Consider the following 57,671-nt stretch of genomic DNA (forward strand, 5'->3'; position numbering starts at 1 on the left):
GTTTTGATACTGCGGTTGAGCTTTTTGGCAATCTCAGTCACGAGGAAGCCTTCAGAGAACAGACGCAGTACTTCACTCTCTTTCGGTGACAGGCGTTTGTCTCCGTAACCACCGGCACTGATCTTCTCCAGCAGTTTTGCCACGCTTTCCGGCGTATATTTCTTGCCTTTCTGCAGGGCCGCCAACGCTTTTGGCAGATCGGTAGGCGCGCCTTGTTTCAGCACGATCCCTTCGATATCCAAATCCAACACGGCACTCAGGATCGCTGGGTTATTGTTCATGGTCAGAACGATAATTGAGAGATCCGGATAGTGACGTTTGATGTATTTAATCAGGGTGATGCCATCACCGTACTTCTCGCCAGGCATGGAGAGATCGGTGATTAAGACGTTCGCATCGAGTTTGGACAAGCTGTTGATCAGTGCTGTTGAGTCTTCGAACTCACCTACAACGTTGACCCATTCGATCTGTTCCAGAGATTTACGGATACCGAACAGAACGATCGGATGGTCATCGGCAATAATTACGTTCAAGTTATTCATCTTATTGGTTACCTTGCTGCAGCAGTTGGTTGACGTAAGCGTCAATTTCACTGGTGGTATTTTTAATGGTTAAATCGTCACATACTTTTATGTGTTGTTCTAACGCTTCACATAGCAGTTTACCTGGTACCAGATTTAACATGGCAAATACGCCTTTCAGGCGATGTGCTGTCTGAGCAAGCGAGGGATAATCCTTTTCCGCGGCTTCAGTATACAGTCTCTTCACATCAGGCGGTACTGTCTCGGTAAACAGCTGGAAATAGCCGCCGCTTAATAGCGGGGTGGCAGCTTCATCTTCGCTACTCTCCTCTATCAAATCATGCGCCATTTGTTTCTCAATCAGCGCGAGCAACGCATCAAGCAGCGCATTGCTCAGGTTGAAGTTGACCCGAATTTGCTGCTCGTTTAAAACGCGATATCCCATTTCGTCATCGGCCAGCAGTAATGACCAGCCGCTCAGGCGTGTTGGATCATCGGTGACCAGCACGTCATGTTCCTGCCCTGACAGACGTTCGTCAGAGGTCAGGCAATTTGCTCCCCAGTTTTCCAGATGGCGGCAAACAATTTTGTGTACGTCTTCCACCGCGATATCGACCAGTGCAGTGACGCCTTCCAGCAGCTTCTCTTCCTGCTCGCCTTGCTGTTCCAGCGCCAGCGGCAATTGAATGTTGTAGCGCGAACCGATATCGGGTTTGGCAATGATCTCAAGCTGCCCACCCATTTGCTTACACAACTGCTTGCACAGGAAGAATGCCATGCCTGAGGCCTGGCCAAAGCGGTCTTGCGTGGTTTCACCCAGGTAAGGGAAATCGACATTCGCCAGTTCGTCCACACTCAGTCCGGAGCCGGTGTCGACTAACTGCAGCAGTACGCTGTTCGGCTTGCTTTCACTGGCTTTGATTTCCAGCGTAATCTTGCCCCACTGCGTGGTCGTCAGCGCATAGTGCATTAGCGTGGTCAGCACCTTACGCAGCGCGCGGCGATCGCCAAAACGCATCTCGTCGCTGGCAAGGTGATTATTCATCACCAGTGACAGCCCTTTGCGGCGCATCAGTGGCAGACTTTCTAAGGCGATTTCGTCCAGTAGCTCTTGCAAGTTGAACACACTGGCATCCGGTGACCAGTCGTGCGCTTCCAAGCGGTTGAGCAAGACGATGTCATCCACTAATCGTGCCAGACCCTGACTTTCGTCGAGCAGATCCAGCACTGTCTCATCATCATCACGCTGACTGAGCTGGACTAACTGCGCCACCATGCTCTCCAGTGGGCGGTTTAACGCGTGACCCAAATTTTGCATCAACTGCTGGCGCATCTGATGATTACGATCCAACACCTGCTGCGCTTTTTGCAGCTTTTTATTGACCAGTAATTCACGGTCCTGATCGCGCATCATAAACAACTGCGTATGGGCGGAGAGCACGCTACGCGCGTGGCGAATCTCATACACTTCATTGTTGATTGTTGCTTGTAACACGCCCTGATGTTGATCGGACATATTGATGATTTTTTGCAGATTCAGGTGCGGTAACAGGTGTTCGGCAATCTTGTTACTCAATAGCGTACGGTTGGTGGCGAAATCATATACCAGCAGGCCAACCGGCAAACTGGCCACGATCTCTTCATTTAACATCCGCAGCGAGTCAAGTTCCGCACTCTGGTTCTCGTTGGGGCGCAGCGATTGCTGGCGTAACAGGGTGATGCCAGCAATAGATAGCAGGAACAGCACCAGGTTAATCAACAGTGGCCACATCAGGTTGTGCAGGGTATCCAGCGCCAGACTGGTCAGCGGCACACGATAAACCAGCTGCAGTGAGGTGCTTGGCAATGATGCGGCAATTTCAAGATTAGGATTCGCCAGCGTGACATGTGTGCTTTCGCTGCTGGCATCCTCACTACTGGTGCTGGTTGTCTGCGCCGCATCCTGAATCAGCTGGAAATTCTCCAACGGCATGCTGTGTGGGATCAGATCGTTGATGGGTAAATCAAACGCCACCACGGTTGCTAAGTGACCCGGCTGGTTGAAGGTGGTGCGCAGCGTAAAGTAGTGATCGTTTTGCCAGGCAAAATGACGCAATGGCGAGAAGCTTTCGCGTTCATCCAGTGCATTCGCCTGTTGCAGCATTTCGGCACGGCGGCTATCGACCAGCGTATTAATCGCGCTCTCTTTATAGCGTGTTGCCATGTCTTTCAGCGGCAGCGTGGAGATCATGATCAGACTATTGTCCTGACCATTGAGAAAATACATGGACCAGGTGGGATTCTCAGCGCCCCACAGCGTATCGAGATAGTTGGACATGCGCATGGTCATGTCCAGTGTGCTGCTGTCGTGTGAACCAAAGATCAACGCTTCCGTTTTACGGCGCGTCTTTTCCAGGTAGTAGACATCCGGGCGTAATCGGGTTTCCTGCAGATTGCTGTTAGGGGTAGAACCGGCGGCAGTTGTAGCGAGATTTTCATAAATCTGCCAGGTGGCGAAACGAGAAGCGTCGATGCGCTTCTGAATGGCGCGCGCTAAGTCGGTCATCGCATAGCGCTTCTCGGTTATCCAGGCATTGACGCTGTTGTGCACCATCGCGCCCAGCGCCAGAAAAAGCACCAGGTTAAACACCACGAAGAAGCGGGTAACGTTACCGGAGGTCAGAGGAAATTTATAAGGCAGCATAGTGTCTCAGGATCCTGCAATTAGCGCGCCACCAGGCGAGCACTGGCGGCAACGGCCAGCAGCAGTAGGGCGATAAACAAAAATGCGCCACTCAAACTGAGCCACTGGGAAATAAATCCGATTAAAGCCGGACCTGAAAGAATACCTGCATAGCCTAAAGTTGTCATGGCAGAAATCGCCCGATTCGACGGCATATCGTGTTGATTCCCCGCCGCATTAAACAGCATCGGCACGGTGTTTGCCAGACCGAAGCCGACTAACAGGAAAGCCAGCAAGGCAACCTGTGGCCAGGGAAGTATTACCGCCAGCGTCATCCCAGCTGCGGCTGCCAGTGCGCCAGTCAACATCACCGGATAACGGCCAAAGCGCTGGATGACTTTATCCCCTGTCAGACGGCCCAGCGTCATCGCGATGGAGAAGATGGCGTAGCCCAAACCCGCATGCGCCACACTCATTTCCGGGCTTTGCAGTAGCAACAGAGCACTCCAGTCGAGCACCGCCCCTTCCGCGAGGAACAGGATGAAACACAGTAGGCCGAGGAAAGCGACCCAGCCACGCGGGATTACCAGCCAGGGTTGATCAGGTTGATGCAGGCGTTCTGTCATTAGAGTTGGCAGGCAGATCAAGAGTAACGCGACGATCAAAACCATCACCACCGCCACCGCCTGCAATGGCGTCAATCCACTGCTCAGCAGCAAACTCACGCTTCCCGCTCCGATAATCCCGCCGAGGCTGAAAAAACCATGAAAACCCGACATCATCGGTTTGCGTGCTGCTTTTTCTACTTCGACCGCTTGCACGTTCATCGCGACGTCCAGCATGCCCAGTCCGGCACCAAAGATCATCAGGGTGACGGCCATTAGCCATATCTGATCAAGGATGGCGAGCAGCGGCAATATTGCCAGCACCACTAACGTGGAACATAGCATGACACTTCGGCCACCAAAGCGCGCAATCAGTGCGCCCGTCACCGGCATCGCGGCAAGCGAACCGATGCCAAGACACAACAGCAAGCCACCGAGTGATGCACCGCTCAGCGCCAGGCGCTGGCTAGCAAAGGGCACCAGGGGGGCCCATGCGGACATGCTTAACCCGGCAATCAGGAAAACGATGCGTGTACCCAGATTAACTCGTTGATGCAAATTGTTGTGCTGTGCGGCGTCCAGTGCTGTCATAAAAAGTGGTTTTATCATTAACTGTTAGAGCGACGAAGTTTAGCACTAAAGCGGGCATCACACCTTAGATCTGGGGCGGTCTGGTCGCAGCCGTTATCGTCAGAAACAGGCATATTACCGATATTTTGCCTGCCGTTATGCTTTTCCAGAACTTTCCTGGCATGACCCGATCATCGCGTGAGTGACTTAAGTTAAATTCTTTCCTCTCCTTCATGCCCGCCAGAATCAATAATTTTGAATCAAAGAATGGTCACAAATGCGCCAGAACTTTTTTCTTAAACGACTGAATAAAGGCAGAGAATTAACGCATGAATATTAACCTCTTAGGCCGGGTAATATTTAAGCGAACTTTGTTGTATGGAAAAATTAACATTGCAGTTTCATTGCTAACTATTTAACAAAAAGTGCTAAAATTAACAAATAATGTGTAGCGGAAGGGATCTTAATTTAAGGTAGTAAACTATCTTTACTTGGTATTAATTTTGAGCGAAGAATGGCAGGCAAAAAAAAGCCGGACAATCATGTCCGGCGGGAATTAGGGTAAAACAACTCATTCGGGGTGAATGAAGGTAATAATGAAATAAATGATGATAGCGGGAGTAATTGTATGCGCTGAGTAGCCATTTGTTTTATCATTCAGTGCGGAGGAGGTTGTGTATTTAAGTTGTTGTTTTTAAATGTATAAAAATTGGTTTATCAATGTGTGCTCTATTTTTTGTTGATCTGTGCTGCTTATAAGTTCCCCATTATTTACATCTAGAAATAACTAATAAATACAATGAAACACTTTTGGAAATTTAGTATCATTTTCGTGATAGATTATTGCCCCGTATAAAATAACAATGGCTTGCCGGCTGAATTTTTAATCGTTCAGTTCGCAGTGGCATAAATAAAGGCACATTACAGAGGGTAATAAAATGAAACGTCGCGTTATCTCCCTGATGATCCCTGCATTGCTGGTTGCAGGATCAGCAAGCGCAGCTGAAATTTATAACAAAGATGGCAACAAATTAGACCTCTACGGCAAAGTCGATGGTCTGCACTATTTCTCTGACAACTCTGGCTCAGATGGTGACCAGTCTTACCTGCGTTTTGGTTTCAAAGGCGAAACCCAGGTTTCTGATCAAATCACTGGCTATGGCCAGTGGGAATACCAGGCAGCCCTGAACACCTCTGAAGCTGAAGGCACCGCCAACAGCTTTACCCGTGTTGGCTTTGCTGGTGTGAAATTCGGCGATGCTGGATCCTTCGACTACGGCCGTAACTACGGCGTAATCTATGACGTTGCAGGCTGGACTGACGTACTGCCAGAGTTTGGTGGTGATACTTACGGCGCGGATCAGTTCATGTTCCAGCGCGGTAACGGCATGGCGACCTACCGTAACTCCAACTTCTTTGGTCTGGTGGACGGCTGGAACTTCGCAGTACAGTATCAAGGCAAAAATGACAACCCAACCGAATCGACCACCGGTCGTGACGTGCTGGGTGAGAACGGTGATGGATACGGCCTGAGCACCACCTATGATCTGGGTGCGGGCTTTGGTATTGGTGCGGCGATGTTCCAGTCTGACCGTACTAACAACCAGAACACCGGCGCTATCCTGGGACGTGGTGATAAAGCGGCAGCCTACACCGGCGGCTTGAAATATGACGCCAACAATATTTACCTGGCGGCAATGTACACCCGTACCAACAACGCAACTCGCTTCGGTTCAAGCGATGGCACCGCTTACGGCTACGCTGATACCGCTGATAACTGGGAATTGGTTGCTCAGTACCAGTTCGACTTCGGTCTGCGTCCATCCCTGGCGTTCATCTCTTCTCGCGGCAACGTAGAGAACTATGGCGATCAGAACCTGAAAAAATATGTTGATGTGGGCGCAACCTACTACTTCAACAAAAACATGTCGACCTATGTTGATTACCAGATCAACCTGCTGGACGACAACAACTTCACCAATGCGGCTGGCATCAACACTGACGACATTGTGGCGCTGGGTCTGGTTTACCAGTTCTAATACCGACTCTGTAGCAGCGCACTTCGGTGCGCTCTTCGGCGGCCCAAGGGCCGCCGCTACGCTGAACCAAGCAACTGCGCCAAAGCCTCTTTTAATACCCCAACAATCGTTGCCGCATCTTCTCCAATCTGCACCTGAACGATAGCACCTTCGACCAGCAGCACAATCTGCGCGGTTTTGCACTGCTGATCAGGCGTCAGCCTCTCTGCAATCGCCTGCGCCATGTCTTGTTTATGCTGACGAATCAGCATGCTGGCTTCTTCAAGCGAATTCCCCAACTCTGCTGCCGTATTAATAAAGGCGCAGCCACGGTAATCCGCGTCATTAAACCAACTCAGTAAGGTCGCGGGCAGGGCGCTAATCAGGTCGTTATCCTGCGTCAGAGACATTTTAAATGCTGACATCCAGCGCTGATGACGTAACTGCAAAAACGCCACAATGAGCGCATTCTTCGCCGGGAAGTGGCGATAAAAAGTCACTTTCGTCACGCCAGCTGCAGCAATCACCTTATCCACGCCGGTGGCACGGATGCCCTGTTGATAAAATAATTGCTGAGCGCTGAGAAGAATCCGTTCACGGGCGGTGGTGCTGGCATCAAGTTCTAACGGAGCAAGCATATAAATTTTCCGATCTTACAGGTAGACAGAATTGTCTACATACGGCAGGATGAATCAAGTAGACAGACCTGTCTACATGCAGAGGAGAAAATCATGCTGGTGCCCCCATTCAATCAACAAACTGCGCTGCAAAAAGTGCGTATGGCAGAAGACGCCTGGAACAGCTGCGATGCACAGCGTGTGTCGCAGGTATACAGTGAAGATACGCGGTGGCGTAACCGCAGCGAATTCGTTAACGGTCGCGCTGAAGTCGTGTCATTTCTGCAGCGGAAGTGGGCGAAAGAGTTAGAGTATCGCCTGATCAAAGAGTTGTGGGCGTGGCATGAAGACAAACTGGCGGTGCGCTTTGCCTATGAATGGCACGATGACAGCGGCAACTGGTTCCGCAGTTACGGTAATGAGAACTGGCATTTTGGGGCAGACGGTTTGATGATTCAGCGTTTCGCCTGCATTAATGATCTGCCGATCAAGCCAGAGCAACGCCTGTTTCACTGGCCTGTGGGAAGACGCCCGGACGATCATCCGGGCTTGAGTGATTTGGGGTTGTAGGCGTTACTGCATCGATCGCCATTTCTTCGCTTTGGGCGCGGGTTGCGCCGGCATGCTAAGCGCCGGCGCGCTACCTTCCATCGCTACGCCTGCTAGCGTAAACGCTGAGAAACGCAGCCATTGCTGCCATTTCTGTTCTGTTTTGTTCTTTTCCATTCCGCACCTCGCTGATGTTCAACCCTGTCTCAACAGTGCAGAATTCATGCCAGATCACCGCTCTCAGCGCCACGCGACTCTTCGCGGCTTTGCTATAGTGCGTCAGCGCTGACGCGGTGCAGAATGATAGTTAGTGGTGCAAAAATTTAACGCCGACGGGAAGGGTAGTGCTGGATAAGGCGATGGCGATAAGTTTGCCAGCAGCGATAAGCCCCAAAAATAAACAGGCCGGCGGATACGGCAACAATCATATAAATCATCATCTGGCGTTCCTGTATTCGTTGTCGTGCGGGAACGAGATATCCTGAGTCAGCTTTGGTTTAACATCAAGCAGCTTTAGCCTGTTTTACAAGTTGTTTATGCTTTGAAACAGGATGAATGAATGCGTTACAGATGAGGTATGGATGTACTTTAAGAATATTCTGCTGATTAGTGCGTTAGCAGTTGGCCTGAGTGGCTGCGACCAAGCACCAACGCGTTCGGCAATGGTGCTGGAAGGTAAAACCATGGGCACGGTATGGCGTGTCAGTCTGGCAGGCGTCGAACCTCAACGTAAAGACGCATTGCAGCAGGTTATTCAGCAGCAGTTAGATCAGGATGACCACGCGCTTTCAACATGGAAAAAAGATTCAGTGCTGTCGCGCTTTAACCAATATCAAGGTAGCGACCCCCAGCCGATCAGTGCTGATATGGCAGATATTGTGGTTGAAGCGTTGCGCATCGGAAAGAAGACTAGCGGCGCGATGGATATCACCGTTGGGCCGTTGGTGAATTTGTGGGGCTTTGGGCCAGTAAAACAGCCTGCGCATACCCCAACGGACGCGGAGATTAACGCTGCCAAAGCGCAGACGGGCCTGCAACACCTGCACGTTATCCAGACGGTTGATGGGCAGTGGCTGCAAAAAGATCTGCCTACGCTTTATGTGGATCTCTCGACCATGGGGGAAGGGTATGCCACCGATCACCTGGCCCGGCTGATGGAACAACAGGGCATCACCCATTATTTGGTCTCAGTGGGGGGCGCAGTACTCAGTCGCGGCTTAAATGCCAGCAATCAGCCTTGGCGTGTGGCTATCCAGAAACCCACCGATCGGGAAAATGCAGTGGAAGCGCGTGTGGATTTGCAAGGGCACGGTATCAGCACCTCGGGGAGCTATCGCAACTATTATGAACTGGATGGAAAACGAATTTCCCACGTGATCGACCCCGCGACAGGGCGTCCAATCGACCATAAACTGGTCTCGGCAACGGTGATAGCCACCACCGCGCTGGAAGCCGACGGCTGGGATACCGGTTTAATGGTGCTGGGTACAGAACGGGCTAAAGCATTAGCTTTAAAAGAGCATCTGGCGGTGTACCTCATCACCAAACAGGGCGAGGGGTTTACGCACTGGATGTCGCCGCAATTTAAATCGTTCCTGATCGATCAGGAAGACAAGTAAGCCTGGGAGGCGCATATGTTGGATCTGTTTAGTGAAGAGGCGCCCTGGCAGGAGCCGCTGGCGGAAGGCGCGGTGATTTTGCGCCGCCGCGCACGCGATGAGGCCAATGCGCTATTGGATGCAATCCATAGCATCGCTGAACAGAACCCGTTTGCCCATCGCATCACGCCGGGTGGTCACCGTATGTCGGTGGCGATGACCAACTGTGGGAATTTAGGCTGGTCGAGCGATTCGCGCGGCTACCAATACACTGAGCAGGACAACAGCAGTGGTCACAAATGGCCGCCGATGCCTGCGCTGTTCCTGCAACTTGCACAGCAGACCGCGCGCGAGGCCGGTTTTGCCGACTTTAACCCGGACGCTTGCCTGATCAATCGCTACGAACCCGGGGCAAAGCTGACGTTGCATCAGGATAAAGATGAGAAGGACCTGCGCCAGCCGATCGTTTCCGTCTCATTAGGATTGCCCGCCGTGTTTCAGTTTGGTGGTTTTGAGCGCGGCGATGCCACGCAACGTGTCCTGCTGGAACATGGCGATATCGTGGTGTGGGGCGGACCCTCACGCTTGCGCTATCACGGTATTTTACCGCTTAAACCGGGCATTCATCCTGATGCGGGCGCCTTCCGTTACAACCTGACTTTCCGCCGCGCCCATTAACCGGCTGTGGGATGAGAATTATTCTTGCTATCAACTGATGCGCCATTAAACTGCAGGCTGCTTTATTGACCTCCGGAATCTGTTAATGGCATTGCTGCATGTGGTTTATCGCCAGTATCGCTGGCCTTTTATTGGTGTCATTCTTCTCACCCTGTTAAGTGCTGCACTGGGCATCGGGCTGATCGCCTATATCAATAACGAGCTGATCGTCGCGGTGAATACCTCCATTGCGGTGTTGCCGAGCTTCCTTGGCCAGCTGTTTTTGCTCATGGCCGTGACGCTGGGCTCGCAGCTGGCGCTGACCTTACTGGGGCATCATTTTGTCTGGCGTCTGCGTGGCGAATTCATCAAGCGTATTCTGGATACCCGTATCGAGCGTATTGAACAGATTGGCAACGCGCATTTGCTGGCCGGCCTCACCAGCGATGTCCGCGCCATCACCATCGCCTTTGTCCGGCTGCCTGAATTGATTCAGGGCATCATTATCACCCTGGGTTCTGCACTCTATATGGCGTGGCTTTCGCCCAAAATGCTGATGATCACCTCGCTGTGGCTGGTGGTGACGCTGGTGGGCGGCTGGTTGCTGGTGTCGCGTGTTTATCAGCACATGGCTAAGCTGCGTGAAATTGAGGATGACCTGTACCGCGATTTCCAGACCATCATCGAAGGGCGTAAAGAACTGCAGCTTAACCGCGAACGTGCGCAGCTGATTTATGACACGGTTTATCAGGAGAATGCTAAGGGTTATCGCCATCATATTGTGCGTGCCGATACCTACCATCTGAGTGCGGTTAACTGGTCAAATATCATGATGCTGGGTGCGATCGGCATTGTGTTCTTTATGGCGAATGGGCTGGGCTGGGCGAACACGGCGGTCGCAGCAACTTACTCATTAACCTTGCTGTTCTTACGCACTCCGTTGCTGGCGGCCGTTGGGGCCTTGCCAACCCTGTTGAGCGCCCAAGTGGCGTACCGCAAAATCAATAGCTTCGACCTTGCGCCTTACGATGCTCAGTTCCAGTCGCTGCCGCAAACCCGTGACTGGCAAACCCTGGAATTGCGTGATGTCTGCTTCCATTATGGCGAGCACGGTTTCCAGGTGGGGCCGATTAATCTGACGCTGCGTCGGGGTGAGCTGGTGTTTCTGATTGGTGGTAACGGCAGCGGAAAATCGACGCTGGCCATGCTACTGACTGGCCTGTATCAGCCGCAGTCCGGTAGCCTGTTGCTGGATGGGAAAGAGGTGGATTGTCATAATCTTGATGCTTATCGTAAACATTTCTCGGCGGTGTTTACGGATGTGCATCTGTTTGATCGTCTTATCAGCCACGGTGGTCAGCCTGCCAATCCGGCGCTGGTGCAGCAGTGGCTTGAACGCCTGAAGATGCAAGACAAACTGAAGTTGCAGGGGAATAAGGTACTCAATCTGCAACTGTCTAAAGGACAGAGTAAACGCCTTGCACTGCTGTTAGCGGCGGCAGAAGAGCGTGACATCTTGCTGCTTGATGAATGGGCCGCGGATCAGGATCCGCACTTCCGCCGCATCTTCTACCGTGAATTACTGCCGTGGTTGCAGGCGTCAGGCAAAACCGTGTTTGCTATCAGCCATGATGATCACTACTTCATTCATGCCGATCGTTTACTGGAGATGCGTGAAGGCCAGTTAAGCGAACTGACCGGCAACGAGCGCGAAATGGCAACACTGGATGCGGTTAAACGCACCGACACCGGCCATTAACGCCACGCGGGATAGCTTAGCGAAAAGCCTTATTGGGCAAAGTGTTGTCTGACGGGTAAGGTGAATTCCAACAGAGATTCCTCGTCTCTGTCTCCCTGGAACACTTCTGTCGTCTTGTGTTGTCACCGGCTCGGGTTTATTTCTGAGCCGGTTTTTTATTGTCTGCGAGCGGGTGGGTGACCAGCGTAATGACGCGATCATCACGCAGCCAGAACTGGGCCTGCAGAGGGGTATGCGCGGTCAAGTCTGCGGAGAAGTCTTGCGTCAGGAGCAGCGTCGCCTGCGTTTGCGACATATCCAGATTAACCAGCTCGGCTTGCAGGAACTCCATAGGCTGATGCAATTGCGGCCAGAGCGCTTTGTACAGGCTCTCTTTCATTGAAAACAGCAGGGTCGCGGCGACTGCAAAGGGCAGCGGCAGTGTTTCCAGCAACCTGCGCTCCTTGTCACTCATCAGTAAATCCACCGTCTCTAGCGCAGTTTGTTCCGCCATCACCTGTTCCACATCTATGCCAATGCACAGCGGTGCCTGCGTCACGGCGATAACTGCCATCTGCTGAGAGTGGGACAACGAAGCCTGAACACCCGCAGGCCAGACTGGGGATCGGTCGGGGGCATTGCGCAGCACAAAATCCGGCAGCGCAAAGCGTGCCAGCATCTGCTGTGCCAGCCAGCGGCTTGCCAGATGCTCAGCTTTGCGTTTGGTTACCGCACTCTCAAGGGATACCGGCAGCGGCAATTGCCATTGCTGATGTAGGTCTTTATGCCATGCGAGCTGATCAAACTGACACCAAGCGATCGACACTTTTTCCGCCTGGATGGCAGCCGCGGTGATAAACGGGGGAGAGGGCAATGCAAGTGGGGTTTCAGAAGCAAACATAAAGCATCACAGCCGACGGAAAAACGTAGTTTTACCAGTCAGCTGCGAGGAGAGCAAGTCAAAGGGACTGCCGACTTTTAACGGTTTGGCGGAATCGACATGCCTTTGATCTGCACCACAAAGTGCTGATTGCCTTTCGTGATGCGCGCACCGCGCTCACACCACTGAGAGGCCAGACGGAAGAAATCGTCGCTGCCAATATCGTAAGCCAGTTCAACTTTATTGATACCTGAGTGCAGGAGTTCTTCCGCATCCTGCAGGTTTTTTGCCTTGATGACCATAATCATTGTCCATCGAAAAACAGGAAGGATAAGAGTAATTAAACTGTATGACAGTTTTGTTTCAATTAGGTGAAATGCTGTCATATTTGATGAGAAATGTGATCCCGCTTCGTTTTGGTTGCTTTCGGGAAGTGATTGAGTGTCAGTAATAAAGAACAGCAGACAAACAGGACATTCTCACTTTGTAGGACGCGCCTACTAGCGGGAAAGAGCGGCTTAGAGACCATAATGAATGTCTGTTAAGCGGCTGACGATAACGCCGTCTGGCACGACGTGGAAGTCGAAGGTACCGCTTTAGCGGCGCGAGGACGGCCCAGAGGGGGCAGTAGTGGCGGCAGAGCCCGCACTGGAACAAAAGGCCACTAATCAATAAGCAACCAGAGTTCTTAACTGACGAGCATTACGGCTAAAAGCAGCCCCATCGTGCTTAAGGAAAGTGGTGCCTTTACAACACCAGGCAGCCAAAAGGGAAATTTAAGCAAAAAAAAAGCAGCCATATAGGCTGCTTTTTTGGGATTTTGGTCGGCACGAGAGGATTTGAACCTCCGACCCCGGACACCCCATGACCGTGCGCTACCAGGCTGCGCTACGTGCCGAACGTGAGGCAGTAGTCTACTGGTTCCACTACCGAATGCAATATGCGCAGGTTTTAACTGCCTCATATTTAATCAGTTTGCCGTGAAACGCTTCTCTTCCGTTAACACCTGCAACAGCAGAGCCAGTTGCGGCTTATGATCTTTCAACGGTTTGCCTTGTGCATCATAGGCGCTGTAACTGCCATTGTTATTCAGCACCAGCGTCACTGTTGGTGTGGTGACCACCAGTCTGCCATCTTCGCTGCTCGCCACCCAATTGTGACTACGCTGGGCAGCGAACAGATCTTCACCCTGTGAATAGTTCGCCGGGTTAGTGCGCACATGCAGCAGACGCTGCATCAGCGTGGTCATCACATCCTGCTGATCGGTCAGACGATCAATGGTCTGCGCAGGCGTATTTGGCCAGTGCACCACCAGAGGTACTTGAAGCGTTGCACGATTGCCAGGATTGTCATCATTGCCATTCAACGTCACCGCTCGCTGTGCCGTCACCACCACCACGGTATTTTTCAGCAAGTCGCGCTGTTGCAATGTCTGCAATACTGCGGCGATCTGTTCATCAACGCCCGCAGCCTGGCGCAGATAACTGCGCTGGCGCACTTTGGCACTGTCACCATTTACCGTCACGCCGTTTAAGGCAATCCATGAGAACCACGGAGAGCCATTGCCTTTTTGGCCGTTCAGCCAGTTTTGCCACTGGTTAACGTTGCTGCTGTTCGGCTGCGTATCGGCATCCGGCAGGCTGTAATCGGCTAACAGGGCCTGGCGATACAGCGGTTGGCTGAAGCCATCAGACGAGAACAGGCCAAACTGGTAGCCTTGAGAGTTCAAGGCACTGAGCAGCGCCGAAGGCATTCTTGCCGCCAGTACGCCATCCATATAGCTGGACGAGATGCCATAGAACAAACCGAACAGACCTTTTTCTGGCTGCAACCCGGCACTGTAATGCTGCGTGAATCGGACATTGTCACTGGCGAATTGATTCAGTGAAGGCAGCGATTTATCCAGGTTTTCATTGCTCAAACCATCCACAGTCAGCAACAGCAGGTTATGGCGTGTGCCACCATCGCGGAAGGTAATGTCACTGAGCGGATACTGCACTGACAGCGCTTCAGGATCGCCTTGTTGTACCAGGCGGCGCTGATACTCTTGCGCATCCAGCAAGCCATGACGCTCCAGAAAGCGTCGTGCTGTCATGGGATAAGAGAGCGGCAGATTGGCACGCTGCATGGTGATCGGGCGATAGAAGTTCGCATCGGCCCAAATATACATCAAGTGGCTGGCAAAAAAGGCAGAAATAAACAGCGCAGCCAACGGCTTACCGAACGAGCGGCGATTAAGACTGCGCAGCTTCTGCCAACTCCAGGTGGCGAACAACATCTCCACCAGGAAAATCAGCGGCACGCTAATGAACATCAGCTGCCAGTCACGCGCCATTTCACTTTGGTCGGGGTTGATAACCAACTCCCACACCACCGGATTAAGGTGCAGGTGGAAGCGGTTAAACACCGCACTGTCGACCATGATCAACGTCAGCCCAGCGGTGGCGATAATCGCTGATAGCACCCTGAGTAAGCGTTGAGACATGACCACAAAGGTCAGCGGAAAAATAACCAGCAGGTAACCGGCGAACACGATAAAGCTAAAGTGGCCAATCCAACTGGTATACGCATAGATGCGACCCGCGAGCGAAGCGGGCCAGTCAGCGACCAACAGATAGCGGCTACCTAAAATCAGCGCAAAGATGATGTTAAAAAGCGCAAACCAGTGCCCCCAGCTAATCATCTGGGAGACTTTTTCGCGGTAGCGCTGCCGGTTGGTTACCATATTATGAAGTCAGATCTGCAATTTAATGGGCGTTGTCATCGCGTACGGAAGACTGCAACGCTTCCGCGAATGATTTCGCCAGGCTACGGCGCTGCGCCGGAGAGACACTGGTGTTGATCAAGTTAGTTACCATGTTCCCTAAAACCATCAGGGAAAGGTCGGTTGGCGCTTTGTCTTTTTCAAGAATCTGCGCCATCTGCGCGAGAAGCTTCTCTACGCGCTCGTCGCTGTAACGGGATGATTGTGGCATATCGTCGACTAATCAAGTGTGAAAAGGCGGTATATTACCGTAACAACGCACTTTTTTCCGCAATTTTATCGCAAGCAGAACGATCAGTTTGTGCGTGCAGTTGAAAGCAGCGGCAGGCGGTGTTTGAATACGCGGCTGAGCCTAAAGGAGAGTCTACCATGAGTCTGGATATCGACCAGATTGCCCTGCATCAGTTAGTTAAACGTGATGAAAACCAGCTGGAGCTGGTCCTGCGCGATACCTTGCTGCCGACGACCCGTGCGGTGGAAGAGATGGCGGAAGAGTTGCACCGGGTTTACAGCGCGAAGAGTAAAGCCTATGGCTTGTTCAACGAAGAGAGTGAGTTAGCCGATGCGCTGCGCAACTGCCGCAAAGGGGAAGATGACTTTCTGGCTTTCAGCCGTGCGGCGACCGGTCGTCTGCGTGACGAACTGGGCAAGTATCCGTTTGCCGAAAGTGGCGTGGTGCTGTTTTTACACTATCGCTATCTGGCGGTGGAGTATCTGCTGGTGGCGATGTTGAGCAGCCAGTCGAGCATGCGTGTGAACGAGCAGTTGGATATCAGCAGCACCCATTATCTCGACATCAATCACGCTGACATTGTGGCACGTATCGATCTCACTGAATGGGAAACCAATCCTGAATCGACGCGCTATCTGACTTTCCTGCGCGGCCGCGTGGGGCGCAAAGTGGCAGACTTCTTCATGGATTTCCTCGGCGCCAGTGTCGGTCTTGATACGAAAGCGCAAAACCGCGGTTTACTGCAGGCGGTGGATGATTACTGTGCGGAGTCGAATCTCGATAAAAACGAACGCCAGAATTATCGTCAGCAGGTTTACAGCTACTGCAACGATCAATTGCAGGCGGGTGAAGAGATCGCGCTGGAGGATCTTTCCAGTGAACTTCCGCCATTGGGCGAGAAAACCTTCCAGGCCTTTACGCAGGAACAAGGTTACGAGTTGGAGGAACACTTCCCGGCGGACCGCAGCACACTGCGTCAGCTCACCAAATTTGCCGGGAGCGGCGGGGGCATGACCCTGAATTTTGATGCGATGCTGCTGGGTGAGCGCATTTTCTGGGATCCCGCTACCGATACCTTGACCATCAAAGGTACGCCGCCGAATCTGCGCGATCAGTTGCAGCGTCGAACCGGCGGCAACTGAATTTTGACATAAAAAAAACGCCGCAGATGCGGCGTTCTCTTTTCAACTCGTTGGCGATTAAGCGCGAACGAAGTCGATGTGGTGCAGTTTTGGCTTGAACGGGTGACGTTGCACCGCCTGAGCTTTAACTTTGATTTCTTTACCATCAACAACGATGGTCAGCACGTCGGTGTAGAACTCAGGCTTAGCCTGCAGGTTCATCACAACGTCGTGGTCCAGTTCGATAGCAACTGGTGCTTCGTTTCCGCCATAGATGATGGCTGGGAATTTATTTGCTACACGCAGACGGCGGCTCGCACCCTTACCCTGCTCTTTACGTACTTCAGCGTTGAAAGTGGTCATTCTTGTATCTCTTCAATAGTTCCTGCTACAGGCGACCCAGCAACAGGACGGTTATTCAAACGCTTTTACGGATGCAAAAGCGGGCGGGATTATAGCCATATTCAGAGGGCGGGGCAAATGATTCTGCCGCTTAACGCAATTCATTGGCACGGCGATAGCGGCCCTGATAATCAAACATCTTTTCGCGAATTTGCCAAAAATGACCTTTGGCGCGCGCCACCACAAAATCGGGATGACGCAAAAGAGGTTGTAAAGCGATGACATCGGCAGCGGTTTGCCAGCCCAACTCAACGCCGGGCGCGCGCTGATGTGGGCGCATAAACAATTGCTCAAAGGCTTTACGTTGTGCTGGCGTTTGCAGACGAAATCGTTCGCTAACGCTGGTGCCATCCTCATCGAAATAGGTGGCTTTAAGCCATTCCCCTTTCTCGTCGCGGCCTTGTTCCAGCGCCATGCCACCACAGCGCAATACACGGGCATCTTTCAGTTTTAATGCCGCTTTGAGCATATCGTCGGGATCCACCATGATGCGGTCACACTGATGGCAGCGGCGGGCGGCAATATCATTCTCTGCTCCGCAATCCGGGCAGCTTTTAAAACGAAAACGGTAATCACACTGCTCACGGTTTCCCTCGTCATCCTCCAGCACACCCTGACAGCGGCGACCAAAATGTTCGATGACATGGCCATCCTCGGTGGCTTTTCCCCAGAAAGTATTGGCGAATCCGCAGGAAGGGCAGAATACCTGTACCGGTTGATTGTCGCTGGCACCTTTTGGCGTGCCGACTTCAGGGGTGAAAAGGTCGTGCGGATTGCCGGCATAATCCAGAATCAGGCAATCTGTTTTACCCGGTGACAGGCGCAGGCCGCGCCCAACAATTTGCTGATAGAGGCTGACGGATTCGGTCGGGCGCAAAATGGCGATCAAATCCACGTGCGGTGCATCAAAACCGGTAGTCAGCACCGCGACATTCACCAGAAACTTCAGCTGCTGCGCTTTAAAAGCGTTAATAATGCGATCGCGCTCTTTGACCACCGTTTCTGCCGATACCAGCGCACTGTTTTCTGGCAGCAGCGACAGAATTTCGCGCGCATGTTCCACCGTCGCCGCGAACACCATCACACCACGCCGGTCGTCTGCGAATTCAACAATCTGGCGGATGATATGCGGGGTCACACGGTTTTGTTGCTTCAACTCGCGATTGAGGTCGGCTTCACTGAATAAGCCATTATTTTGCGGGATCAGGCGGCTGAAATCGTACTGCACCACCGGCATATCCAGTCGTTCGGGCGGGACAAGGAAGCCGTGTTTGATCATATAACGCAGCGGCAGTTCATAAATGCAGTCACGGAACAGTGCCTGCTGGTCGCCACGCACCATACCGTGGTAATGAAACTGATAAATCCAGCCTTTTCCGAGGCGGAAAGGGGTGGCAGTGAGACCCAACAGGCGCAGTTGTGGATTATGCTGGCGCAAATGGGCAAACAACTGCTGGTACTGGCTTTCTTCATTGTCACTAATGCGATGGCACTCATCGACGATCACCAGCGAAAAGGCGCTGTCAAAACGGTCAAGATTACGCGCCACCGATTGCACGCTGCCGAACACCACCTTGCTCTCGCTTTGCTTGCGCTGCAAACCGGCAGCGAAAATATCCGCCTGCAAACCGTAAGCCTGATATTTGCTGTGGTTTTGTTCGACTAACTCTTTGACATGGGCCAACACCAGCACCCGACCGCGCGCCACGCGTGACAGTTCAGCAATGACCAAACTTTTACCGGCGCCGGTCGGCAACACAATCACCGCTGGCGTAGGGTGACGGCGGAAGTGTTGCAGGGTGGCGTCAACGGCTTCTTGCTGGTACGGGCGCAGGGTGAAAGACATCGGGGCAAACTTTTTCTGGAACGGGGGCGTATTATGCCATGAAAGCATCTGAAACACAGGATCGCTACTGTTAGCAGGCGAAGGATCAAGCTATACTGACCCCACTTTTTTAACGGACAAAACGCCGTTTCAGTTTCCCTCCGCAGTAACAGGCAAAACGAATTCATGCGACTCGAAAAATTCATATCTCAGCAACTGGAAGTCAGCCGTGCTATCGCTGGCCGCGAAATCCGCGCCAAAAAAGTCACCATCAACGGCGAAGTTGTACGTGATGCGGCTTACAAAGTGCAGCCAGACGACGAAATCGAATATGACGGCACTCCGCTGGTGGTGCAGCAAGGTCCCCGTTATTTCATGCTGAACAAGCCGCAGGGTTATGTCTGTTCCACTGACGATCCCGATCATCCTACCGTGCTGTTCTTTATTGAAGAACCGGCGGCGTTCAAGCTGCATGCAGCGGGTCGATTAGATATTGATACCACCGGTTTAGTACTGCTGACCGACGATGGCCAATGGTCGCACCGTATCACTTCTCCGCGCCATCATCTGGAAAAAACCTATCTGGTGGAAGTGGAAGAGCCGATCGATCCTTCGCTGATTGAGAAGTTCGCGGCGGGTATTCAACTGCACAATGAGCGTGAGCTGACTAAACCGGCTGTGCTCGAAATTCTCGATGAAAAAGCGGCACGCTTAACCATCAGCGAAGGGCGTTATCACCAGGTGAAACGCATGTTCGCAGCCATGGGCAATCACGTATCCGCGCTGCATCGCGAAAGTATTGGTGACATCGTGCTGGATGAGGAACTCGGTGAAGGCGAATACCGTGAACTCACCGTCGAAGAGATCGACAGCATCGGACTGCCAGAAGAACTAAAAAAACGCAAATAGCGGGAGAAAGCGGTGCGTAAGGAAAAGAATTCACCGATAGGTTTGGTTGTGATTCTGGGATTGCTGGCGATGCTGATGCCACTGTCCATTGATATGTATCTGCCAGCGATGCCGCAAATTGCACGTGAATTTGCCGTTTCTGCAGGCAGCGTGCAGATGACGCTCAACCTTTACATCCTTGGTTTTGCCATTGGTCAGTTAGTTTATGGTCCACTGGCGGACAGCTATGGACGTAAACCGGTGATTGTGCTGGGCACATTGATCTTTGCCTGCGCAGCCGCCGCCTGCGCGCTGTCACAATCTATCGATCAACTGATCTTTATGCGCTTCCTGCACGGTCTCTCGGCGGCAGCGGCCAGCGTGGTGATTAATGCCCTGATGCGAGATAGCTACTCGAAAGAGGACTTCTCACGCATGATGTCCTTCGTGATGCTGGTGACCACCATTGCACCGCTGCTGGCCCCGATTATTGGCGGCTGGCTGCTGCTGCTGTGGAACTGGCATGCCATTTTCTGGACATTATCGGTCGCTGCTTTGATCACCACGGTGCTGGTGGTCACGCAGATCCGTGAAACTCTGAAACCCGAGCAGCGGCAGCGTTTTCATTTACGTACTACCCTGAGCAACTTTGTGGCACTGTTCCGGCATAAGCGCGCGTTCAGTTACATGCTGGCAAGCGGCTTCTCCTTTGCCGGACTGTTTACCTTTCTCAATGCCGGACCCTTTGTTTACATCGAAGTGAATCACGTCTCGCCACAGAACTTCGGCTACTACTTTGGCCTTAATGTGGTGTTCTTATTTGTGATGACCTTGATTAACAGCCGTGCCGTGCGTCGTTTTGGGCCGCTGGCGATGTTCCGTATTGGTCTGATCATTCAGTTCGCCATGGGTATCTGGCTGTTAATTTCCAGCGCGCTGGATCTGGGCTTCCTGTCACTGGTGCTGGGCGTCGCGATGTTTATCGGTTGTGTCTCGACCGTTTCGTCCAATGCCATGGCGGTAATACTGGATGAGTTCCCGCATATGGCGGGCACGGCCTCTTCGCTGGCCGGCACATTACGCTTCGGCGTAGGTGCTCTGGTGGGTGCACTGCTGTCACTGGTCAGTATTAACAGTGCCTGGCCGATGGTGGCAACCATTGCGCTGTGCGCTACGGTGTCCATCGTGCTGTTCAGTTACGCCTCACGTCCACGCCACGCATAATCTTGTAGCGGCGCAATAAATTGCTCCGCTACTGATTTATGACTGACATCTTCAAACACAACACTCCCCCGCAAATTCGCGAATCCCCACATATTCGTTATGCTTAATGTTTCCATAATGTGAAAATTAAGAGATAAAAAAGTAACGACATTGCGTCTAAAATGATTGTTAACTGCCGCCGAACAGGGTACACATAGGCATAAATGCGAGAAGACTCGCAAATAATAACTTTGCTACATGCTTTGTGCTTAAAACGAGAAGGCAAACCTTGACGTCCGTATTCTGAGCTAACCAGGAAAGGATTCACGCGTTACCGCCGTCGTCGTGAATATGAGTTAACGTCTCTGGGGACCGTACTTATGCTACAACTTTCGGTTATGCATCGCTTACCGCAACACTATCGCTGGTCGTCAGATCATGCGGGTGAAATTGAGTGTCAGGAAGCGGCAAACGGTGTGCACGATGAAGATTTAGTGGTACTCCGCCTGCTCAGCCATGATGGCCATCTCGCGCTGGAGATTCTGCACCAGTTGCAAGAAACACTGGCGCAGATTCAGGTGGAATGCAAAATTGCCAGGTGTGAAGGGCAGCCGTGTCTGCTGATTCAGCGCGGTGATGAAAGCGCCACCAACTGCTGCCTGAAAAATCAGGGCGTTGCGATAGCTGAAACTTTTGAAGGTCATTAACTCAAGGGCTGACCTTGCGCTGAAGCCAGCAACTGACGGGTATAATCGGTGGCTGGCGCGCTAAACAGTGCCTCGCATTCTCCCTGTTCCACCACCTCTCCCTGACGCAACACGATCAGCTGGTGACAGAGTCCTCGCACCACCTGCAAATCATGGCTGATAAACAGATAGGCCAGCTGATGCTGTTGCTGCAAACGACGTAGCAGTGTGAGAATTTGCTTCTGCACTGAGCGATCGAGTGATGAAGTGGGTTCATCCAGTACGATCAACTGTGGCTCTAAAATTAGCGCGCGCGCAATCGCGATACGCTGGCGCTGGCCGCCGGAAAACTCTGCGGGATAGCGCGAACGGCTTTCGGCATCCAGTCCCACTTCCTCCATCACCGCAATCACTTTCGCTTCCTGTTCGGCAGCACTCAGCTCTGGTCGATGGACGGCCAACCCTTCGGCAATCACCTGCTGCACCGTCATGCGTGGATTCAGTGAAGAGTTCGGATCCTGAAACACCACCTGAATCTTCGGGCGCAGCGGCATCAGTTGCTTGCGCGTCAGCGTATGCAGAGGCTGATCGTCAAACCAAATCTCGCCGCGGGCGGCGATCAAACGCAGCAGTGCCAGGCCAGTGGTACTTTTGCCGGAGCCTGATTCACCGACCAGGCCGAGGCTTTCACCCCGGCGAAGCGTGAAGCTCAAATCCTGTAGCGCCGTCTTTTCCGCCACTGCCCGCTTGAACAATCCGCGGCGAATGGGAAAGCCCACATGCAGATTTTTAACCTGCAACAGCGGTTGCGGATTCCTGAGGGGAACCGGTTGACCATCGGGTTCGGCAGCCAAGAGTTCGCGGGTATAAGGATGAGTCGGCAGGCTGAAAAGCGCGTCGCAGCGGTTGTGTTCGACTTCTCGCCCATTGCGCATCACCGTCACACGATGCGCCAACTGGCGCACAATATTCAGATTATGGGTGATAAACAGCATGCCCATATTCAGCTCTCGCTGCAGTTCTCGCAGCAGTTGCAGAATCTGCGCCTGTACCGTGACGTCGAGCGCGGTGGTGGGTTCATCGGCAATCAGCAACTTGGGCTGCATCAGCAGCGCCATGGCGATCATCACGCGCTGACGTTCGCCACCAGAGAGTTGATGGGGGAAATCCTGCAGCCGAGACGCGGCCTGGCGAATCCCCACGCGATCCAGGCAACTGAGAATTTCACCGCGCGCGGCCTCTTTGCGCATTCCCCGATGCTGAGACAGCACCTCATACAGCTGTTTCTCAACGTTATGCAGCGGGTTAAGCGAGACCATCGGCTCCTGGAAAATCATCGCCATTTGGTTGCCACGCAAGCCGCGCATCTCGCGTTCACTGGCCTGCAGGATGTTCTGTCCATTAAACACAACTTCGCCCTGCGGATAGGTCACGGGTGGCTGAGGTAACAAGCGCATGATCGACAGGGCAGTCACGCTTTTGCCCGATCCTGATTCGCCGACCAATGCCAGGGTTTCACCCGCATCAATGTGCAGTGAGATATCTTCCACCACGCGGCGTTGATTAAACGCCACGGCCAGATGATTAACGGTCAGTAAGCTCATTTAACGTCCCCGACTTGGATCAAAGGCATCGCGTACCGCTTCACCTATAAAGATCAGCAGTGATAGCAGCAGGGCGAGTGCGAAGAAGCCAGAAAGCCCCAGCCAGGGTGCTTGCAGATTATTTTTGCCTTGCAGTAACAGCTCACCCAACGACGGTGATCCCACCGGAAGGCCAAAACCGAGGAAATCCAGGGATGTCAGCGTGGTGATCGAACCACACAAAATAAAGGGCAGGAAAGTCAGCGTGGCCACCATCGCATTGGGCAACATATGCCGCAGCATGATGCGTCCATCGCTGACCCCCAGCGCCTGCGCGGCACGAATGTAATCAAAGTTACGCGTGCGTAGAAATTCCGCGCGTACCACGCTGACCAGGCTCATCCAGCCAAAGATCACTGTCACCAGCAACAGCCACCAGAAACCGGGCTGGATGACGCTGGAGAGCAAAATGAGCAGGAATAGAGAGGGCATACCGGACCAGACTTCAATCAGACGCTGCCCCACTAAATCAACGCGGCCGCCGAAGTAACCCTGCACCGCACCGACCACAATGCCAATCACACTGGAAAACAGCGTCAGCAGAATACCGAATAGCAAGGATACGCGTGTACCGTAGAGCAGACGTGCCAGCACATCACCGCCGTTGGCATCGGTGCCGAGCCAGTTCTGTTTCGATGGCGGAGAAGGGAAGGGCACATCGGTGGCGAAATTGATGGTGCTGTCACTAAAGCGAATCGGCGCCCACAGTGCCCAACCCTGGCGGTCAATCCGCTGCTTGAGCCAGGGGTCTTGATAATCTGCGGGCGTCGCAAAGTCACCGCCAAAATCACTTTCACTGTAGTTAAACAGCAGTGGCATATACCAGCGCTGCTGATATTGCACGATCAAAGGTTTGTCGTTGGCCAGTAACTCCGCACCCAGCGACAGCACGAAAATCACCAGAAAAATCCACAACGACCAGTAGCCACGGCGGTTGTGACGAAAGCGCTGCCAGCGCTGTTGGTTAATAAGCGATATGGCCATCAGCGTCCCTCAAAATCGATGCGCGGATCGACCAGCGTGTAAGTCAGATCGCTGAGAATATTCATCAGCAACCCAATCAGCGTAAAGATATACAAGGTGCCAAACATCACCGGATAGTCGCGCTGAATGGTGGCGTCGTAGCCCAGCAGACCTAATCCATTCAGCGAGAACATCACCTCAATCAGCACGGAACTGGTGAAAAACATGCTGATAAAGGTGGCGGGAAAACCAGCAATCACTAACAGCATGGCGTTGCGGAAGACGTGTCCATACAAAATGCGTTTCTCATCCACTCCTTTCGCTCGTGCTGTCACAACATATTGCTTGCGGATCTCATCGAGGAAGGAGTTTTTGGTCAACATGGTCAGCGTGGCAAAGCCACCAATCACCGTTGCAAATACTGGCAGCGTGATGTGCCACAGATAATCACCGACTTTACCGTACCAGGGCAGGGTATCGAATTGGGGTGACGTCAGGCCACGCAGCGGGAACCAGTCTAAATAGCTGCCACCGGCAAACAGCACAATCAGCATGATGCCAAACAGGAAGGCGGGAATGGAGTAGCCAATGATAATGAAGGTGCTGCTCCAGATGTCGAAAGCGCTGCCGTTGCGCACCGCTTTTTTGATGCCAAGCGGGATAGACACCAGATAGATGATCAGTGTGCTCCACAGACCGAGGCTGATGGAAACCGGCAAACTCTCTTTGATCAGTTGCAGCACCGAAGCACTGCGGAACAGGCTGTCGCCGAAATCAAAACGCAGGTAATTCCACAGCATCTCGCCGTAGCGCTGCAGCAGGGGTTTATCAAAGCCGTAGCGATGTTTGATTTCCGCGATCACTTCAGGATCGAGCCCGCGCGCGCCGCGATATTGGCTGTCGCCGGGGTTATCTCGCACTAATGCACCACGCCCGCCGCTGTCGGCACCGCCGGAGGCGGAAAACCCAGTGCTGTGACCAAACTGCGCGTTGGCCAGCGCCTGGTCAACTGGACCGCCTGGCGCAATCTGCACGATAAAAAAGTTCAGGGTGATGATCGCCCATAGCGTGGGGATTATCAGCAGCAACCTGCGTAGGAAATAGGAACCCAAACCGCTCTCCTCAGCGTCTGTCGGCCGGCAACTGTGCGGCTTTGTTCACGTCATACCACCAGTTTTCCAGCCCGGTGGCATAGGCAGGCTTGATTTCAGGACGCGAAAACTTGTCCCAGTATGCCAGCCTCTGCTCGGCGTTGTACCACATTGGGATCATATAAGCATTCCACAGCAAAATGCGATCCAGCGCCTGACCGAGGGGTAACAGGGCTTTTTCATCCCCCTGATGTGCCACAATCTGTTTAATATAGTGGTCGATCAGCGGATCCTGCACCCGCGCGGTGTTCCATGAGGATTTGATAAAATCAGACTGCCATAAATATTGTAAATCTGTTGAGGGCCACGGCATCGCCTGATAAGCCGACGGGATCATATCGTAATCCCCTTCACGTAAACGGCGCAGATACTGTGAGCTGTCTACCTGACGCAGTGTCATTTGAATACCAAGGCGTGCGAGGCTGTGCTGGAAAGGCAGAGCCCAGTCATTATTGGGGCCGCTGCGCATCAGCAGTTCAAAGCGGAAGGGCTGACCGGTTTTATCATTCACCAGTTGTTGGTTTTTAATCTGCCATCCCGCTTGTTTCAATAGGTCCACGGCTTTCAGCAGGTTGCCGCGATCAAATCCACTGCCATCCGATTTCGGGGGGGCGTACTCACCGTCAAACACTTCAGGCGGCAACTGGGCTTTGTATGGGGCGAGCAGGATCAGTTGCTCTGCTTTCGGATAGCCTACCGCCGCATACTCGGTGTTTTGGAAGTAACTGCTGGTGCGCTTATAAGCGCCATAAAACAGCGCCTTGTTCATCCATTCAAAATCAAATGCCAGCGTCAGCGCCTGGCGGACGCGGCGATCGGCAAACAACGGCTTCTCATTGTTAAACGCCAGCCAGCGGGTATCCGTGGCGGCTGTATTCGGTGTGGTTGATTTAACAATGGCATGGTTCTCGAAATTACGACCACGATACTGCGTGGCCCATTTTTTTGCCGAACCTTCCTCACGCAGATCGTAGGCACCCGCTTTGAAGGCTTCAAATGCCACATTGTCATCGAGGTAGTAGTCATAGCGTAAAGTATCAAAATTGAAGCGCCCGCGGTTAACCGGCAAATTGGCGGCCCAATAATTCTTCACTCGGCTGTATTCGATGAACTGGCCAGACTTATAGGCAGTGATGCGGTAAGGCCCACTCGCGAGCGGCGGATAGCCAATCGGCTCATTGAATTTTTTATTCTGCCAGAATTTCTCAGGTAACACGGGGAGCGTCAGCCAGTTTAAAATCAGGTCTTTGTCGGGCTTGGCCATATCAATACGCACCGTCAGACGGTTCAGTGCTTTCACCTCTACTCCGCGAAATGCAATGCGGAATTGCGGCACGCCTTCGGTCATAAACTTCTGGAAAGTAAAGGCGACGTCCTGTGCGGTAATCGGACTGCCATCCTGAAAGCGTGCATGCGGATTGATTGAGACTTCCATCCAGTGGTAATCACTGGGATAGCGCGCGGATTCGGCGATCAGGGGGTAGAAGCTGCCCGGTTCATCATCAGCAGTGGTGAACAGCCCATCATACAGCGTGTCGGTACCCGCTCCCGGATTCCCACGTGAGGCGTAGCGGTTGAAGTTATCGTAAGTGCCCACCACGGCCAGCGTCATCTTTCCGCCTTTCGGTGCAGCAGGATTGACGTAATCGTAATGACTGAAATTCACCGCATACTTCGGCTCGCCCAGCTTGGCAAAGGCATAACTCTCATTGATGGTTTCAGCATGCAGTGGCGCAATGGCTATACAAACCAGCAACGCTGTGACAAGACGCAGCAGCATAAGTGGGGCGCTCTCCTCTGGTGTTCCGCACTGTATGGTAGCAGTTTCGTGACGATGGCGTGACGTTAACCCAACGCAGCCTGTTGCTGATAGTAACTGATCAGGTTTTCCGGGCGTAGCGGGCGGCTAAACAGATACCCTTGCAAATGCGTCACCCCGCGATTGACCAGCCACGCGGCTTGATCGCCGGTTTCAACCCCTTCAGCCACGGTTTTCAGATTGAGTTTTTTCGCCAGCAGCAACACCGCATCCAGCACCGGTGATGTCACCGTTTCGGTGCCAATACTTTGCACAAAACCGCGATCGATCTTCAGGTAGTCAAACGGGTATCTTTCCAGATAGATCAATGCGCTGTGGCCGGTACCGAAGTCATCAATGGCTATCTTGATGTCATGCTCATGCAGCCAGGCAAAGATTTCTCCTGCGTTCTTTTCGCCCACCATCGTGCGTTCCGTGATTTCAAACACATACTTGAAGTGGTCAGCGGGCATCTCCGCAATCCACTCCTGTACGTGCTGGCGGAAACTGTCTGAGGCGAGATGCAAAGGGGAAAGGTTTAAACTCAAGCGCGTGCCACGCGGCAACTGTTGGCTTAAAAATCGGGCATCACGCGCGACCAGTTTAAACAGATGCTGGGTGAGGGGAATAATCAGGTTTTGTGCTTCGGCATTACTGATAAAGGCATCGGGTGGGATCATTCCTTCAGTGGGATGTGTCCAGCGCAGCAGCGCTTCGACCCCGTAAGGTTGGCCGTCGTGGGCGGTCACCAGGGGCTGATATTCCACATGAAACTGTCCGCGTTTAATCCCTTGCATAATCTCTTTACCGGGACGCTGATAGAGTGTCAGCAGCATCCAACTGGCACCGATCATAAACAGCGTGGCCAGTAGCCCGGTCAGCAGAATCAGATGATAGTCACGTTGCGCCAGGGTGCTGCCATAGACCACAAAGCGCATGTCATTATTTTTAAATCGCATTTCAGCCAGAGCAGGGGGGAGATCGCTGACGTTCACCACCTGGTTTTTACCGCTGAGCAGCGCTTTGTTGCCAATCACCAGCGCCATTCCGGTGATCTCTGGGTGGTAAGACGCCATCAATTGATAAGGCGTCAGACTGATATTCATAGTGGCAAGAATGCCGGTTTCGGCTGAACCTGGACTTTTCATCCACAGCGCCAGTGCCGGTTTGGTCGGCAGCAATGGCGTGCCTGGCATCAGTTTTATGTCGCGGTCACGTTCCAGCTCAGAGTCTGGAGAAATATCATTAGCAGGCAGCAGAAAGGCACCAGTGGCAGAGGAGCAATAGGCATTGCTGTCGCGCACCAGCAATATGGCGCGAATGTTGCCGGCAAAAGCAGCACGGGAGGTGAGTTCACGGCTGACGCTGCTGCAGGATAATTGGGTGTACTGTTGTAAGGGATACAGGGTATCGACCAGGGTTGACATCACCTGTTGTAAATCGTCGCGGCTATGAATCAGCAACTGTTCATGTTGTTGTACGCGTTTTTGCCAGGTTAGCGTCAGCAGAACCGTCACAAACAACAAAAAGAACACGCCGCCGATAATCGCACTACTCCAGGCGATACGGCGCGAATAGGTTGCATGACGTTTTAACGTCCCCGACAGTGGCATGGAGTGCATTCCCCTTTGTGGTGCCATTTTTATTATGTACATCGTGCACTACTGCTCGCTGGTGTCTGGCGTTGAGCGCTGCGTATTCACGGCGTTGTGCACCGGGCTGGAACGCAAACTGCTTCGGCCAGTAAGCAAACGAGAATATAACGAGGTCGCGCGAAAAGTCTCGTTATATTTTTGATTCTCAATTACTTTTTATCTATTGGATTTGAGTTAAGAAACTGCAGGCGAAAAAAAACGCTGCCGTGGCAGCGTTTTCTGATTCTCTGGCTGAGAGGATCTTCAAAAGGATACGTTAGCTCGGGTTTTTAGCTAAAACCCGACGTGCTTCGCGATAACGCGTTTTCCAGTAACTGTCGTTTAAACTGGAGATCATCACACCACTGCTGGTGGACGCGTGTACGAAGTTGTCATTGCCGAGATAGATGCCAACATGACGACCCGTCGAACCTGCGCGGAACATGACTAAGTCACCCGGACGCAGTTTGCTGCGTGAAATTTCTTTACCGGTATCCTGCTGCTCGGATGTCGAGCGTGGCAAATCTAAACCAAACTGCTCGCGAAAGGTGCGCTGAACAAAAGCAGAACAATCAATGCCGCGTTTGGTGTCGCCGCCTAAGCGATAACGTACACCTTTCCAGTCACTGTACTGTTCCATGATGCGGGACTTAACGTCCACGTTCTGCACCATTTGTTCAAATTCGTCCTGAGACGCTTGAAGTAAAAAACCATTCTGGTTGTTAACTTCATGATTCTCGTTATTCGCGTTCTGACCGTTATGCGTACTGCTACATGCCGATAAAAGTGTTGCTAATGCTACTGCGGGAAGGATCCGCCTGAGGTATCTCAGTATTGGTTGAGACTTGACCATTATACGTGTGTTCCTTTGATGTCCTTACGACACAATGTCGTCAGCCAGATGACAAAACGGGTTCGAGATTAATAAGTACGACCGCTTAAGACAATTCCTTAATTACTAAAATGTGTTAATGAACACATTTTTGTTTCATAAGGCACCGAATTTTATGCTGCACTCTCACTAATCGGATTTGAGGTTAACCGATTACAGACCGCGTGGCGAGTGCTTTTATATAAATTTTTATAGGTTTTATTGATGTGAAATCAATTCGTAACACAATGGCTACTTTATCATCAACTGGTAGCGAATTAGCGACCAATAAGCGGTGTTATAAGGGGGTAATTCTGGCGCTAAGGCCGATTTTGAGAGGGTTCTGACTGGACAGCTTAGGAAAAGGGCTATTGTTATCAATTTTTCATCATAATGTTTTCTTTTAATAGAAAAAGCTTAGCGTGCTAATAATGAATTTCAGAATTCGATAAGCGCGGATGATCGACTTTTATGATTATTGTCATCCGCGCTTAACAATTATGTGCGCGGCTTATATTTCCCTGGCAGGGCGCGATTAAGCCAATTCACCAGTTTGTCGCTGGCGGGCGTTAATAACCACCAAGGCAATCCCACCAGAACTACGGACAGTGATCCCACCGCAACATCGGTAAACCAGTGCGCGCCCGCCATGATGCGTGGCAGGCCAAATATCACCACAATCAGCAATGCCACCAGAAAGGCGCGGAAACCAAAATAGCGCCACATAAAGCAGGCGAAAATAATCAGCATCATGCCGTGGTCACCCGGGAAACTGGCGCTTGAGGCATCTTTGGCCGGAATACCGGTCAGTTCGCTCACGCGATGGACATTTTCAAAGAACAGCGTCGGGCTGACATGCTGTACCGGAATCAGGTGACCTAACTGATTCAACACCACCGCCGTAAGTAGCATGGTGATGCCGATGGCCAGCATACGACGCTGACCCTGTGGGGTTTCACGACGCCAGAACCACAGATACAGCAGGCCCATGGCCAGCAGCGAAACCGCGTCAAAACCGCGGAAGTTGGTGATCGCCACCAGCAGTGCAAAACCGTGGTGCACCACCATCTGATCGTTGAAGCCAAAGAAGATCGCTTTATCGACACCAAACCAAAATCCGTGGTCTGGCGGCAGATACCAGGAAAAGAACAACATCAAACCCAATGCATTGAGCAGCAGGATGGTGATTAGACGAGATGCGCGCATAAAAAATAGACTCAAAATGAAAAATAACGGGGCAACCTAACGCAGCTATTTTAAACGAATCTTCAACAAAGCGGTTTGCAAAAGGTTCCAGTCAACGGATTGATGATGGATTAACTCAATGCGGCTGTCCGGTGGCGTCGTCGTGCGGGTCTCCATAAAGAAGTCCTCACCCTGGCGATTGATGTTCACCAGACCATCGGCGGTACGCAACACGCCCTTAACCCGATCGACCGGTGCATGCCGCGCCCACTCTAGCGCGGGGATGGTATCGAATACGGTATCAGCATCAAAAATCCAGCCGCAGGCTGCGTATCCCTGGCCTTCATTAAGCGCGCGTCGCCAGCGTGCAGACCCTTCCAGCTTCAGTGCCGCAAGCCCCTGAGGACGAGAAGAGTGCTGGTGATGTACCGCTTCGGGAACCGCACGATCCGCCAATCCAGGCTGGCACAACAGCGCGGGGTCGATATGGCCCCAGGCAGATTCCACTAACTGACGATCACCCAGATTCTGCTGTTGCCATGTGGCTAAACGCTGGCGATCTTCATCGCTCCAGCGATCGCTTTTGTTGGCAATAACGATATCAGCAGCGGTCAGCTGATCGCGGAAATTTTCATTTTCGACCACGCGTTGATCGGCCAACTGGCGCGGGTCAAGCAGAGTGAGGGTTGCATCAACCTGAATCCAGGGTTGATAGACGGCTGCACGAAGCATATCGAGCAACTGTTTGGGATGGCCAAGACCGGTGGGTTCAATAATGAGGCGGTCGGGTTTGGTCTGCTTCAACAGCATATTAAGCCCAACCTGTAACGGCAGACCGTTGACGCAGCACATACATCCGCCGGGGATCTCTTTCAGCGTGGCGCCCCGATCGGCAAGCAGCGCGCCATCAATGCCGATCTCGCCAAACTCGTTAACCAGGATCGCCCAATTTTCGTTGGCTGGTTTGTTGGCAAGTAGATGGAGCAGCGTAGTGGTTTTACCGCTGCCGAGAAATCCGGTTATTACGTTAACGCGCGTCATGACAAACTCCCTATTCAGGCGCGCGGACAACACATCCGGCGCGCACCCCGTTGTTATACTATAACAACCTTCGGCGGCCGGATAAAATCGTGCGGTTAGTCCGCGCGACTCATATAGCGGCGTTCAGCAATATGGATACGAATGCGATCGCCATTGCTCAAATACTCAGGCACCTGAATGGACAATCCAGTGCTCATCCCTGCGGGTTTGGTACGTGCACTGGCAGATGCGCCCTTGATGCCCGGCGAGGTATCGACAATTTCCATATCCACGGTTTGCGGCAGTTCCAGCGCCAGCACCTGACCTTCCATGGTTAATACCTGAATACCCGGAATGCCGCCTTCTGGGATGAACAGCAGCTCTTCTTCAATCTGCTCTTTCTTGAAGATGTAAGGTGTGTAGTCTTCATCATCCATAAACACATATTCGTCACCATCTATATAAGAGAAGGTGACAGCGCGACGGCTAAGTTGGATGGCATCGATAATATCGTCGCCTTTAAAACGCTCTTCCACTTTCAGGCCGGTGCGCACATCGGTAAAACGCATCTTATACAGGGTTGCCGCACCGCGTGCGCTGGGGCTCTGTACATCAATGTCTTTCACCAACAACAGTTTGCCGTTCCAGGTGACAGCCATCCCTTTTTTGATTTCATTTGCCTTTGGCATGGTGTGTGACTCGCTTAATGAAGGTTAATGCGCGCCACGTTACTCGCGCCGTGAAAAACAGGCAAGTGAGGCGACGTAAAATTGTTGTCTGTGCATGGCATTCCTCGTGCTGGGCTGCTATTGTCGCGACGAAATCCTTGCAGGAGCGCATGATGTTTTGTCGTGACCAGTGCGGTGCCTGTTGCACAGCCCCTTCCATCTCTTCCCCCATTCCCGGAATGCCACACGGCAAGCCGGCCAATACCCGTTGCGTTCAGCTTGACGATAATCAACGTTGCAAGATATTTGGCTCTCCTTTGCGCCCAGCAGTCTGTGCCGGATTACAACCCAGCGCTGAAATGTGCGGCAGTAGCCGTGATGCGGCGATGACGTTCCTGCTGAAGCTGGAAGCCGATACTGCTCCTTGAGTCGTTGCTGACGCTTTGCTGAAGAACTGGCCTAAACTGACTGTTGCGTTACAGCAAAAACGTCAGCTTTCTGGGTATGAAAAATCTGAAATCCAAACTGAAGTGTGCGGAACATCAAAAATCTGCTACGCCGATTGCGCATTTTCTTGCCTGCCTGACGTTGCTGTACCATATTCCCTGAAACGTTTCAGCGTTGTCGTCGCGGCTAAGTCCGCAGCGCGCAGCGTATTTTTTCGCCATTAAGCTGAACCGATTCAGTTTCAGCAAGCGAGGAGAAATATGTTCCAGCTCGAAGTTCAGGCCATTCATACCGGTGCGCAGGCACAAAATAAAGAAGAGGCAATCCGCCAGGTTGCAGCTGCGTTAACCGCGGCAGGCAATGTGTCGGAAGGCTACGTTAACGGCATGCTGGCGCGCGAACAGCAGACCACCACGTTTCTGGGCAATGGCATCGCGATCCCTCATGGCACCACCGATACGCGTGATCTGGTGCTGAAAACGGGCGTACAGGTCTATCAATTCCCGCAAGGCGTGGATTGGGGCGACGGCCAGACGGCCTATGTTGCCATCGGTATCGCCGCAAAATCAGATGAACATCTTGCGCTGCTGCGCCAGCTCACCCACGTTTTAAGTGATGACAGCATTGCTGAGCAGTTGAAAACCGCCTCAGCTGAAGATTTGCGTGCATTGCTGATGGGCGAGAAGCAGGCGGCTGAATTCAAATTCGACACTTCGCTGATTGCGGTAGATATCGCAGCCAGTGACCTCATGACCTTACAGGCGATGAACGCAGGACGTTTACAGGCCGCAGGCGCGGTAGAAGCGTCGTTCGTGGCTGATGTGGTATCCCGTACACCGCTCAGTCTCGGCCAGGGGATTTGGTTGAGCGACAGTACTCACGGCAACCTCAACAGTGCCGTTGCGGTGAGCCGTACGGCCACGCCATTTGTTCATCAGGGTGAGAACGCCGCACTGTTAGTGACGGTTGCCGCCAGCGATGAACGCCCGCTGGAGGTGCTCGGCTACCTGAGCAACCTGCTGCTGAACAACAAAGCTGAACGCCTGCTGAAAGCAGATGCGGCAGGCATTCTGGCACTCCTGACCAGTGAAGTGGACGAGACGGCAGACCTGCTGACAGCTGAATTCACCATTCGTAACGAGCACGGACTGCATGCGCGTCCAGGCACGGCGTTGGTCACCGTCATCAAACAGTTCAACAGCGATATCACCGTCACCAACCTTGATGGCAGCGGCAAACCGGCTAACGGACGCAGCCTGATGAAAGTGGTGGCGCTGGGCGTGAAGAAAGGCCATCGCCTGCGCTTTACGGCCAGCGGTGAAGACGCACAGCAAGCCTTAAACGCCATTGAAGAAGCCATTAATTCAGGCTTGGGCGAGGGGGTTGCATGAGCCGTCGTGTTGCCACAATCACGCTTAACCCAGCCTACGATCTGGTGGGTTACACACCCGAAATCGAGCGTGGTGAAGTTAATCTGGTGAAAACCACCGGTCTGCACGCTGCGGGCAAAGGCATTAACGTTGCCAAAGTGCTGAAAGATCTCGGTATCGACGTCACCGTTGGCGGATTCCTCGGTAAAGAGAATCAGGACGGCTTCCAGCAATTATTCAGCGAGTTGGGCATCGCCAACCGTTTCCAGGTGGTGCAGGGCCGTACCCGTATCAACGTGAAGCTGACGGAAAAAGACGGTGAAGTCACTGACCTGAATTTCTCTGGCTTTAATGTTACAGCGCAGGACTGGGATCGCTTTACCGCAGATTCACTCACCTGGCTGGGGCAGTTTGACATGGTGTGCGTCAGCGGCAGTTTGCCTGCGGGCGTGGCACCAGAAGCTTTTACTAAATGGATGAGCGACCTGCGCACCCTGTGCCCGTGCATCATTTTTGACAGCAGCCGTGAAGCGTTGGTGGCCGGCCTGAAAGCCGCTCCGTGGTTGGTGAAACCGAACCGCCGTGAGCTGGAAATCTGGGCCGATCGCAAACTGCCAACCCTGCAGGATGTGATCGAAGCTGCGCATGAACTGCGTGAGCAGGGCATTGCTCATGTGGTGATTTCCCTTGGTGCGGAAGGCGCACTGTGGGTGAACGCCTCTGGCGAATGGATCGCCAAACCGCCAGCCTGTGAAGTGGTCAGCACCGTAGGCGCGGGTGATTCGATGGTCGGGGGCCTGATTTACGGCCTGCTGATGCGCGAATCCAGCGAGCATACGCTGCGCCTTGCCACCGCCGTGGCCGCGATGGCGGTTAGCCAGAGCAACGTTGGCGTTACCGACCGTACCCAGTTGGCCGCGATGATGGCGCGTGTCGACTTACAACCCGTTAACTAACAGCAGGAGAGCGATAATGAAAACGCTGCTGATAAAAGATTCTTCACTGGGACTGGCATCAGGACACTTGGCTTTAGAACGCCTGCGGGCTACCGCTGCTCAGGCGGACCTGACCCTGACCGATAACGTGGCCGACGCTGAGCTGGTGCTGGTGGCTGGCCAAAACGTGCCAAATGATGCAGGGCTGGCGGGGAAATCTGTGGCCCTGGTGGATGTCCAGCAGGCGCTGCGTGATCCGCTGGCGGCAATTAATCAGGCCAAGGCGAGCGCGCAGGTATGGCAATCGGCGGCTGTGACAACCGCACCGGCAACCGTGCAGAGCAGCGGGCAGAAACGCATCGTTGCTGTTACCGCTTGCCCAACCGGCGTGGCGCACACCTTTATGGCCGCAGAGGCGATTCAGGCCGAAGCCACCAAACGTGGCTGGTGGGTGAAAGTGGAAACCCGCGGTTCTGTCGGTGCAGGCAATGCCATTACACCGGAAGAAGTGGCCGCGGCCGATCTGGTGATCGTAGCAGCCGATATTGACGTTGATCTGGCGAAATTCGCCGGTAAGCCGATGTATCGCACCTCGACCAGCCTGGCATTGAAAAAGACCGCGCAAGAACTGGATAAAGCGCAGGCTGAAGCCAAAACCTATCAGCCGAGCGGCAATCAGGCGGCGAGTACGCAGAGTGACAGCAAAGAGAAAGCCGGTGCCTATCGTCACCTGTTGACGGGTGTGTCATACATGCTGCCAATGGTCGTCGCGGGCGGCTTGAGCATTGCGCTCTCCTTCGCCTTTGGTATCACGGCGTTTAAAGAGCAGGGCACGTTAGCCGCAGCCTTGATGCAAATCGGTGGCGGCAGCGCGTTTGCGTTGATGGTGCCAGTGCTGGCGGGCTTTATTGCTTTCTCGATTGCGGATCGTCCTGGTCTGACGCCGGGTTTGATTGGCGGTATGATCGCCACCAGCATCAATGCGGGCTTCCTTGGCGGTATCATTGCCGGTTTCATTGCGGGTTATGCCGCGAAGATGCTGAGCAGTAAGGTCAAACTGCCACAAAGTATGGAAGCGCTGAAACCAATCTTGATCATTCCGCTGGTCGCGAGTTTGATCACCGGCTTGCTGATGATCTACGTGGTCGGCAAACCGGTTGCGGGTATTATGAGCGGCCTGACCCACTGGCTGGCAAACATGGGCACCGCCAACGCGGTTCTGCTCGGCGCTATTCTCGGTGGCATGATGTGTACCGATATGGGCGGTCCGGTGAACAAAGTGGCTTACGCCTTTGGTGTTGGCCTGCTGAGTTCGCAAACCTATGCACCGATGGCAGCGATTATGGCGGCCGGTATGGTGCCACCGCTGGCGATGGGCCTGGCGACGATTGTTGCACGTCGTAAGTTCAACAAAGGTCAGCAGGAAGGCGGAAAAGCGGCACTGGTACTCGGTTTGTGCTTCATCTCAGAAGGTGCGATTCCGTTTGCCGCCCGTGACCCAATGCGTGTACTGCCGTGCTGCATCGTGGGTGGCGCAGTGACTGGTGCGATTTCCATGGCGATTGGCGCGAAACTGATGGCACCACACGGTGGTCTGTTCGTGCTGCTGATTCCGGGGGCGATTACGCCGGTGTTGGGTTACCTGATGGCAATCATCATCGGTACCGCCGTGGCGGGCCTCGGCTACGCAGTGCTGAAACGTCCAGAAGAAGAGCTGGCGAAAGCAGCTTAATCTCAAAACCAGGTACATCACTTAGCGGCGCATTTATTGCGCCGCTATCATTTTAACCCTGCTGTTCCGACTTCAACCACGCAATCTCATCTTTCCAGATATCCGGATTAATGGTTTCCAGAATCATCGGAATGCCGTCGAAACGCTTATCCTTCATCAGCCAGCTAAAGACTGTCTTGCCTATGTTGCCTTCACCCAAACTGTGGTGGCGGTCGACCCGGCTGCCGAGCGTGCTTTTGGCATCATTCAGGTGCATGCCACGCAGATACTGGAAGCCGACAATGCGCTCAAACTCGGCAAAGGTCGCCACACAATCCTCTTCGGTACGCAGGTCGTAACCCCCGGCGAAAGCATGGCAGGTATCGATACAGACACCGACACGTGATTTATCTTCTACGTGCTCAATAATGGCGGCGAGATGTTCAAAGCGGAAGCCAAGGTTGCTTCCCTGACCGGCAGTATTCTCGATCACCGCCACCACATTGTTTGTCTTATCCAGCGCAATATTGATCGATTCGGCGATGCGCTTAAGGCAGGCATCTTCTTCAATCTGTTGCAGATGGCTACCGGGATGGAAATTCAGCAGCGTCAGCCCAAGTTGCTCCGCACGCTGCATCTCATCCAGGAACGCATCCCGCGATTTTTCCAGCGCATCCATCACCGGATGGCCAAGGTTAATCAGATAGCTGTCATGCGGCAGAATCTGCGCTGAGGTGAAGTGATACTGCTCGCAGGCCGTTTTGAAGGCATCGATGACTTCACCTGACAGCGGCGCGGCTTTCCATTGGCGCTGGTTCTTGGTGAACAGCGCGAAGGCTGTGGCTTCGAGTTCATGGGCACGGATAACTGCCTGGTCTACGCCGCCTGATGCACTGACGTGTGCGCCGATATATTTCATGCCGCTCTCCTGGTTGGGCGATTGCTGCTGCAAAGGGAACATCATAGCGGATGCGATAGCGCCATAACATCTTGCAGTAGCCCCTGACAGAAAAACGGCACAATGAAACACCTACCAAAATTGGCAGGTGCAAGATTTTGCAAGTTAACTATAGTTTCACAAATCAGTTTTTTTTAACTATAACTATGAAAACAGCCTATCGAAGTACCTTTGATACCGCTTTACAGCATGAAAATCTCAATGTTATCCATAAAATAACTTTAGGTAAGCGCAAAGATATTACCCTTTTTTATAATGGAAACGGCACCGTCGGGTTCACCCTGGCCGTTCCCGAAACCGATAACTCACTGGTGCATTTTTACCGCTATGGCGTGAATCACAGTGAGCCGAAAAAGTTATATCGCTCGGAATGCCTTTACTCACGTCGAGAAAACTTCGGCTATCAAGACTGGCTCATCCGTACCATCACCGATGAATTCACCGCCTGCGACACCGCTCTGGAAGAGTTGATTGGCATGAAATCCTAGTCGCCCTGCAATCTGGCTGGTTTAAACGTAAAATTGGTAATATATTTATCACCAACCAGAATAAGTAATAAGGGACGATGGGATGTTCATGCGCTTGCGCCGCTGGGCACGGCTGATCAAACGTGATGTGTTAACACTGTGGTTTGCCTGCCGCGACCCGCGTACGCCATGGTGGTTTAAGCTAATGGCGTTTGGCATTGTGGCGTATGCACTCAGCCCTATCGACCTCATCCCTGATTTCATTCCCATCATCGGTCTACTGGATGACGCCATCATTGTCCCGCTTGGCGTCATTATCCTGCTGCGCTTATTACCACGTGAAATCCGCATTAGCAGTGCGGAGCGAGCGGAGGTGCAGCGCGCGCGCGGCAAGAAAATCGTCAGTTGGGCCGGATTTGGCCTGACGGTGCTGATCTGGCTGGCGGTGGTGGTTTATCTTGTGAAGCGATACGCAATGTGAGGAGGGCGCATGCACATTACGCTGCGTCAGATTGAAGTCTTTACAGAAGTGCTCAAAAGCGGTTCGACCACCCAGGCGTCACAGGTATTGTCATTGTCGCAGTCAGCCGTCAGTGCGGCGCTGGCCGATCTTGAAAATCAGCTTGGCGTGCAACTCTTTGATCGCGTCGGTAAACGATTAGTCCTGAACGAGCATGGACGTCTGCTTTATCCGCGGGCGGTCGGGTTGCTGGAGCAGGCCGGTGAGATCGAGCAACTGTTTAAAGAAGATAATGGCGCGATTCGTTTGTTTGCCAGCAGCACCATCGGCAATTATCTGCTGCCGGGGATGATCGCCGCCTATCGCCGCGATTTTCCCACCTTGCCGCTGGAACTCAGCGTGGGGAACAGTCAGGACGCCATCAATGCCGTGGCGGATTTTCGCGTGGATATCGGCCTGATCGAAGGACCATGCCATGAACCGGACATCGTCAGCGAAGCCTGGCTCGAAGATGAACTGGTGGTATTTGCTGCCCCGGATGCCGAGATTCTTCAGCAGCCGATCACCCTGGAAACCCTGGCCGCAGCGCCGTGGATTTTGCGTGAACGGGGGTCGGGCACCCGTGAAATCGTCGATTACTTGCTGCTGTCCCATCTGCCACAGTTTCAACTCGGTATGGAGTTGGGCAACTCTGAGGCGATTAAACATGCGGTGCGACACGGCATGGGTATCAGTTGTTTATCGCGTCGCGTGATCAGTGATTTGCTGGACGCGGGCACCTTAGTGGAAGTGGTTGTGCCCTTGCCACGCCTGACGCGCACGCTTTATCGCATCCATCATCGGCAGAAACATCTGTCGAAAGCATTGAGTCGTTTTCTCTCTTATTGCCGCGAGTGATCGCGGCCTGCTGGACGCGGCTGGCTAATAATTTCGCGGCGATTATGAAGGTAACTAATAACCCGACGTGAATGCTATACAGCTTGGGGTTAGCTGCTACAATCGCGCCTTATTTTTATCCAGCATAGCGTTTACACATGCATAATGACTCAAAAACAACACAACAACCTGGATTGCGCCGTGAATTAAAAGCGCGTCATCTCACTATGATCGCCATTGGCGGTTCCATCGGCACCGGCCTGTTTGTCGCCTCGGGTGCCACCATCTCTCAGGCAGGTCCCGGCGGTGCGTTACTCTCCTACGCGCTCATCGGCCTGATGGTTTACTTCCTGATGACCAGCCTTGGTGAACTGGCGGCGTTTATGCCGGTTTCAGGCTCTTTCGCCACCTACGGCTCTAAATACGTCGAAGAAGGTTTTGGCTTCGCGCTGGGCTGGAACTACTGGTACAACTGGGCAGTGACCATTGCCGTGGATTTGGTGGCCTCGCAGTTAGTGATGAACTACTGGTTCCCGGATACACCCGGCTGGATCTGGAGCGCACTGTTCCTCGGCCTGATGTTCCTGCTTAACTACATCTCAGTAAAAGGCTTCGGCGAAGCGGAATATTGGTTCTCGTTAATCAAAGTCGCGACCGTGATCATCTTTATCGTGGTTGGCGTACTGATGATCGTGGGCATCATGCGCGGTGCAGAAAATGCCGGCTGGCACAACTGGACCGTTGGCGATGCACCTTTTGCTGGCGGCTTTGCTGCGATGATTGGCGTGGCGATGATCGTCGGTTTCTCGTTCCAGGGAACCGAACTGATTGGTATTGCGGCGGGTGAATCGCAGGACCCGGCGAAAAACATCCCTCGCGCGGTGCGTCAGGTGTTCTGGCGTATTCTGTTGTTCTATATCTTCGCGATTCTCATCATTAGCCTGATTCTGCCGTATACCGATCCGAAGCTGCTGCACAACGATGTAACTGACATCGCCATCAGCCCGTTCACATTGGTGTTCCAGAATGCCGGTTTGCTGTCAGCTGCGGCAGTGATGAACGCGGTTATTCTGACGGCCGTACTGTCAGCCGGTAACTCCGGGATGTATGCCTCAACGCGCATGTTGTTTAACCTGGCGCAAGAAGGTAAGGCCCCCCGCATCTTTGCCAAACTGTCTAAAGGCGGTGTGCCGCGTAATGCGCTGGTTGCGACCACTGTTGTGGCGGGGCTGTGTTTCCTCAGCTCGAAGTTCGGTAATCAGGAAGTCTATTTGTGGCTGCTGAATACCTCCGGCATGACAGGTTTTATCGCCTGGTTGGGCATTGCCATTAGCCACTATCGTTTCCGTCGGGGCTATGTGGCGCAGGGACTTAACCTTGCCGATCTGCCGTATCGCTCAGGTTTCTTCCCGCTCGGCCCGATTTTTGCCTTCGTGCTGTGTTTGATCATCACGCTGGGGCAGAACTATCAGGCATTTTTGACAGATCGTATCGACTGGTACGGCGTGGCAGCCACCTACATCGGCATTCCATTGTTCCTGCTGATTTGGTTGGGTTACAAGCTGGCACGCGGCTCACGTTTCGTGAAGTACAGCGAAATGGAATTCCCAACGTTTAAAGAGTGATGTTTTAAACGCGCGATGAATCGCGCCGCTACTTTCGTGTGCAACCAGCTGTAGCGGCGCGATTCATCGCGCATTCTCACCCGCACAAATCCTTTTGGGCTTTGTAACACAGTTATAATTGATAATTATTATCACCTGCACTATTGTGGCTGCCGTTATGATTTCGACAAGAAACAGGTAGAACAATGCAGACCACGGACTCCGCGCTGCTGGCCGATAATGGCCATCAAACCGATACCATGACGCGTTATCGTCAGGTATTGCGACAGCGCCTGATGCTGATTGGTGTACTGGTGCTGGCGATACTGGCTTCAGTCATCCTTGATTTCACCCTTGGCCCGGCCGGGCTCTCCCTTGATACCTTATGGCAAACGCTGACGCACCCCGATGCGGTGGATGCTGGCACGCGCGTTATCGTCTGGGACATTCGCTTGCCGTATGCCTTGATGGCAGTGGTGGTCGGCTTCTCATTGGGCTTGGCGGGTGCTGAGATGCAAACCATCCTGAACAACCCGCTGGCGAGCCCCTTTACGCTTGGCGTCTCTTCTGCAGCGGCGTTCGGTGCGGCTTTGGCAATCATTCTGGGCATCGGTATTCCCGGTGTGCCGGATCAGTGGTTTATCTCAGCCAATGCCTTTGTTTTCGCGCTGTTTGCCGCGTTAATGCTGGATGGCGTGACGCGCTGGACCAAAGTGTCTACTTCGGGCGTGGTGCTGTTTGGTATCGCCCTGGTGTTCACCTTCAATGCGCTGGTTTCCATGATGCAGTTCATCGCCAGTGAAGATACCCTGCAAGGCCTGGTGTTCTGGACCATGGGCAGCCTGGCGCGTGCCTCTTGGGAAAAACTCGGTGTGTTGACCGCTGCGTTTGCCATTTTGATTCCGTTCTCGATGCTCAGCAGTTGGAAACTCACCGCGCTGCGCCTGGGCGAAGATCGCGCGGTCAGTTTTGGTATTGATGTGCGCCGTTTGCGCCTCGCCACCTTATTGCGCATCAGTATCCTTTCTGCTTTAGCCGTGGCTTTTGTCGGACCGATTGGTTTTATCGGTCTGGTGGCGCCGCATATCGCGCGCATGATGTTTGGTGAAGATCACCGCTATTATCTGCCAGCCAGTGCACTGGTCGGGGCATTAGTCTTGTCGCTGGCTTCGGTGGCGTCTAAGAACCTGATCCCAGGCGTGATCATTCCTGTCGGCATCGTGACCTCGCTGGTCGGTGTGCCGTTCTTCCTGAGTATTATTCTGCGTCATCGGGGGACGGTGTAATGGAACAAGGATTACGTCTCAGCCATTTCTACGCCGGTTATCCGAAGCGGAAAGTCATTGAAGACCTCAATGTACCCGAACTGCCGCGCGGCAAAATCACCGTGCTGCTTGGTCCTAATGGTTGTGGTAAGTCGACGCTGTTGCGCGCATTGGCGGGCTTAAGCAAAGGGCAGGGCGAACTGTGGCTAAATGGCGAAGAGTTGATGTCGCAGCCGTTTGCACGTCGTGCACAGCGCGTGGTGTATCTGCCGCAGAGTCTGCCAGCCGGCGTGCATCTGCATGTGCTGGAATCGATTATCGTGGCACAGCGTGCGTCCGGCGGTTTACACAGCGCCTCCAGCGAAGCGGAGATCATGCATCTGCTGGAACAGCTGGGGATCTCGCATCTGGCGATGCGCTATCTCGATCAGCTCTCCGGTGGGCAAAAGCAGCTGGTTGGCCTGGCGCAATCGCTGATTCGTCGCCCGGAACTACTGCTGCTGGATGAACCCTTAAGCGCGCTCGATTTAAACTATCAGTTCCACGTCATGGACTTAGTGCGCCGCGAAACGCGCCTGCGCAATATCGTCACTGTAGTGGTGGTACATGATATCAACATCGCGCTGCGTCATGCCGATCATGCTTTGATGTTGAAAGATGGCGGATTGCTGGCGGACGGTGAGCCGTCACAGGTGATCACGCCAGAAACACTGGCACAGGTATATGGTGTGCGCGGCCGTATTGAGCACTGCTCGCAAGGTATGCCGCAAGTGATGATTGATGGGCTGGTGGCGGAGTCGCTGGTCTAACCGTTGCAAGACATGAATAGCGTCTGATTCGGTACGGTGCGCCCTCTAGGCCGCCTGAATTCAGGAGCGTGCGTGGGCACGCTCCTGAAGGCATTACACCAACAAATGCTTCGCGTGGAAGCGCAGGTGGTCTTCAACAAAGCTGGCGATGAAGAAATAGCTGTGGTCGTAACCCGGCTGCACACGCAGCTCCAGCGGAAAACCTTGCTCACGTGCCACAGCTTCCAGACGATCCGGACGGAGCTGATCTGCCAGGAACTGATCGCTATCCCCTTGGTCGATTAAGATCGGCAAACGCTGTTCCATTTCACGCATTAACAGGCAGCTATCCCATTCACGCCAGGTCTGGCGATCCTCACCCAAATAGGCGCTGAACGCTTTTTGTCCCCATGGCACTTCCGTCGGGTTAACGATAGGCGCAAACGCCGATGCCGAAGCAAAACGTCCACCGAGACGTAGCGCCAGTACCAGCGCGCCATGTCCTCCCATCGAATGTCCCATCACCGATTGACGATCGCTGAGCTTGAAGTTATCGGCGACCAGCGCAGGTAACTCCGCACTGAGATAATCAAACATGCGGTAGTGAGCAGCCCAAGGCTGCTGCGTGGCATTCAGGTAGAAGCCCGCGCCCTGGCCGAGATCGTAACCGCTGTCGTTGGCGACCTCATCACCGCGTGGGCTGGTGTCCGGCATAATCAGCACCAAACCCAGCTCAGCGGCAACGCGCTGCGCACCGGCTTTGGTGGTGAAATTCTCGTCAGTGCAGGTCAGCCCCGCGAGAAACCACACCACTGGCGGTGGCGCATCATCCTGCGGCGGTGGCAAGAAGATGCTGAAGGTCATCGGGCAGTTCAACACGGCTGACTGATGACGCCAGCGCTGCTGCCAGCCGCCAAAAATGCGGTGCTCTTCCAACAGTTCCAAAGTGGATGGCATAACGTCTCCTGATTACTTGTTGAAATGCACCACCGAACGAATCGATTTCCCTTCATGCATCAGGTCAAAGGCGTCGTTAATCTCTTCCAGCGGCATGGTGTGCGTGATGAAGTCATTCAGTGCAAACTTGCCATCAAGGTAATCCTGCACGATGCCAGGCAACTGGGTGCGGCCTTTCACGCCACCAAACGCCGAACCACGCCATACGCGACCGGTCACTAACTGGAACGGACGGGTTGAAATCTCTTCACCTGCACCGGCCACGCCAATAATCACGGATTCGCCCCAACCTTTGTGACAGCACTCGAGTGCTGAACGCATCACGTTGACGTTACCGATACATTCAAAGGAGAAATCCACGCCGCCATCGGTCAGCTCAACAATCACATCCTGAATCGGCTTATCGTAGTCTTTCGGGTTAATCAGATCGGTGGCACCCAGTTTGCGCGCCAGATCGAATTTGCTGGTGTTCAGGTCGATACCGATGATGCGACCGGCTTTCGCCATTTTCGCGCCAATGATCGCGGACAAACCGATGCCGCCTAAGCCGAAGATCGCGACGGTATCGCCTTCTTTCACTTTGGCGGTGTTCATTACCGCCCCCATGCCGGTGGTGACACCGCAACCCAGCAGGCACACTTCTTCCAGTGGCGCTTCTTTGCTGATTTTTGCCAGTGAGATTTCAGGTACCACAGTGTACTCAGAGAAGGTTGACGTCCCCATGTAGTGGAAGATCGGCTGACCGTCTTTAAAGAAGCGCGTGGTGCCGTCGGGCATCAGACCCTTACCTTGCGTCGAGCGAATCGCCTGACACAGGTTGGTTTTGCCTGAGAGACAGAACTTACATTTGCCACACTCTGGCGTGTAAAGCGGGATCACGTGATCGCCGACCGCCACGCTGGTGACGCCTTCGCCCACGGCTTCCACCACTCCGCCGCCTTCGTGACCGAGGATCGCCGGGAACACGCCTTCAGGATCCTTGCCTGACAGGGTGTAAGCATCGGTGTGGCATACGCCAGTCGCCACGATGCGCACCAGCACTTCGCCTTTTTGCGGTGGCATCAGATCCACTTCTTCAATTTTCAGCGGTTCGCCAGCTGCCCAGGCAACGGCGGCACGGGTTTTAATCATGTTCATGCGATCTTTCTTCCTATGAGTGTCGTGATTCAAAATTAATAAAACTCACTCAGCGGTCTGCAGCGGATGCAGCAATTCGTCGTTGAGCGGGCGGTCGTCAAACATTTCAATAATCAGATACTTCAGCGCTTCGACGTTCGGCGTGAAGGCATCGCGGCGCCACATCAGCCAGGTGGCGGTGTCGCGATACGCGGGTGGCAAGATATGTTCCTGCACGCGTGCGCGCGCTGGCATTTGCGCCAGTACCGACGCGGGGATCATCGCTACGCCGCCGCCAGCCGCTACGCAGGCCACCATGGCGTGATAGGACTGAATCTCCATCACGCTATTCGGTGAAGTCTGGCTCTCGCGATACCAGGACTCCAGTTTGGTGCGGTAGGAGCAGCTATTGCCAAAAGCAAACAGCGTGTCGTTCTGCGTGTCACGCGCGTTGTGAATCGGTCCGTGATCGAGACTGGTGATCAGCACCATTTCTTCGCGGAAGGCAATGCAGCCATTGAGGTCATCATGGGTAGCTGGACCATCCACTAATGCGGCTGCCAGCGTGCCAGCGCGCACTTTATCGATGATATCGCCCGAAGTACCGGTCACCAGCGATAGCGCCACCGTGGGAAATCGTTGATGATAGGCCGCCAGCAGGGCGGGCAAGCGCGTGGCTGCCGTACTTTCCATGGAACCGAAAGCAAAGTTGCCACCCGGTTCTCCGGCGCGCGCCATATTCAGCGCCTCATCACTCAGACTCAGAATACGCTGGGCGTAGTTAAGAAAATTGTGCCCCATTGGCGACAGGCGGATACGTTGTTTCTCACGGATAAACAGATCAACGCCAATCTCTTCTTCCAACTGGCGCAGACGTGTTGTGAGATTTGAGGGCACGCGATGCAGTAATTCTGCGGCGCGTGCCAGCGAACCGGTCTCGGCCACAGAACAGAACATGCGGAGTTGTACTAAATCCATATTCTCTTCTCGTAAACAACTTAGTTAATATTATTCACTTTTCGTGAGTGTAAACGTCATGCATGCTGCTGACAAGTGTAAAAAGATCATCAACTGAGGTCAGAATGGCGTTTCGTGTCGCGCTTAGCGCGTTTTTAAGTTTAGTGGTTGCGATGGGTATTGGGCGGTTTGCATTCACGCCGCAGGTGCCGTTAATGATCCAGGATCATCAACTGACCTTGACCAGCGCCAGTCTGGTGGCGGCGCTCAACTATCTGGGATATCTGTTTGGCTCTTTTGATGCCATGCGCGCGCGTCAACGCGTCGAGTGGCGTTTGCAGGCGGGTGTTTGGGGGGCGGTGATTCTGACGCTGCTCTCTGCCTGTGTCAGCGGCCCCTGGTTGCACGGCCTGATCCGCTTCCTGATAGGCTGTGCCAGCGGTTGGGCGATGGTGCTGGTTGCCGCATGGAGCAACGAACAACTGTTGCATCATGGGCGATCAGGCCTTTCGGCTGCAGTGTTTGCCGGGCCTGGCACCGGCATCTTTATCAGCGGTATGTTGGCCGTTGCGCTGCATGCCAGTGGCGCGAGTGCCACCTTTGCGTGGGCCGCTTACGGTCTGCTGGCGCTGCTGTTGATTGCCGCTATTGCCCGCTTCCTGCCGCGCACCGGTCAGTTACATCGCCCCGATCAGGCACCTGCACCCTTGGTACTGAATGGCAATCTGAAGCGTCTGGTATTGAGCTATAGCCTGGCGGGATTTGGCTACATTTTGCCCGCGACCTTCCTTTCGCAAATGACGGCAGCCCGCTTCCCGGATAGCGCATTAGCGCAATTTGTCTGGCCTGTGTTTGGTGGCGCGGCGGTCATCGGTATCGTGCTGGGCATTCTGACGCGGCGTTGGGGCAGTAGCCATGTACGCCTTGCACTCGTGCTGTGGGCGCAGGCGCTGGGCGTCATCGCCACCATCGTGATGCCCGGCCTGAACGGCTTGTTAATCGGTGCTTTGTTGGTGGGCGGCGGCTTCCTGTGTGTGGTGCAGCTTGCACTGCAATATGGCCGGGAACTGGCACCGCATCATGCGCGCTATCTGGCAGGACTACTGACCACCGGTTACGCGGTGGGGCAGTTGGGCGGGCCGCTACTCTCATGGATTTCCAGCCTGTTGTGGCATCGGCTCGACCCGGCATTGTGGGTGGCCGGAGCAGGTCTGATCGTGGCTGGCCTGCTGGTGTTACGTCGTTCGACACCATGAAAAGCTTTCATCTCCAATCGGATTGATTGCTGGATTAAGCGCGCGTTGTGTTTCACAATACGCGCTCAGAAATTCCCCCGTAGGCTAAGACCTGCGGGCGCATCACCTGCCGGAGAAAGAGTACGATGAGCACCTTAAGTCAGGAAGCCGCCCTGGTTCACGAAGCGCTGTTGGCGCGTGGTCTGGAAACGCCTTTACGCGCCCCGGTGCGCGAGATGGATGACGAAGCCCGTAAGCGTGAAATCGCCGGTCATATGACCCAAATCATGCAGCTGTTGAATCTGGATCTGGAAGACGACAGTCTGATGGAGACCCCGCATCGCATCGCTAAGATGTATGTGGATGAAATTTTCTCAGGGCTGGATTACGCCAATTTCCCGAAAATCACCGTCATCGAAAATAAGATGAAGGTCGATGAAATGGTCACCGTGCGCGACATTACCCTGACCAGTACCTGTGAACACCATTTCGTGATCATCGATGGTAAAGCCACCGTTGCTTATATCCCGAAAGAGAAGGTGATTGGCCTGTCGAAAATCAACCGTATTGTGCAGTTCTTTGCTCAGCGTCCGCAGGTGCAAGAGCGCCTGACTCAACAGGTGCTGGTGGCGCTGCAAACCCTGCTGGGTACTAACAATGTCGCGGTTTCCATTGATGCGGTGCACTACTGTGTGAAAGCGCGCGGCGTGAAAGATGCCACCAGCGCCACCACCACCACATCATTGGGTGGCTTGTTCAAGTCCAGCCAGAACACGCGTCAGGAGTTCCTGCGCGCGGTACGTCATAGCTAATTCCTTTGGGCGGCACATTGCCGCCCGTTTTCACCTCTCTTCAGGGCACTCGATGCAACGCTATCTCGCGCTGGATTTCATTCGTGGTTGCGCCATTCTCGGCATTCTGCTGCTCAATATCGTCGGTTTTGGCTTGCCCTCGGCGGCTTATCTCAACCCGGCGTGGCGGGGGAGTCTCTCGCTGTCTGATGCCTGGACATGGGCGATCATGGATGGCCTGGCGCAGCTGAAATTTCTGACGCTGTTTGCTTTGCTGTTTGGTGCGGGCCTCTCGTTGCAAATACCGCGTGGCAGTCGCTGGATATCGGCGCGCCTGTCATTGTTAGTTTTGCTGGGGTTTATTCATGCCATCTTCTTCTGGGAAGGCGACATCCTGCTCGACTACGGTCTGATCGGGCTGATTATCTGGCGCATGCTGCGCGAAGTTCCCTCGGATAAGGCACTGTTGCAAACGGGAACGCTGCTCTATTTGATGGGGTGCGGCGTGCTGCTGGTGTTTTGGGGCATCTCCAGCACTGAACCGGGCCGTTCATGGTTACCGGGTGCCGCAGATATCGAGTATGAAAGCTACTGGAAGCTGATCGGTGGATGGGAAGCGGTGCAGAATCGCTTTGATCACCTCTCTTCCAGCCTGATGGCCCTGGCGGCACAGTATGGCTGGCAATTGGCGGGATTGATGTTGATTGGCGCCGCGTTAATGCGCAGCGGTTGGCTGAAAGGGGAGTTTAGCGTTCAGCATTATCGCCGTTCGGCCGCGTTGTTGCTGACCATTGGCTGGCTGATCGCCATTCCTGGCATTGTGGCGCAGTGGCTGCTGAATTGGGAATTTCGCTGGAGTGGTTTCTTACTGCAACTGCCGCGCGATCTGGCCAGCCCATTTGTCAGCCTCGGGTATGCCGCACTGTGCTTTGGTTTCTGGCCGCAAATCGGTCATACGCGAATCAGTCATGCTATTCAGTGTGTCGGCCGCATGGCGCTGAGCAATTACCTGTTACAGACCCTGATCTGCACCACCTTATTCTATCGCTTTAACCTGTTCCTGAAGTTCGATCGCTTGCACCTGCTGGCGCTGGTGCCTGCGGTATGGCTGGTCAATATCCTGTTCTCGGTGTTGTGGTTACGCTATTTCCCTCAGGGGCCAATGGAGTGGATATGGCGCAAGTTAACGCGACTCGCCGCAGGAAAACCCGAGAATTATCCCCGCATCAGATAATGACGTTCATCACAAAGGTTGCAGATTTGTATGTAACCGTTTTCATCCGTGTGACGTAATTCACGCAGCGGAACAAAATGCCCTGACAGAATAGCGCCGTTACGCGCCAGTCGCGCATTTTCTTCCTCTGTGGAACAGCTGCATGATAACGATCCGAGATGTCGCCCGTCAGGCCGGTGTGTCAGTAGCCACCGTGTCGCGTGTGCTCAATAACAGCAGTGCAGTCACCCCCGATACCCGTGAAGCTGTGATTCAGGCCGTGGAATCACTGGGATATCGCCCCAACGCCAACGCGCAAGCCTTAGCCACTCAAGTCAGCGACACCATCGGTGTCGTGGTGATGGATGTCTCCGACCCTTTCTTTGGCGCGCTGGTCAAAGCGGTAGATACCGTGGCACAGCGTGTGCACAAACACGTGTTAATTAGCAACTCCTGGCATCAGGAAGAGAAAGAACGCCATGCCATTGAAGTGTTAATCCGCCAGCGCTGTAACGCCTTAGTGGTGCACGCGAAAACGCTTTCAGACGCAGAATTGACCGGTTTTATGGATCAGGTTCCGGGTATGGTATTGATAAACCGAACTATTCCCGGCTATGAGCACCGCTGTGTCTGCCTTGATAATGTAACAGGATCGCTGATGGCAACGCGCATGTTGTTACAACAGGGGCATCAACGCATCGGTTATCTCAGCTCCAGCCATCCCATCGAAGACGTGACACAGCGGCGCGAAGGCTGGCTGCAGGCCTTGTCAGAGCAGGGGATTCGTCCGCAGGAGTCATGGATTGCCCAGGGTGAACCCGACATGCAAGGCGGGGAAGCGGCTATGGTTGAGTTACTGGGCCGTAACCTGCATTTAACCGCAGTATTTTCTTACTGTGACGGCATGGCGGCGGGGGCACTGACTGCGTTAAAAGACAATGGCATTCAGGTGCCGCAGCACTTTTCGGTGATTGGTTTTGATGATATTCCCATCTCGCGCTATACCGATCCGCAACTGACCACGGTTCGCTATCCTATTGTTTCTATGGCAAAACTTGCGACTGAGCTGGCGTTGAAAGGCGCCGCCGGAGAGCTGGATCCCGAATCTACCCACTGCTTTATGCCTACGGTGGTTCGTCGCCATTCGGTTGCCCAGCGGCAAATTGTGGAGTCGGTCACTAATTCAGGCGATAGCGCAGTGTAACCGTTTCCAATCTGTGATTACATTCACAGTTAATTAACATGGCGCTCACTATGATGGCAGCGTCTTACCGGACTGAAACATCATGTAACGCCGGGTTTTCCTTCTCCGGTCAGGTTTCAGTAGCCGATTGAAATAGTTCACAACACTCTTCAGGAAGCGTTTACGTACAGGGAAGTCAGGATTGCGATGGTGGCCCGGCTTTGCGTTACGCGTCCGCCCCATAAATGAGTTTGAACCGACTGCGTTGGTTGCCCGCAGGCAGCACAGCGCGATGATATGCCCTACATAAAAAACCGGAGATACCATGAATAAGAAGGTTTTCACGCTCACAGCACTGGTTGCCAGCATGATGTTTGGTGCAACTGCGCACGCCGCCGATACCCGCATTGGCGTGACCATTTATAAATACGACGACAACTTTATGTCTATGGTTCGCAAGGACATCGACAGCGAAGCCAAAAAACTGGGTGGCATTCAGTTGCTGATGAATGACTCGCAGAACAGCCAGTCTACTCAGAACGACCAGATCGACGTGTTGATGGCCAAAGGCGTGAAAGCGCTGGCTATCAACCTGGTTGACCCTGCAGCTGCGGCTGTAGTAATCGACAAAGCGAAAGCCAACGACGTGCCAGTGGTGTTCTTCAACAAAGAACCTAACGCTAAAGTGCTGGCCAGCTATCCTAAAGCCTACTACGTGGGCACCGATTCTAAAGAGTCTGGCATCATCCAGGCTAAGCTGATCGAGAAACACTGGAAAGCGACACCAGCCTGGGATCTGAACAAAGATGGCCAGATTCAATTTGCGTTGCTGAAAGGCGAACCCGGCCACCCAGATGCCGAAGCACGTACTAAATACGTGATCGAGACGCTGAACACCGATGGTCTGAAAACGCAGCAGCTGGCGATGGATACCGCGATGTGGGATACCGCACAGGCAAAAGACAAAGTTGATGCGTGGCTGTCTGGCCCGAACGGCAACAAAATTGAAGTAATCATCGCTAACAACGATGCGATGGCCATGGGTGCAGTTGAAGCGCTGAAAGCCCACAACAAAACCAACATTCCGGTGTTTGGTGTGGATGCCCTGCCAGAAGCACTGGCGTTGGTGAAATCTGGCGCGATGGCAGGTACCGTACTGAACGATGCTGAAAACCAGGCGAAAGCCACCATTGATATCGCGAAGAACCTGGCCGATGGCAAAGAGCCAACTGCGGGTACTACCTTCAAGATGGAAAACAAAATTGTACGTGTTCCTTACGTACCAGTAGATAAAGAAAACCTGTCTCAGTTTGTGAAGTAATCCGTCCTGGGCGCGGCAGGTTTGCCGCGCCTTATTGCATCTGACCCACGTTTTATTTAGCCAGGTAAATTATGGCCAGTGAGAATCCGACCACACAGCGTGAATATCTGCTGGAGATGACGAATGTCTCGAAATCATTTCCAGGGGTGAAAGCCTTAGATAATGTGAATTTAAAAGTGCGGCCGCACTCTGTCCATGCCTTAATGGGCGAAAACGGCGCCGGGAAATCCACATTATTAAAATGCCTGTTTGGGATTTATAAAAAGGATACGGGGAGCATCCTGTTTCAGGGTGAAGAAATTGATTACAAGAGTTCCAAAGAAGCGCTGGAAAACGGCGTCTCAATGGTGCATCAGGAATTAAACCTGGTATTACAACGCAACGTGATGGATAACATGTGGCTTGGCCGCTATCCGCGCAAAGGTGTGTTTGTCGATCAGGATAAAATGTATCGCGATACCAAAGCGATCTTTGACGAATTAGATATTGATATCGATCCGCGCGATAAAGTCGCCAATCTGTCTGTTTCACAAATGCAGATGATTGAAATTGCCAAGGCATTCTCCTATGACGCGAAAATCGTCATCATGGATGAGCCAACGTCGTCGCTGACCGAAAAAGAAGTTAACCACTTATTTACGATTATCCGTAAGCTGAAAGATCGCGGCTGCGGCATTGTGTATATCTCGCACAAAATGGAAGAAATTTTCCAACTGTGCGATGAGATTACCATCTTACGTGATGGGCAGTGGATCGCCACCCAGCCGCTGGAAGGGCTGGATATGGATAAGATCATCGCCATGATGGTGGGTCGCTCACTGAACCAGCGTTTTCCGGACAAAACCAACGTGCCGGGGGAAACCATTCTTGAGGTGCGTCATTTAACCTCGCTGCGCCAGCCATCGATTCGCGATATCTCCTTCGACCTGCGTAAAGGCGAGATTTTGGGGATTGCGGGGCTGGTCGGCGCGAAACGAACCGATATCGTGGAAACCTTGTTTGGTATTCGCGAGAAGTCGGGCGGCACGATTAAGCTGCACGGCAAAGTGATTAATAATCACAGCGCCAATGAAGCCATTAACCATGGTTTTGCGCTGGTGACGGAAGAGCGCCGCTCAACCGGTATTTATGCATATCTTGATATTGGCTTTAACTCGCTTATTTCCAATATTAAAAAGTATAAATCCAGTATGGGGCTGCTTGATAACAAACGGATGAAAAGTGATACCCAATGGGTGATTGATTCGATGCGTGTTAAAACGCCGGGTCATCATACGCAAATTGGTTCGCTTTCCGGCGGTAACCAACAGAAGGTCATCATTGGTCGCTGGTTATTAACTCAGCCGGAAATTTTGATGCTTGATGAGCCGACGCGCGGTATTGACGTTGGGGCGAAATTCGAAATTTACCAGCTTATTTCAGAATTGGCGAAGAAAGAGAAAGGCATCATTATTATCTCTTCTGAAATGCCAGAGTTGTTGGGTATTACCGACCGTATTTTAGTGATGAGTAATGGCCTGGTAGCGGGCATTGTCGAGACCAAAACGACCTCGCAGAATGAAATCCTGCGTTTAGCGTCATTACACCTTTAATGAAGCAAGGGCTTTAACATGAAAGCGACTACTAAAAAGAATGCGCTAACCTGGTTAAAAGAGGGCGGCATTTACGTTGTCCTGTTGGTACTGCTGGCGATTATTATTTTCCAGGATCCGACATTTTTAAGTTTAATGAACCTGAGTAACATTCTGACCCAATCCTCAGTGCGTATTATTATTGCGCTGGGCGTTGCCGGATTGATTGTTACGCAGGGTACCGACCTGTCAGCGGGGCGTCAGGTTGGCCTGGCCGCGGTAGTAGCCGCCACGTTGCTGCAATCGATGGACAACGCCAACAAGGTATTCCCACATCTGGATACCGTTCCGATTCCACTGGTTATTCTGACCGTGTGCATCATCGGGGGTGTGATTGGCCTGGTGAACGGCGTGATCATTGCTTACCTGAAGGTGACGCCGTTTATCACCACACTGGGCACCATGATCATCGTTTACGGTATTAACTCGCTGTACTACGACTTTGTGGGCGCTTCACCGGTTGCCGGTTTTGATTCAGGTTTCTCCAACTTCGCACAGGGCTTCTTGCGCTTTGGTGACTTTAAGCTGTCGTTCATCACCTTCTACGCGATTATCGCTATCATCTTCGTGTGGATTTTGTGGAACAAAACGCGCTTCGGTAAGAACATCTTTGCTATCGGCGGCAACCCGGAAGCAGCACGTGTTTCTGGCGTTAACGTCCCGTTAAACCTGATTCTGGTGTATGCCCTGTCCGGTGTGTTCTATGCCTTCGGCGGGATGTTGGAAGCGGGTCGTATCGGCAGCGCCACCAACAACCTCGGCTTTATGTATGAACTGGATGCGATCGCGGCCTGTGTGGTCGGCGGCGTGTCGTTTGCCGGTGGTGTGGGCACGGTGGCTGGCGTGGTGACCGGTGTGATCATCTTTACCGTAATCAACTACGGCTTGACCTATATCGGCGTTAACCCTTACTGGCAGTACATCATCAAGGGCGGCATCATTATCTTCGCGGTAGCACTGGATTCACTGAAGTACGCACGTAAAAAATAAGACCGACACGCAGCAACATCACAGCAAAAGGCCGCGAACATCGCGGCCTTTTTTTACCTTCACTGAATCAGCACGTTCACTTCTGCAACTTCTCTTCCAGATCCAGAAGTTGCTCAGGCGTCACCGCTGGATAACTCTGCGCATCTTCTGGCACTTCATGCACGGCTGGAATCGGCACCAGCGGCCCGAGGAAGCGTGGCTCACGTTTCATCAGGTACAAATCTGCCAGCGCCCCTAAACGTGCCCCGACCTCGCGGAAACGCACTGACAGCATATTTTTAGGTGACGGGACGGCATAACACTGCGCCTGAATACCCAGGTGCTGGGCAATAAACAGCGCGCGCTCGCAGTGGAAGCGCTGAGTAATAATGATGAAGTCGTTGGTATCGAACACTTTGCGCGTGCGCACGATCGAATCCAGCGTACGGAAGCCGGCATAATCCAGCACGATATCCGAGGGATCGACACCCGCTTTTATCAGATCGCGGCGCATGGTCATCGGTTCGTTATAGCTTTGCTGCGCATTATCACCGCTCAACAGCAGATAGTTCACCTTGCCACTGTTATAGGCGTTAAGCGCACCTTGAATGCGATAGAGATAATACTGATTAATCACACCGGTGCGGTAATACTTGGCGGTACCTAAGACCACACCGACCTGACGATGCGGCAAAGAGGTGACATCTTCGTAAATAAAGGGAGCGGTTTTCCAGCTGATCCAGCGATCCAGGCCGAGCGCGGTCGCCACCATCAATAAGATGATGAAAAACAGACCAAAGAAAACGCGTTTAATCATGCGCGTAAGCACTCGGTTGGTGAAAAATCGGATGGCTATACCCAAAATAATTCGAGTTGCAGGAAGGCGGCAAGTGCATGAATCCTCAGGAGCTTACTGAAGTAAGTGACTGAGGTGAATGCATGTAGCCAACGCGCCTGCAACTCGAAGTATGAAGGGTATAAAGGCTACTTGAGGCGGGGACAGTAAGCAAGTTAACGCCGATTGGCTGGTGTTTTTTTAAGCGCAGCCGGTACTGATTTCCCGGCTGCGCTGCCTTATCAGATCGAGGTACGGCGATAGTGACGATACTGCGGCAGCCAGAAGTTGTTATTCACGGCTTTTGACAGCACATCTTCTGACGTCACCACAGCCACACCGGCCAGTTGCGCCGCTTTGCCCACTTCCATGGCGATCAGTTTTGACACGCCCTGAATGTGTTTAAGCTCTGGCAGTACTGGACCTTCACCGTCATTCACCAGCGGTGAGCAGTCAGCCAGTGCACGACTGGCGGTCATCAGCATGGAGTCGGTGATGCGTGTTGCACCCGCCGCAATCACGCCCAAACCAATGCCAGGGAAAATATAGGAGTTGTTACACTGGGCAATCGGATAGGTTTTGCCTTTCCAGGTCACCGGCGCAAAGGGGCTGCCCGTGGCGACCAGCGCTTCGCCATCGGTCCAGGCGATGATATCTGCCGGGGTGGCTTCGACACGAGAGGTCGGGTTAGACAACGGCATCACAATTGGACGCTTGGTGTGCTTGTGCATCTCACGGATGATCTCCTCCGTGAACAGCCCCGGCTGGCCAGATACGCCGATTAAGATATCCGGCTTGGCGTTGCGCACCACATCCAGCAGCGAAATCGAATCGCTGGTCACATCCCAATCCTGCAGATTGTCGCTCTTCTGCACCAGTTTGCTCTGGAAATCGAGCAGGTTTGGTAGTTTGTCGGTCAGCAGGCCAAAGCGATCCACCATCATCACGCGTGAACGGGCTTCGTCGTCGCTGAGTCCTTCAGACTTCATCTGCGCAATGATCTGCTCGGCGATACCACAGCCGGCGGAACCTGCACCGAGGAACACCACTTTCTGCTCACACAGGCGGCTACCGGCTGCACGGCTGGCGGCGATCAAGGTGCCCACGGTAACGGCAGCGGTGCCTTGAATGTCATCATTAAAGCAGCAAACTTCATCGCGATAGCGTTCCAGCAGCGGCATGGCATTTTTCTGCGCGAAGTCTTCAAACTGCAACAGCACGTTCGGCCAGCGGCGTTTTACCGCCTGGATGAACTCATCAACAAAGGCTTCGTACTCTTCGCCGGTGATGCGCGGATGACGCCAGCCCATATACAACGGGTCGTTCAGCAACTGCTGGTTATTGGTACCGACATCCAGCACCACAGGCAGGGTGTAGGCCGGGCTGATCCCACCACAGGCGGTATACAGTGACAGCTTACCGATGGGAATGCCCATGCCGCCGATACCCAGGTCACCCAGACCCAGAATACGTTCGCCATCGGTGACCACAATCACTTTTACGTTCTGCTTGGTGGCGTTCTGCAGCATGTCTTCAATCCGGTCGCGGTTGTTATACGAGATGAAAACACCGCGTGCGCGACGATAGATTTCTGAGAAGTGTTCACAGGCCGCGCCGACTGTTGGGGTGTAGATAATCGGCATCATCTCTTCCAGATGATTGTCGAGCAGACGGTAGAACAGGGTTTCGTTGGTGTCCTGGATGTTACGCAGATAGACGTGCTTGTCGTTATTGTTTTTGAAATCCAGGAACTGACGCCAGGCGCGTTCGGCCTGCTCTTCGATGGTTTCAACGGCTTCAGGGAGTAGGCCGTTGAGGTTGAATTCGTTACGTTCTTCCAGGGTGAATGCGCTGCCTTTATTCAGCAGCGGAAATTCCAGCAGGATCGGACCCGCATAAGGAATATACAGCGGGCGTTTACTTTCGTAGTCGAGTTCCATGCAGTGTTTGCTCCGGTTGCAGTGTTTTCTGACGCTCACGGGAAAAGGTAACGCCAGTCCTGTTCAATGTGAAGTGGATCTGGCGCCCGATCCTATGAGTTTTCCTGCAGATGTACAGCTTTTGTTAACAGCAGGTCACAAAAGCGGTAAAAGGATCACTAAACTGATGTTTT

Annotated in this window: 54 protein-coding genes and 1 tRNA gene (2 of these 55 only partly in view); 26 read left to right on the forward strand and 29 right to left on the reverse strand. The window is 53.2% G+C overall.

Annotated features, from left to right (window positions below; all coding sequences use genetic code 11):
* The 3 genes in view from rcsB to LK04_RS05625 are tightly spaced (at most 23 nt apart) and all read right to left on the reverse strand, a layout consistent with a single transcriptional unit that may run on beyond the window.
* A protein-coding gene (rcsB, locus tag LK04_RS05615; protein ID WP_039328341.1) for a response regulator transcription factor RcsB crosses the window boundary here: on the reverse strand, positions 1–542 show its 5' portion. 109 nt of this gene lie to the left of the window's left edge; only the first 542 of its 651 coding nucleotides appear in the window; it begins with the start codon at positions 540–542; the stop codon falls past the left edge of the window.
* Between the two features lies 1 nt (position 543).
* A complete protein-coding gene (gene rcsD / locus LK04_RS05620; RefSeq protein WP_039328359.1) occupies positions 544–3,201 on the reverse strand; it encodes a phosphotransferase RcsD in 2,658 nt (885 codons plus the stop codon).
* 23 nt (positions 3,202–3,224) lie between these two features.
* Positions 3,225–4,379, reverse strand: a complete 1,155-nt coding sequence (locus tag LK04_RS05625; RefSeq protein WP_039328340.1) for an MFS transporter — start codon at positions 4,377–4,379, stop codon at positions 3,225–3,227.
* A gap of 917 nt (positions 4,380–5,296) precedes the next feature.
* On the opposite strand from LK04_RS05625, the gene ompC reads away from it, so the two are divergent.
* A complete protein-coding gene (gene ompC, locus LK04_RS05630) occupies positions 5,297–6,397 on the forward strand; it encodes a porin OmpC (protein ID WP_039328339.1) in 1,101 nt (366 codons plus the stop codon).
* A gap of 56 nt (positions 6,398–6,453) precedes the next feature.
* On the opposite strand, the gene LK04_RS05635 is transcribed toward ompC, so the two are convergent.
* Positions 6,454–7,014 (reverse strand): TetR/AcrR family transcriptional regulator, encoded by a 561-nt coding sequence (locus tag LK04_RS05635; protein ID WP_039328338.1) that lies wholly within the window; start codon positions 7,012–7,014, stop codon positions 6,454–6,456.
* 93 nt (positions 7,015–7,107) lie between these two features.
* On the opposite strand from LK04_RS05635, the gene LK04_RS05640 reads away from it, so the two are divergent.
* Positions 7,108–7,563: a DUF1348 family protein gene (locus LK04_RS05640; RefSeq protein ID WP_039328336.1), complete on the forward strand. Its 456-nt coding sequence runs from the start codon at positions 7,108–7,110 to the stop codon at positions 7,561–7,563.
* A 3-nt stretch (positions 7,564–7,566) separates the two neighbouring features.
* On the opposite strand, the gene LK04_RS20725 is transcribed toward LK04_RS05640, so the two are convergent.
* The gene (locus LK04_RS20725) at positions 7,567–7,719 is read right to left on the reverse strand and encodes a hypothetical protein (protein WP_167347653.1); all 153 of its coding nucleotides are present in this window, start codon (positions 7,717–7,719) and stop codon (positions 7,567–7,569) included.
* Between the two features lie 146 nt (positions 7,720–7,865).
* Positions 7,866–7,982, reverse strand: a complete 117-nt coding sequence (locus tag LK04_RS20730; protein ID WP_231568828.1) for a response regulator — start codon at positions 7,980–7,982, stop codon at positions 7,866–7,868.
* Between the two features lie 141 nt (positions 7,983–8,123).
* On the opposite strand from LK04_RS20730, the gene apbE reads away from it, so the two are divergent.
* The 3 genes from apbE to LK04_RS05655 all read left to right on the forward strand — a co-directional run bounded on the left by apbE (position 8,124) and on the right by LK04_RS05655 (position 11,556).
* Positions 8,124–9,161 carry an FAD:protein FMN transferase ApbE gene (apbE, locus tag LK04_RS05645; RefSeq protein ID WP_039328334.1) on the forward strand — a complete coding sequence of 346 codons (1,038 nt, stop codon included), beginning with the start codon at positions 8,124–8,126 and terminating at the stop codon, positions 9,159–9,161.
* Positions 9,162–9,176: 15 nt separating this feature from the next.
* Positions 9,177–9,818 (forward strand): DNA oxidative demethylase AlkB, encoded by a 642-nt coding sequence (gene alkB, locus LK04_RS05650; protein ID WP_039328332.1) that lies wholly within the window; start codon positions 9,177–9,179, stop codon positions 9,816–9,818.
* A gap of 85 nt (positions 9,819–9,903) precedes the next feature.
* Positions 9,904–11,556 (forward strand): multidrug ABC transporter permease/ATP-binding protein, encoded by a 1,653-nt coding sequence (locus LK04_RS05655; RefSeq protein ID WP_039328331.1) that lies wholly within the window; start codon positions 9,904–9,906, stop codon positions 11,554–11,556.
* Positions 11,557–11,692: 136 nt separating this feature from the next.
* On the opposite strand, the gene LK04_RS05660 is transcribed toward LK04_RS05655, so the two are convergent.
* The 5 genes from LK04_RS05660 to LK04_RS05680 all read right to left on the reverse strand — a co-directional run bounded on the left by LK04_RS05660 (position 11,693) and on the right by LK04_RS05680 (position 15,390).
* Complete coding sequence (locus tag LK04_RS05660; protein WP_039328330.1) at positions 11,693–12,436, reverse strand: 4'-phosphopantetheinyl transferase family protein; 744 nt, start codon at positions 12,434–12,436, stop codon at positions 11,693–11,695.
* 77 nt (positions 12,437–12,513) lie between these two features.
* Positions 12,514–12,717, reverse strand: a complete 204-nt coding sequence (locus LK04_RS05665) for a hypothetical protein (protein ID WP_039328329.1) — start codon at positions 12,715–12,717, stop codon at positions 12,514–12,516.
* A gap of 519 nt (positions 12,718–13,236) precedes the next feature.
* Positions 13,237–13,313: transfer RNA gene (locus LK04_RS05670), tRNA-Pro, on the reverse strand.
* Between the two features lie 72 nt (positions 13,314–13,385).
* Complete coding sequence (gene yejM, locus LK04_RS05675; RefSeq protein ID WP_059109772.1) at positions 13,386–15,140, reverse strand: LPS biosynthesis-modulating metalloenzyme YejM; 1,755 nt, start codon at positions 15,138–15,140, stop codon at positions 13,386–13,388.
* Positions 15,141–15,162: 22 nt separating this feature from the next.
* Positions 15,163–15,390, reverse strand: coding sequence for a YejL family protein (locus LK04_RS05680; protein ID WP_034824987.1), 228 nt, complete (start codon positions 15,388–15,390; stop codon positions 15,163–15,165).
* Positions 15,391–15,548: 158 nt separating this feature from the next.
* Here LK04_RS05680 and yejK point away from each other — a divergent pair, with 158 nt between their 5' ends.
* Positions 15,549–16,553: a nucleoid-associated protein YejK gene (gene yejK / locus LK04_RS05685; RefSeq protein ID WP_058969192.1), complete on the forward strand. Its 1,005-nt coding sequence runs from the start codon at positions 15,549–15,551 to the stop codon at positions 16,551–16,553.
* 57 nt (positions 16,554–16,610) lie between these two features.
* Here the strand turns inward: yejK and rplY are convergent, their stop codons facing one another.
* On the reverse strand, positions 16,611–16,895 hold the full coding sequence (gene rplY / locus LK04_RS05690) for a 50S ribosomal protein L25 (RefSeq protein WP_039333718.1): 285 nt from the start codon (positions 16,893–16,895) through the stop codon (positions 16,611–16,613).
* A 130-nt stretch (positions 16,896–17,025) separates the two neighbouring features.
* Positions 17,026–18,780: a DEAD/DEAH box helicase gene (locus tag LK04_RS05695; protein WP_039333720.1), complete on the reverse strand. Its 1,755-nt coding sequence runs from the start codon at positions 18,778–18,780 to the stop codon at positions 17,026–17,028.
* Between the two features lie 165 nt (positions 18,781–18,945).
* Between LK04_RS05695 and rsuA the strand changes: the two genes are divergently transcribed.
* The 3 genes from rsuA to LK04_RS05710 all read left to right on the forward strand — a co-directional run bounded on the left by rsuA (position 18,946) and on the right by LK04_RS05710 (position 21,557).
* Entirely contained in the window at positions 18,946–19,668 is a 723-nt protein-coding gene (rsuA, locus tag LK04_RS05700; RefSeq protein WP_039333729.1) for a 16S rRNA pseudouridine(516) synthase RsuA, read from the forward strand.
* Between the two features lie 12 nt (positions 19,669–19,680).
* Positions 19,681–20,871: a Bcr/CflA family multidrug efflux MFS transporter gene (locus LK04_RS05705; protein WP_039333731.1), complete on the forward strand. Its 1,191-nt coding sequence runs from the start codon at positions 19,681–19,683 to the stop codon at positions 20,869–20,871.
* A 359-nt stretch (positions 20,872–21,230) separates the two neighbouring features.
* Complete coding sequence (locus LK04_RS05710) at positions 21,231–21,557, forward strand: hypothetical protein (RefSeq protein WP_039333733.1); 327 nt, start codon at positions 21,231–21,233, stop codon at positions 21,555–21,557.
* Here the strand turns inward: LK04_RS05710 and yejF are convergent.
* From yejF to yeiP, 9 genes are all read right to left on the reverse strand, one after another.
* Positions 21,554–23,140, reverse strand: coding sequence for a microcin C ABC transporter ATP-binding protein YejF (gene yejF / locus LK04_RS05715; protein WP_039333735.1), 1,587 nt, complete (start codon positions 23,138–23,140; stop codon positions 21,554–21,556). The two genes, LK04_RS05710 and yejF, sit on opposite strands and share 4 nt — an antisense overlap.
* Positions 23,141–24,163: an ABC transporter permease gene (locus LK04_RS05720; RefSeq protein ID WP_039333737.1), complete on the reverse strand. Its 1,023-nt coding sequence runs from the start codon at positions 24,161–24,163 to the stop codon at positions 23,141–23,143.
* The gene (locus LK04_RS05725; protein WP_039333739.1) at positions 24,163–25,254 is read right to left on the reverse strand and encodes a microcin C ABC transporter permease YejB; all 1,092 of its coding nucleotides are present in this window, start codon (positions 25,252–25,254) and stop codon (positions 24,163–24,165) included. Before LK04_RS05725 ends, LK04_RS05720 begins: the two co-directional genes overlap by 1 nt.
* Positions 25,255–25,264: 10 nt before the next feature.
* The gene (locus tag LK04_RS05730; RefSeq protein WP_039333741.1) at positions 25,265–27,073 is read right to left on the reverse strand and encodes an extracellular solute-binding protein; all 1,809 of its coding nucleotides are present in this window, start codon (positions 27,071–27,073) and stop codon (positions 25,265–25,267) included.
* 65 nt (positions 27,074–27,138) lie between these two features.
* On the reverse strand, positions 27,139–28,704 hold the full coding sequence (locus LK04_RS05735; RefSeq protein ID WP_039333743.1) for a cyclic di-GMP phosphodiesterase: 1,566 nt from the start codon (positions 28,702–28,704) through the stop codon (positions 27,139–27,141).
* A gap of 298 nt (positions 28,705–29,002) precedes the next feature.
* Positions 29,003–29,578 carry a bifunctional murein DD-endopeptidase/murein LD-carboxypeptidase gene (mepS, locus tag LK04_RS05740; protein ID WP_039333745.1) on the reverse strand — a complete coding sequence of 192 codons (576 nt, stop codon included), beginning with the start codon at positions 29,576–29,578 and terminating at the stop codon, positions 29,003–29,005.
* Between the two features lie 516 nt (positions 29,579–30,094).
* On the reverse strand, positions 30,095–30,802 hold the full coding sequence (locus tag LK04_RS05745; protein ID WP_039333747.1) for a phosphatase PAP2 family protein: 708 nt from the start codon (positions 30,800–30,802) through the stop codon (positions 30,095–30,097).
* A 45-nt stretch (positions 30,803–30,847) separates the two neighbouring features.
* Positions 30,848–31,822, reverse strand: a complete 975-nt coding sequence (locus LK04_RS05750; RefSeq protein ID WP_039333749.1) for a CobW family GTP-binding protein — start codon at positions 31,820–31,822, stop codon at positions 30,848–30,850.
* Positions 31,823–31,917: 95 nt separating this feature from the next.
* Positions 31,918–32,490, reverse strand: coding sequence for an elongation factor P-like protein YeiP (yeiP, locus tag LK04_RS05755; RefSeq protein WP_039333751.1), 573 nt, complete (start codon positions 32,488–32,490; stop codon positions 31,918–31,920).
* 152 nt (positions 32,491–32,642) lie between these two features.
* On the opposite strand from yeiP, the gene LK04_RS20025 reads away from it, so the two are divergent.
* The 4 genes from LK04_RS20025 (at position 32,643) to fruA (ending at position 36,953) form a co-directional block, all read left to right on the forward strand.
* A complete protein-coding gene (locus tag LK04_RS20025; protein ID WP_071885732.1) occupies positions 32,643–32,897 on the forward strand; it encodes a YkgJ family cysteine cluster protein in 255 nt (84 codons plus the stop codon).
* Positions 32,898–33,176: 279 nt separating this feature from the next.
* Positions 33,177–34,307, forward strand: a complete 1,131-nt coding sequence (gene fruB / locus LK04_RS05760; RefSeq protein ID WP_039333753.1) for a fused PTS fructose transporter subunit IIA/HPr protein — start codon at positions 33,177–33,179, stop codon at positions 34,305–34,307.
* The gene (gene fruK, locus LK04_RS05765; protein ID WP_038645831.1) at positions 34,304–35,242 is read left to right on the forward strand and encodes a 1-phosphofructokinase; all 939 of its coding nucleotides are present in this window, start codon (positions 34,304–34,306) and stop codon (positions 35,240–35,242) included. Before fruB ends, fruK begins: the two co-directional genes overlap by 4 nt.
* A gap of 16 nt (positions 35,243–35,258) precedes the next feature.
* Positions 35,259–36,953, forward strand: coding sequence for a PTS fructose transporter subunit IIBC (gene fruA / locus LK04_RS05770; protein ID WP_039333756.1), 1,695 nt, complete (start codon positions 35,259–35,261; stop codon positions 36,951–36,953).
* A 52-nt stretch (positions 36,954–37,005) separates the two neighbouring features.
* Here fruA and nfo read toward each other — a convergent pair whose 3' ends face one another.
* Complete coding sequence (gene nfo, locus LK04_RS05775) at positions 37,006–37,851, reverse strand: deoxyribonuclease IV (protein WP_039333758.1); 846 nt, start codon at positions 37,849–37,851, stop codon at positions 37,006–37,008.
* A 137-nt stretch (positions 37,852–37,988) separates the two neighbouring features.
* On the opposite strand from nfo, the gene LK04_RS05780 reads away from it, so the two are divergent.
* The 6 genes from LK04_RS05780 (at position 37,989) to LK04_RS05805 (ending at position 43,371) form a co-directional block, all read left to right on the forward strand.
* Positions 37,989–38,378 (forward strand): hypothetical protein, encoded by a 390-nt coding sequence (locus tag LK04_RS05780; RefSeq protein WP_156138074.1) that lies wholly within the window; start codon positions 37,989–37,991, stop codon positions 38,376–38,378.
* Positions 38,379–38,460: 82 nt separating this feature from the next.
* Complete coding sequence (locus tag LK04_RS05785) at positions 38,461–38,838, forward strand: YkvA family protein (protein WP_052206129.1); 378 nt, start codon at positions 38,461–38,463, stop codon at positions 38,836–38,838.
* Between the two features lie 9 nt (positions 38,839–38,847).
* On the forward strand, positions 38,848–39,714 hold the full coding sequence (gene yieE, locus LK04_RS05790) for a DNA-binding transcriptional regulator YeiE (RefSeq protein ID WP_039333762.1): 867 nt from the start codon (positions 38,848–38,850) through the stop codon (positions 39,712–39,714).
* A 137-nt stretch (positions 39,715–39,851) separates the two neighbouring features.
* Positions 39,852–41,318: an amino acid permease gene (locus tag LK04_RS05795; RefSeq protein WP_039333764.1), complete on the forward strand. Its 1,467-nt coding sequence runs from the start codon at positions 39,852–39,854 to the stop codon at positions 41,316–41,318.
* Between the two features lie 185 nt (positions 41,319–41,503).
* A complete protein-coding gene (locus LK04_RS05800) occupies positions 41,504–42,583 on the forward strand; it encodes a FecCD family ABC transporter permease (RefSeq protein WP_039333766.1) in 1,080 nt (359 codons plus the stop codon).
* Entirely contained in the window at positions 42,583–43,371 is a 789-nt protein-coding gene (locus tag LK04_RS05805) for an ABC transporter ATP-binding protein (RefSeq protein ID WP_039333768.1), read from the forward strand. Before LK04_RS05800 ends, LK04_RS05805 begins: the two co-directional genes overlap by 1 nt.
* A gap of 93 nt (positions 43,372–43,464) precedes the next feature.
* Here LK04_RS05805 and fghA read toward each other — a convergent pair whose 3' ends face one another.
* From fghA to ptrR, 3 genes are read right to left on the reverse strand one after another with little or no spacing between them, the layout of a single operon-like run.
* Positions 43,465–44,307 carry an S-formylglutathione hydrolase gene (fghA, locus tag LK04_RS05810; RefSeq protein ID WP_039333770.1) on the reverse strand — a complete coding sequence of 281 codons (843 nt, stop codon included), beginning with the start codon at positions 44,305–44,307 and terminating at the stop codon, positions 43,465–43,467.
* 12 nt (positions 44,308–44,319) lie between these two features.
* Positions 44,320–45,444: an S-(hydroxymethyl)glutathione dehydrogenase/class III alcohol dehydrogenase gene (locus tag LK04_RS05815; RefSeq protein WP_039333772.1), complete on the reverse strand. Its 1,125-nt coding sequence runs from the start codon at positions 45,442–45,444 to the stop codon at positions 44,320–44,322.
* A 45-nt stretch (positions 45,445–45,489) separates the two neighbouring features.
* Entirely contained in the window at positions 45,490–46,401 is a 912-nt protein-coding gene (gene ptrR, locus LK04_RS05820) for a putrescine utilization regulator PtrR (RefSeq protein WP_039333774.1), read from the reverse strand.
* Between the two features lie 104 nt (positions 46,402–46,505).
* Here ptrR and LK04_RS05825 point away from each other — a divergent pair, with 104 nt between their 5' ends.
* From LK04_RS05825 to mglC, 7 genes are all read left to right on the forward strand, one after another.
* Entirely contained in the window at positions 46,506–47,636 is a 1,131-nt protein-coding gene (locus LK04_RS05825; RefSeq protein WP_039333776.1) for a YbfB/YjiJ family MFS transporter, read from the forward strand.
* 125 nt (positions 47,637–47,761) lie between these two features.
* Positions 47,762–48,427 carry a GTP cyclohydrolase I FolE gene (folE, locus tag LK04_RS05830; protein WP_039333777.1) on the forward strand — a complete coding sequence of 222 codons (666 nt, stop codon included), beginning with the start codon at positions 47,762–47,764 and terminating at the stop codon, positions 48,425–48,427.
* Positions 48,428–48,479: 52 nt separating this feature from the next.
* Complete coding sequence (yeiB, locus tag LK04_RS05835) at positions 48,480–49,640, forward strand: DUF418 domain-containing protein YeiB (protein ID WP_039333778.1); 1,161 nt, start codon at positions 48,480–48,482, stop codon at positions 49,638–49,640.
* A 142-nt stretch (positions 49,641–49,782) separates the two neighbouring features.
* The gene (galS, locus tag LK04_RS05840) at positions 49,783–50,823 is read left to right on the forward strand and encodes an HTH-type transcriptional regulator GalS (RefSeq protein WP_039333779.1); all 1,041 of its coding nucleotides are present in this window, start codon (positions 49,783–49,785) and stop codon (positions 50,821–50,823) included.
* 304 nt (positions 50,824–51,127) lie between these two features.
* Positions 51,128–52,123, forward strand: a complete 996-nt coding sequence (mglB, locus tag LK04_RS05845; RefSeq protein ID WP_039333780.1) for a galactose/glucose ABC transporter substrate-binding protein MglB — start codon at positions 51,128–51,130, stop codon at positions 52,121–52,123.
* 71 nt (positions 52,124–52,194) lie between these two features.
* Positions 52,195–53,715: a galactose/methyl galactoside ABC transporter ATP-binding protein MglA gene (gene mglA, locus LK04_RS05850; protein ID WP_039333781.1), complete on the forward strand. Its 1,521-nt coding sequence runs from the start codon at positions 52,195–52,197 to the stop codon at positions 53,713–53,715.
* Between the two features lie 18 nt (positions 53,716–53,733).
* Positions 53,734–54,744, forward strand: a complete 1,011-nt coding sequence (mglC, locus tag LK04_RS05855) for a galactose/methyl galactoside ABC transporter permease MglC (protein WP_039333782.1) — start codon at positions 53,734–53,736, stop codon at positions 54,742–54,744.
* Between the two features lie 76 nt (positions 54,745–54,820).
* Here the strand turns inward: mglC and sanA are convergent, their stop codons facing one another.
* The 3 genes from sanA to cdd form a co-directional block, all read right to left on the reverse strand.
* Entirely contained in the window at positions 54,821–55,540 is a 720-nt protein-coding gene (gene sanA / locus LK04_RS05860; protein ID WP_039333783.1) for an outer membrane permeability protein SanA, read from the reverse strand.
* A gap of 260 nt (positions 55,541–55,800) precedes the next feature.
* The gene (locus tag LK04_RS05865; RefSeq protein ID WP_039333784.1) at positions 55,801–57,498 is read right to left on the reverse strand and encodes an NAD-dependent malic enzyme; all 1,698 of its coding nucleotides are present in this window, start codon (positions 57,496–57,498) and stop codon (positions 55,801–55,803) included.
* Between the two features lie 158 nt (positions 57,499–57,656).
* Positions 57,657–57,671: the 3' portion of a cytidine deaminase gene (gene cdd, locus LK04_RS05870; protein ID WP_039333785.1), read on the reverse strand. 882 nt of this gene lie beyond the right edge of the window; the window shows 15 of its 897 coding nt (coding positions 883–897); the start codon falls outside the window, past its right edge; the stop codon is at positions 57,657–57,659.

The organism is Pantoea vagans (genome assembly GCF_001506165.1).
GTDB classification, from domain to species: Bacteria; Pseudomonadota; Gammaproteobacteria; order Enterobacterales; family Enterobacteriaceae; genus Pantoea; species Pantoea vagans_C.

Bases quoted from the DNA above. Each gene is read 5' to 3' on its own strand.
- LK04_RS05815 (WP_039333772.1), bottom strand. From the start codon at position 45,444: ATGAACATGATTAAAACCCGTGCCGCCGTTGCCTGGGCAGCTGGCGAA.
- LK04_RS05825 (WP_039333776.1), top strand. From the start codon at position 46,506: ATGGCGTTTCGTGTCGCGCTTAGCGCGTTTTTAAGTTTAGTGGTTGCG.
- LK04_RS05800 (WP_039333766.1), top strand. From the start codon at position 41,504: ATGCAGACCACGGACTCCGCGCTGCTGGCCGATAATGGCCATCAAACC.
- LK04_RS05745 (WP_039333747.1), bottom strand. From the start codon at position 30,802: ATGCGCGCATCTCGTCTAATCACCATCCTGCTGCTCAATGCATTGGGT.
- mepS (WP_039333745.1), bottom strand. From the start codon at position 29,578: ATGGTCAAGTCTCAACCAATACTGAGATACCTCAGGCGGATCCTTCCC.
- LK04_RS05720 (WP_039333737.1), bottom strand. From the start codon at position 24,163: ATGGCCATATCGCTTATTAACCAACAGCGCTGGCAGCGCTTTCGTCAC.
- LK04_RS05695 (WP_039333720.1), bottom strand. From the start codon at position 18,780: ATGTCTTTCACCCTGCGCCCGTACCAGCAAGAAGCCGTTGACGCCACC.
- fruB (WP_039333753.1), top strand. From the start codon at position 33,177: ATGTTCCAGCTCGAAGTTCAGGCCATTCATACCGGTGCGCAGGCACAA.
- LK04_RS05665 (WP_039328329.1), bottom strand. From the start codon at position 12,717: ATGGTCATCAAGGCAAAAAACCTGCAGGATGCGGAAGAACTCCTGCAC.
- apbE (WP_039328334.1), top strand. From the start codon at position 8,124: ATGTACTTTAAGAATATTCTGCTGATTAGTGCGTTAGCAGTTGGCCTG.
- yejK (WP_058969192.1), top strand. From the start codon at position 15,549: ATGAGTCTGGATATCGACCAGATTGCCCTGCATCAGTTAGTTAAACGT.
- ompC (WP_039328339.1), top strand. From the start codon at position 5,297: ATGAAACGTCGCGTTATCTCCCTGATGATCCCTGCATTGCTGGTTGCA.
- yieE (WP_039333762.1), top strand. From the start codon at position 38,848: ATGCACATTACGCTGCGTCAGATTGAAGTCTTTACAGAAGTGCTCAAA.
- LK04_RS05730 (WP_039333741.1), bottom strand. From the start codon at position 27,073: ATGCTGCTGCGTCTTGTCACAGCGTTGCTGGTTTGTATAGCCATTGCG.
- ptrR (WP_039333774.1), bottom strand. From the start codon at position 46,401: ATGGATTTAGTACAACTCCGCATGTTCTGTTCTGTGGCCGAGACCGGT.
- LK04_RS05635 (WP_039328338.1), bottom strand. From the start codon at position 7,014: ATGCTTGCTCCGTTAGAACTTGATGCCAGCACCACCGCCCGTGAACGG.
- LK04_RS05710 (WP_039333733.1), top strand. From the start codon at position 21,231: ATGCTACAACTTTCGGTTATGCATCGCTTACCGCAACACTATCGCTGG.
- LK04_RS05625 (WP_039328340.1), bottom strand. From the start codon at position 4,379: ATGACAGCACTGGACGCCGCACAGCACAACAATTTGCATCAACGAGTT.
- LK04_RS20725 (WP_167347653.1), bottom strand. From the start codon at position 7,719: ATGGAAAAGAACAAAACAGAACAGAAATGGCAGCAATGGCTGCGTTTC.
- LK04_RS05735 (WP_039333743.1), bottom strand. From the start codon at position 28,704: ATGCCACTGTCGGGGACGTTAAAACGTCATGCAACCTATTCGCGCCGT.
- LK04_RS05655 (WP_039328331.1), top strand. From the start codon at position 9,904: ATGGCATTGCTGCATGTGGTTTATCGCCAGTATCGCTGGCCTTTTATT.
- LK04_RS05750 (WP_039333749.1), bottom strand. From the start codon at position 31,822: ATGACGCGCGTTAACGTAATAACCGGATTTCTCGGCAGCGGTAAAACC.
- mglC (WP_039333782.1), top strand. From the start codon at position 53,734: ATGAAAGCGACTACTAAAAAGAATGCGCTAACCTGGTTAAAAGAGGGC.
- nfo (WP_039333758.1), bottom strand. From the start codon at position 37,851: ATGAAATATATCGGCGCACACGTCAGTGCATCAGGCGGCGTAGACCAG.
- fruA (WP_039333756.1), top strand. From the start codon at position 35,259: ATGAAAACGCTGCTGATAAAAGATTCTTCACTGGGACTGGCATCAGGA.
- rplY (WP_039333718.1), bottom strand. From the start codon at position 16,895: ATGACCACTTTCAACGCTGAAGTACGTAAAGAGCAGGGTAAGGGTGCG.
- LK04_RS05785 (WP_052206129.1), top strand. From the start codon at position 38,461: ATGTTCATGCGCTTGCGCCGCTGGGCACGGCTGATCAAACGTGATGTG.
- LK04_RS05795 (WP_039333764.1), top strand. From the start codon at position 39,852: ATGCATAATGACTCAAAAACAACACAACAACCTGGATTGCGCCGTGAA.
- yeiP (WP_039333751.1), bottom strand. From the start codon at position 32,490: ATGCCAAAGGCAAATGAAATCAAAAAAGGGATGGCTGTCACCTGGAAC.
- fruK (WP_038645831.1), top strand. From the start codon at position 34,304: ATGAGCCGTCGTGTTGCCACAATCACGCTTAACCCAGCCTACGATCTG.
- folE (WP_039333777.1), top strand. From the start codon at position 47,762: ATGAGCACCTTAAGTCAGGAAGCCGCCCTGGTTCACGAAGCGCTGTTG.
- LK04_RS05865 (WP_039333784.1), bottom strand. From the start codon at position 57,498: ATGGAACTCGACTACGAAAGTAAACGCCCGCTGTATATTCCTTATGCG.
- rsuA (WP_039333729.1), top strand. From the start codon at position 18,946: ATGCGACTCGAAAAATTCATATCTCAGCAACTGGAAGTCAGCCGTGCT.
- LK04_RS05805 (WP_039333768.1), top strand. From the start codon at position 42,583: ATGGAACAAGGATTACGTCTCAGCCATTTCTACGCCGGTTATCCGAAG.
- alkB (WP_039328332.1), top strand. From the start codon at position 9,177: ATGTTGGATCTGTTTAGTGAAGAGGCGCCCTGGCAGGAGCCGCTGGCG.
- mglB (WP_039333780.1), top strand. From the start codon at position 51,128: ATGAATAAGAAGGTTTTCACGCTCACAGCACTGGTTGCCAGCATGATG.
- LK04_RS05660 (WP_039328330.1), bottom strand. From the start codon at position 12,436: ATGTTTGCTTCTGAAACCCCACTTGCATTGCCCTCTCCCCCGTTTATC.
- yeiB (WP_039333778.1), top strand. From the start codon at position 48,480: ATGCAACGCTATCTCGCGCTGGATTTCATTCGTGGTTGCGCCATTCTC.
- fghA (WP_039333770.1), bottom strand. From the start codon at position 44,307: ATGCCATCCACTTTGGAACTGTTGGAAGAGCACCGCATTTTTGGCGGC.
- galS (WP_039333779.1), top strand. From the start codon at position 49,783: ATGATAACGATCCGAGATGTCGCCCGTCAGGCCGGTGTGTCAGTAGCC.
- mglA (WP_039333781.1), top strand. From the start codon at position 52,195: ATGGCCAGTGAGAATCCGACCACACAGCGTGAATATCTGCTGGAGATG.
- LK04_RS20025 (WP_071885732.1), top strand. From the start codon at position 32,643: ATGTTTTGTCGTGACCAGTGCGGTGCCTGTTGCACAGCCCCTTCCATC.
- LK04_RS05680 (WP_034824987.1), bottom strand. From the start codon at position 15,390: ATGCCACAATCATCCCGTTACAGCGACGAGCGCGTAGAGAAGCTTCTC.
- LK04_RS20730 (WP_231568828.1), bottom strand. From the start codon at position 7,982: ATGATGATTTATATGATTGTTGCCGTATCCGCCGGCCTGTTTATTTTT.
- yejF (WP_039333735.1), bottom strand. From the start codon at position 23,140: ATGAGCTTACTGACCGTTAATCATCTGGCCGTGGCGTTTAATCAACGC.
- sanA (WP_039333783.1), bottom strand. From the start codon at position 55,540: ATGATTAAACGCGTTTTCTTTGGTCTGTTTTTCATCATCTTATTGATG.
- yejM (WP_059109772.1), bottom strand. From the start codon at position 15,140: ATGGTAACCAACCGGCAGCGCTACCGCGAAAAAGTCTCCCAGATGATT.
- LK04_RS05640 (WP_039328336.1), top strand. From the start codon at position 7,108: ATGCTGGTGCCCCCATTCAATCAACAAACTGCGCTGCAAAAAGTGCGT.